Here is a 57,671-nt window from a genome sequence, read left to right as displayed (position 1 = left end):
GGACGATGGGGATCGAACCCACGACAACAGGAGTCACAATCCTGTGCTCTACCAACTGAGCTACGCCCACCATATTGCGATACTGCTTTACTTGTGCCAAAGCTGCCTTGTATGGCGCACCCGGCAGGACTCGAACCTGCGACCATCCGCTTAGAAGGCGGATGCTCTATCCAGCTGAGCTACGGGCGCATATTTAATCTGCTTTCTTTTAAGATTACAAATTAACTTTTAGCCTTACCGAACAAGCTAACAAATCCGCTCATTCTGCCCGACCTTGCTAACCAGTGCTAGGCCCTGCCCGACAAGTGCGACGAATGTTATAGACGGCCGGTAAGGTCGTCAACTCTTTTTTCAAAAAAATTCATTTTATTTAAGGGCTTAGGGGATTTGCCGGACCAAGCGCCTTTGCCCTGCGCCGTGGTCATGCGAGAATGCGCGCTCTTTTTTTCCCTCTCGATGGTTAATCACCCGTCATGACTGCACAACTTATCGACGGCAAGGCGATCGCCGCCAGCCTGCGCCAGCAGATCGCCCAACGTGTCGTGGAACGTCGCCAGCAAGGTCTGCGGACTCCCGGCCTGGCGGTGATCCTGGTTGGCAACGACCCTGCCTCTCAAGTCTATGTTTCGCACAAGCGTAAAGACTGCGAAGAAGTCGGCTTCATCTCCCAGGCTTTCGACCTGCCAAGCAACACCAGCCAACAAGACCTGACCGACCTGATCGACCGTCTTAATAATGACGCGAACATCGACGGCATCCTGTTGCAACTGCCGCTGCCCGCTCACCTGGATGCCTCGCTGCTGCTCGAGCGCATTCGTCCGGACAAGGATGTCGACGGTTTCCATCCTTATAATGTCGGCCGCCTGGCCCAACGCATCCCGCTGCTGCGCCCGTGCACGCCAAAAGGCATCATGACCCTGCTGCAAAGCACCGGTCAGGATCTGTACGGCATGGATGCAGTCGTCGTCGGCGCTTCCAATATCGTTGGCCGCCCGATGGCCATGGAGCTGCTGCTGGCCGGCTGCACCGTCACCGTCACCCACCGTTTCACCAAGGACCTCGCCGGCCACGTTGGCCGCGCTGACCTGGTGGTCGTGGCCGCCGGCAAACCGGGCCTGGTCAAGGGCGAGTGGATCAAGGAAGGCGCCATCGTCATCGACGTCGGCATCAACCGCCAGGAAGACGGCAAGCTGGTGGGCGACGTGGTCTACGAGACCGCCCTGCCTCGCGCCGGCTGGATCACGCCAGTCCCGGGCGGCGTCGGCCCAATGACCCGCGCCTGCCTGTTGGAGAACACCCTGTACGCGGCTGAAGAACTGCACAAGTGATTCAGTAACGCGCTTCCCAAAAACGGCACCTTCCACGGTGCCGTTTTTTTATCCCCGTAATACAGCCAAAACCCTCGCAGCCGATTCAGCTGCCAAATCACCTGTTTCAGCTTTCCCGGCTGGGCGCCCGACGTGCTTCAGCCGGGATTGCAAGGCCATCGGTAAGACAATGTACGCACTGCCAACCCCTGGATGCGTGCCCCGATGCAAACCACCAATACCGTCCTGATGATCCGCCCGGCGCGGTTCGCCTTCAACCCGGATACCGCTGTGAACAACCGCTTCCAGAAGCCCGTGCTGGAACCGGAACAAGCGCAGCAGAAAGCGCTGGAAGAGTTCGACGGCTATGTCGATACGCTGCGCCAGCATGGCGTCGATGTACTGGTGGTGCAGGACACCCCGGCCCCGCACACCCCCGACTCGATCTTCCCCAACAACTGGTGGAGCAGCCATGCCGACGGCAGCCTGGTGCTCTATCCCATGGAAGGCCAGAACCGTCGGCTGGAGCGTGACAAGGGCGTGCTGCAGGTGCTCAGCGAGCGCTTCGCGATTCACAAGACCCTCGACCTGAGCCCGCTGGAAGCGCAGAACATCTTCCTCGAGGGCACCGGCAGCATGGTGCTCGACCGCGAAAACCGCATCAGCTACGCCTGCCACTCCGGCCGCACCCACGGCGAGGCGCTGCGCCAGTTCGCCGAGAACATGGACTACCGCCTCTGCGTATTCCATGCCGTCGATCGCCACCAGTCACCGATCTACCACAGCAACGTGATGATGAGCGTGGGCCGCAACCTTTCCGTGGTCTGCCTCGATGCGCTGCCTGAAGCCGCCGAGCGCCGGGCCCTGGAACACAGCCTGCGCGACACCGGCAAGGACATCCTGGCGCTGAACTTCGACCAGCTCGAAGGCTTCGCCGGCAACATGCTGGAAGTCCACGACAAGCAAGGCCAGCCGCTGTTGGTGATGTCGCGCAGTGCCTGGAACTCGCTCAGCGCCGAACAACGCCGCCAGGCCGAGCGCCACAGCCACCCGGTGGTGGTGAACATCGACCATATCGAACGCATCGGCGGCGGCAGCGCGCGCTGCATGCTCGCCGAAGTCCACCTGCCCGTTCGCAACTGATCCCGACTACAAGAAGGAGAGCATCATGACCCGCTACATCGACGTTACCGACCTGAGCCGCCTGGTCGCCCGCAAAGGCCTGACCACCTGCCTGGAAGAAATGGCCGAGTACATCCGCCAGGACTACCTGCGCTGGAACGACTTCGAGAAATGCGCACGGGTGGCCAACCACTCCCCCGACGGCGTGATCGAGCTGATGCCGGCGTCCGATGCCAATCTATATGCCTTCAAGTACGTCAACGGCCACCCGAAGAACACCCACCGCGGCATGCTCACAGTGATGGCCTTCGGCGCCCTGGGCGATGTAGATACCGGCAAGCCGCTGCTGCTCAGCGAAATGACCCTGACCACCGCGATGCGCACCGCCGCCACCTCGGCCCTGGCCGCGCGCTACCTGGCCCGTCCGGACAGCCGCAACATGGCGCTGATCGGCAACGGCTCGCAGAGCGAGTTCCAGGCCATCGCCTTCCACACCCTGCTCGGCATCGAAGAAATCCGCCTGTACGATCTCGACCCGCAGGCCAGCGCCAAGCTGGCCGCCAACCTCGCCGCCTACCCGGGCATCCGCCTGGTCATCGCCGGCTCCGTGGCTGAAGCGGTTCGCGGTGCGGACATCATCACCACGGTCACCGCCGACAAGGCCTACGCCACCATCCTCACCCCGGAGATGATCGAGCCGGGCATGCACCTCAACGCGGTGGGCGGCGACTGCCCGGGCAAGACCGAACTGCACCGCGACATCGTCGAGCGCGCGCGGGTGATCGTCGAGTACGAACCGCAGAGCCGCATCGAAGGCGAGATCCAGCAGATGCCTGCGGATTCACCGGTAACCGAGTTCTGGCAGGTGGTGAACGGCGAGATCGCCGGCCGCGAGAACGCCGCCCAGGTCACCCTGTTCGACTCGGTCGGCTTCGCCATCGAGGACTACTCGGCGCTGCGTTATGTGCTGGATGTGGCCAAGGCCCTGGACATCGGTAGCGAGATCGGCCTGGTGCCAGACCTTAAAAACCCGAAAGACCTCTACGCCCTGCTTCAGCCGGCGGTTGCCGACGTGCAGAAGAGACGCGCCTGACACAACCGAATCCGCTGCGCCCACCGCGCAGCGGATCGGAAAACGCTGTGACAAAGCCAAAACAGGAGGCGCCTCGACAGAATCGGCTGCGAGCAGCCGCACTAACAGCATATTCCGGTAGCCAGCGCCGGCCCAAACGACACAAAAAAACCGCTGTCATCGCGCATTCTGAGCCCCGACCGAAGAGTCACGACAAGACCACAAGGCCAAGGCCCACGAAGCGTTCTACTGCCCTACATCAACTACAAAACACAGGGATCCACTCATATGACTTCGCTGCGAAAGCTTCTCGGCGTGCTGCTCCTGCCACTCTGCGCCAGCGTGGCCCAGGCGCAGGAATGGAAAGAAATCCGTTTCGGCGTTTTCCCCGAATACCCACCGTTTGAATCCGTCGCCGCCGATGGCAGCCTGCAAGGCTTCGACATCGAACTGGGCAACGCGATCTGCGCCAAGCTGGAAGTCAAATGCACCTGGGTGCACAACGAATTCGACGGCATGATCCCAGCCCTGCGCGCGCGCAAATTCGACGCCATCATGTCGTCGATGGCAGTGACCCCGGCCCGCCAGAAACAGATCGACTTCAGCGACCGCCTGTTTCTCAGCCCAACCTCCGTCATCACCCGCAAGGGCGCCGATTTCGGCGACACCCCCGAGTCACTCAAGGGCAAGACCGTCGGCGTGCTGCAAGGCTCGCTGCAGGAAGCCTACGCCCGCGCCAAACTGGCGCCGCTGGGGGCGACGGTCAAGGCTTACCAGGCCCAGGACCAGAATTACGCGGACCTGATGAACGGCCGCCTCGACGCCACCGTCAGCGACAAGCTCGAAGCCCAGCTCAACTTCCTCACCAAGCCCGAAGGCGCCGACTTCCAGAGCGGCCCGGCGATCAAGGACCCGACCCTGCCGCTGGACATCGCCATGGGCGTGCGCAAGAACGACGCCGAACTCAAGGCCCTGATCAACAAGGGCATTGCCGCAGTGCTGGCCGATGGCACCTTCGCCAGGATCCAGCAGAAGTACGTCGGCGACCTGGACATCTACAACGAGTAACCCGCCCGTCGATGGTCCGGCAGCCGATGCCGGGCCATCGCTGGTGCCCATCGAGATTTTCCCCGTGAACGACTTCCTTCACTCTGTCGGCTTGCAGGCCCTGAGCCTGCAGGGCTTCGGCCCGCTGTTGGCGCAAGGCACCTGGATGACCGTAAAACTGGCGCTGCTGTCCCTGGCCCTGAGCCTGGTGCTGGGCCTGGTCGGCGCCAGCGCCAAACTCTCATCACTGCGCCTGCTGCGACTCCCCGCGACGCTCTATACCACCCTGATCCGCAGCGTGCCGGACCTGGTGCTGATCCTGCTGATCTTCTACACCTTCCAGATCTGGCTCAACGACTTCACCGAATGGATGGGCTGGGGTTACTTCGAGATCGATCCGTTCACCGCCGGGGTCATGACCCTCGGCTTTATCTATGGCGCCTATTTCACCGAGAACTTCCGCGGCGCGATCCTCAGCGTGCCCGCCGGGCAACTGGAAGCAGCCACCGCCTATGGCCTGAGCCGCGTCCAGCGCTTCCGGCTGGTGCTGTTCCCGCAACTGATGCGCTTCGCCTTGCCAGGCCTGGGCAACAACTGGCTGGTGCTGCTCAAGTCCACCGCGCTGGTGTCGATCATCGGCCTCGCCGACTTGGTGAAAGCCGCGCAGAACGCCGGCAAGAGTACGAATAACGTCCTGTATTTCCTGATCATCGCGGGACTGGTCTACCTGCTGATCACCACCCTCTCCAACCGCCTGTTCAAACGCCTGGAGCGGCGCTACAACACCGGCATCAAGGGGCTGACATCATGATCGAACTGATCCAGGAATACGGCCTGGCCTACCTGTACAACGATGGCGCCAGCCTCTCCGGGCTGGCCATGACCCTGTGGCTGTTCGTGGTGACCATGGTCGTCGGTTTCTTCCTGTCGCTGCCGCTGGCCCTGGCGCGGGTGTCGCGCAAGCTCTGGCTGCGCTGGCCGGTGGAGTTCTACACCTACCTGTTCCGTGGCACGCCGCTCTATATCCAGTTGCTGATCTGTTACACCGGGCTCTACGGCCTGGAAGTGGTGCGTGAACACGAAATGCTCGACCGCTTCTTCCGCAACGCGCTGAACTGCACCCTGCTGGCCTTCGTGCTCAACACCTGCGCCTACACCGTGGAGATTTTCGCCGGGGCGATCCGCAACATTCCCCATGGCGAGATCGAGGCGGCCCACGCCTACGGCCTGCACGGCTGGAAGCTCAACCTGTTCGTCGTGCTGCCGGCGGCCTTGCGCCGTTCGTTGCCGGCCTACAGCAACGAACTGATCCTGATGCTGCACGCCACCTCGCTGGCCTTCACCGCGACCATCGGCGACATCCTTAAAGTCGCCCGCGACGCCAATGCCGCGACCTTCCTGACGTTCCAGGCCTTCGGCATCGCCGCCCTGCTGTACATGCTGCTGTCCTTCGCACTGGTCGGGCTGTTCCGCCTGGCCGAACGACGCTGGATGCGTTTTCTCGTTCCTTCCCGAGGCTGACCCATGACCACTTCCGCACACGCCTTGTCGATCCAACCGACCTTCGCCGCCGCACCTGTCGCCGCCGCTGCCAGCGCCGCGATCAAACTGACGGTGGACTCGCTGCATAAAAGCTACGGCGATCACCAAGTGCTCAAGGGCGTCTCGCTGCAAGCACGCAAGGGCGACGTCATCAGCCTGATCGGCGCCAGCGGCTCGGGCAAAAGCACCATGCTGCGCTGCATCAACTTCCTCGAACAGCCGGACGCCGGGGTCATCACCCTCGACGACCAGACCATCGAAATGCGCCAGGGCCGCGCCGGCGCCCGCGCCCCGCATCCGGCGCAATTGCAGAACCTGCGCACGCGGCTGGCCATGGTGTTCCAGCATTTCAACCTGTGGAGCCACATGACCGTGCTGGAGAACATCACCATGGCGCCGCGCCGGGTGTTGGGGGTCAGCCAACAGGACGCCGAAGCCCGCGCCCGCGCGTACCTGGACAAGGTCGGTCTGCCGGCCCGTGCCGCCGACCAGTACCCGGCGTTCCTCTCTGGCGGCCAGCAACAGCGCGTCGCGATCGCCCGGGCGCTGGCGATGGAGCCGGAGATCATCCTGTTCGACGAACCAACGTCAGCCCTTGATCCAGAGCTTGTAGGAGAAGTCCTCAAGGTCATACAGACGCTGGCCGAGGAAGGTCGTACCATGCTCATGGTCACCCACGAGATGGGCTTTGCCCGCCAGGTGTCCAGCCAGGTGCTGTTCCTGCATCAGGGCCGGGTCGAAGAACAGGGAAGCGCGCAGATTCTCGACCAGCCGCAAAGCGAGCGCCTGCAGCAATTTCTTTCCAACCGCTTGAAGTGAAGCAACGCCACCATGGATACCAAGGCCAACTCCTCCCACGCCGCGCCGCCGCTGGACCGCATCGACGAAGCGATCATCGACGTGCTGCGCCACAACGGGCGCATCACCTACGAGAAGCTGTCGTCATTGGTCCACCTGACGCCCAGGCCCTGCCTGGAGCGGGTGCGCAAGCTCGAACGGCGCGGCGTGATCCGCGGTTACGGCGCAATCATCGATGTGCAGATGGTCTCGCCGGGGTTGTCGCTGCTGGTCCTGGTGGCGCTGTCCAACCAGAGCGGGCGCGCCGCGCAAAAAGCCTTCGAAGCCTGCGTGCGCGCCTGCCCGCAGGTGTTCGAATGCCAGCTGATCAGCGGCCATTTCGACTACAGCCTGCGCATGCGTTGCCGGGATATGGAGCACTACCGGGTGCTGACCGAGACCTGGATGAACAACGATGAGCTGCATATCGACAAGCTGGTGGCGCATCCGGAATTGGCGGTGGTGAAGAACACCGCGCCGCAGATGTAGGTTTACAGGGTGGGCCTGTCTCGCGCCGAACCGTCGCGAGACAGGCCCACAATCACCCCGCCCCGCGTGCCCGCACCCGCCACTCCCGCGGTTGCACGAATCCTCGCACCCACTCCACCACCTCCTGCGCCGGCATCGGCCGGGCGATGCCGTAGCCTTGGGCCACGTCGCAGCCCAGTTCCATCAGCCATTCGCCGTGCGCCACCGTCTCTACACCCTCGGCAATCACCTGCCGACCGAACGCCTGGGCCAGGCCGATCACCGCGCGGGTCAGGGCCAGGTCGTCCTGGTCGTGGAGAATGTCCTGGACGAAGGATTTGTCGATCTTCATGGTCTGGGTCGGCAAGCGCTTGAGGTAGCTCAGGGACGAGTAGCCGGTGCCAAAGTCATCCAGCGAAAAACGCACCCCCAGCCGCTGGCACGCCTCCAGGCATTCGCAAACCCGCTGGATATTCTCGATGGCCACCGACTCGACGATTTCCAGGTCGAGCATCTGCGGCGCCACCATGGCGTGGCGGGACAACAAACGCTGAAGCCGCACGACAAAGTCCGTGCGCTGGAAATGCCGCGCGGCGATGTTCACGCTCACCGGCCAACGGCAACCCTGCGCCTGCCACTGCTGCATCTGCGCCAGTGCTTCATCGATCACCCATTCACCGATATCGACGATCAGGTCAGTGCGCTCCACCAACGGCAGAAACTCACCCGGCGCGACCACGCCGCGGACAGGATGGCACCAGCGCAACAGCGCCTCGAACCCCACCACCGTGCCGCTGCGCATGTTCACCTTGGGCTGGTAATACAGGCACAGTTCGCCGTTGTGCAGCGCCCGGCGCAGGCGCTCCACGGTCTGGTGAGTGGCCTTGACTTCCTGGTCCAGCGACACGTCGAACAGGTGAAAACGATTACGCCCCCGTTGCTTGGCCAGGTACATGGCCTGGTCGGCGTGGCGCAGCAGGGTGTCGGCGTCATCGTTGTCGTTGGGGAACAGGGTCACGCCGATGCTGGCGCTGACGCTGATCGGCCGCCCGCGAATGACACAGGGTGCGGCGATCGCCTTGAGCACACGCTCAAGGACACCCTGCAAGGTCGGCAGCCCCTGGATGTCGCCGAGAATCAGCACGAACTCATCGCCGGACAACCGCCCTACCGCATCGCCCTCACGCAACACGCGCTTCAAGCGCCGTGACACCTCCACCAGCAGCAGGTCGCCACTGGCATGACCATAGCCGTCGTTGACCGCCTTGAAGCCGTCGAGGTCGAGCATGCACACCGCCAGCGCCGACTCCTCGTTGCGCGCACGCTCGATGGCCTGCCCGAGCAGGTCGCCGAGCAATGAGCGGTTGGGCAGGCCGGTCAGAACGTCGTGCCCCACCCGCCACTGCAAGGTGTGGAGCAACTGGCGTTTCTGGGTGATATCGAAGCGGATCGAGACGAACTTGCACACCGCGCCGGTAAGCGGGTCGAACAGCGGCACCATGGTGCTGTCGACCCAGTACAACGAGCCATCCTTGGCCCGGTTGCAGATTTCGCCCTTCCATGTCTCGCCCGCGGCCAGGCTCTGCCACATGCCGAGGAACAGCCCAGGCTCGTGCTGGCCTGAATTGAGGATGCGGTGGTCGGCGCCCAGCAGTTCCTCGCGGCTGTAGCCGGAGATGGTGCAGAACTGATCGTTGACGTAGGTGATACGCCCGGTCAGGTCGGTTTCGGAAAAGATCGCGGCCGCGTCGACGGCCGCGCGGTAGTTGTCATCCATGAAATAAAACCTGTCCGACGGCTATCGGTTGAAGCGTTCGACCAAGGCACGCAGGCCGGATGAAATATGTTCCAGTTCAGCACCGCGGGTGGCGGCCGCGTTGGCGTTGTCGGCGGTGCGCTGCACGGTGCCGGCGACGTTGTTGATCTGGCAGGCGACGTCTTCGGCGACATGGGATTGCTGCTGCGAGGCAGCGGCCATTTGCCGGGTCATGTCGGTGATGCGCTCCACCGCCACGCGAATGCCCTGCAGCGCCTCCTGCGCCTCGACCACCTGGGCCACGCCCTGCTCGGCCTCGCGGATGCCGAGGTCGGCGATGGACACCGCTTCATCGGCGCCCTTGCGCAGGTTTTCGATCACACCCTGGATCTGCTGGGTCGACTGCCGGGTCTTGCCCGCCAGCGCGCGAACCTCGTCGGCCACCACTGCGAAGCCGCGGCCCTGCTCGCCGGCGCGGGCGGCTTCGATGGCGGCATTCAGCGCCAGCAGGTTGGTCTGTTCGGCAATCGCCTGGATCACGCCCGCGGCAGACATGATGTCCTGGGTCTGCCCGGCCAGTTCGCCCACCGCCTGGTTGATCTGGGTGACCGTGGACGCCAGCACCTGGATCGCCTGGCGCGAGGTGCCGGCGACCTGGCTGCCCTGGTCGGCGAGCTGGTTGGCGGTGTGGGCTTCGCTGGCGGTTTGCTGCACATGGGCGGCGACTTCAGCGATGGACGCGGCCATCTCGGTCATGGCGGCGGCGGTCTGGTCAGTCTCGGCACGCTGCTCCAGCAGCGCCGACTCGGTGGCGCCGGAGAGGCGGCTGGAATCGCTGGCGGCGTGGGCCATCTGGTTGGCGAGGTCGCTGAGGCGGGTCAGCGCGGTTTTCAGCCGGGCTTCTTCACTGATGAGGATCATCTGCAATTGCGCGGCGGGGCCGAGGGTGTCGCTGTAGGCTAGGGCGCAAATGGGGTCGCAGAAGGTGTTTTCGGCGCCGCGGACGATCCGCCGCAATTCGCCACGCAAGCGGCTGTGGCCCCACAACCCGACCACGACAAACAGGCCGAGGGTGATGCCCTGACCGACAAGACCGGGGACAAGATGATTGGCGGCTAATGCCACGCCCGCCGCCAATACCGGCACGGCAAGCACCTGGGCCTGCTGCGTCAGCCGCCGCGACAGCGGCACCGGCGTCTTGCCCGCGCGCAGCCGGGCGTACAGCGCTTCGGCGCGCTGCACCTGCTCGCGAGTCGGCTTGACCCGCACCGACTCGTAGCCCACTAACCTCGCATTCTCGAGGATCGGCGTGACGTAGGCACTGACCCAGTAGAAATTGCCGTTCTTGCAGCGGTTCTTGACGATCCCCATCCAGCTCTGGCCGGCCTTGAGGTATTGCCACATCTGCTCGAACACCTGGGCGGGCATGTCGGGATGGCGAACGAGGTTGTGCGAAGCGCCGATCAGTTCAGCCTGGCTGAAACCGCTGATGGCAGCGAATTCAGCATTGCAGTAGGTGATATTACTGGCGGTGTCGGTGGCGGAAATCAGCCGTTGCTGATCGGGAAATGTCTGTTCCACCGCGGTAATCGGTAAGTTGAGACGCACGATAAAGCTCCATGAGCCGCAGGAAAAATGCGGGTTGCTCTCTGCCAAACCCACTGCGGGAAAATCTGTCCAAGCCGCAAAGTCTACGAGATACATCACCTTTTGTAATCCGGGGTGATGACTGGAGAGGTTGTCTATTGAAATTTTTTGTCGTTAAGTTCTTGATTCTAAATGGGAATTGAGCGATGGAAATTTCAAGTTTGGGCTCAGCCATCAGGCGCTGTCGCAAGGTCGCCGGGCTTACCCAGGCTGAACTGGGCGAAAAAGCCGGGTTCGACCCCAAGACCATAAGCCGCTTCGAAACCGGTACCTACACTCCCAGCGTTGAAGCCTTGTTCGTCTTTGCCAGGGTGCTGGGCGTCAAGCTCACGGCCTTCTTCACCGACCTGGACACTGAAGACGAACAACGCGCCTATCTGTTTGGCGTCATTCACAAAGCCCCTCCGAACGATCTGGGACGGCTGATCGCCGCGGTGGATCAGGTCTTGTCCAAGCACTGACCGACCCTTGGCATTTCTGCCGATTCTTGCCTGGTACGCCAACTGGTCAGACCGGTAAAACCAATTATCGCCTCACCTCTTGCGAAAACCGAAAATACGCGCTTACACTGCCCGCGCACTGGACATACCGGTAAGACCACAATAATTAAGTCCGACGCGCCGTCACCCCGGCAGCCAGGACACCGACCAGAGATCCCTCCCATGCTCAAATGGTGCTCGCGTTCGATCTTCCTGCAAGTAGTGCTCGGCCTGATGCTTGGCATCGCTTGCGGCCTGAGCTTCCCCGACCTTTCCCTGCAACTCAAACCCCTTGGTGACGGCTTTATCAAACTGATCAAGATGCTGATCGGTCTGATCGTGTTCTGCGTGGTGGTCAGCGGCATTTCCGGTGCCGGCGACCTGAAGAAAGTCGGGCGCATCGGCCTGAAGTCGGTGATCTATTTCGAAGTCCTCACCACCGTCGCCCTGGTCCTGGGTCTGGTGCTCGCCTTCTCCACCGGCATCGGCAGCGGCGCCAACATCCATCTGGAGCAACTTTCCGCGACGGACGCCAGCAGCCTCGCCGAGCGTGGGCAGCATATCCACAGCACCACAGCCTTCCTCATGGACCTGATCCCCACCTCGGTGATCGGCGCCTTCGCCGACAACAATATCCTTCAGGTGTTGCTGTTCTCGGTGCTGTTCGGCAGTGCGCTGAACCTGGTGGGCGAATCGGCCTCGGGCATCTCGCGACTGATCAACGAACTGAGCCATGTGATCTTCCGCATCATGGGCATGATCGTGCGCCTGGCCCCCATCGGTGTGTTCGGCGCCATCGCCTTCACCACCAGCAAATATGGCCTGGAATCGCTGCAACACCTGGGCGGTCTGGTGGCGTTGTTCTACCTCACCTGTGCCGGCTTCGTGCTGCTGGTTCTCGGCCTGGTGATGCGTGTGTCCGGTCTCAAGATGCTGCCGTTCCTCAAGTACCTGCGTGAAGAACTGACCATCGTCCTCGGCACCGCATCTTCCGACGCCGTGCTTCCACAGATCATGCGCAAGCTGGAGCACCTGGGCATCGGCAGTTCCACCGTCGGCCTGGTGATTCCCACCGGCTATTCCTTCAACCTCGACGGTTTCTCCATCTACCTGACCCTGGCCATTGTGTTCATCGCCAACGCCACCGGCACGCCGCTGGCCATGACCGATCTGATGACCATCCTGCTGGTGTCCCTCGTGACCTCCAAAGGTGCCCACGGCATTCCCGGCTCGGCGCTGGTGATTCTTGCCGCAACCCTGACCGCCGTTCCCGCGATTCCGGTGGTCGGTCTGGTGCTGGTGCTGGCGGTGGACTGGTTCATGGGCATCGGCCGGGCGCTGACCAACCTGATCGGCAACTGCGTCGCCACCGTGGCCATCGCCCGCTGGGAGAAGGACATCGACCTGGAGCGCGCGCACAACGTGCTCGAAGGCAAGCAGGGCTTCGCCTTCCAGGCGCGCAAGACGGCCCATCAGCAGGAATTCTAGTTAGCCAATGAACGACATCTCACGGAGCGAAATGTGATTACCTCCTCGACAGTAGTGAATGCGGTAGTGGACAAACTGCGCCAGGCCCTGGCCCGCGGCCAGTGGCGCTCCGGTGAGATGCTTCCCGGCCAGCGCGAGCTGGCCGAGCAACTCGGCATCAGCCGGCCCAGCCTGCGTGAAGCGGTAACGGTGCTGGAAACCCTCGGTCTGGTGCGCTCGATGCCCGGCAAAGGCGTGCTGGTACTCGACGCCGACAGCAACGAGCTGGTCATGGCGCCGGCCGGCGTGGCCGAAGCCAGCCTCGAAGACGTGCTGCAACTGCGCTACACCCTGGAACCGTTCATCGTCGGGCTGGTGGCGCAGTCCATCAGCAGCCAGGAAACCGGCCAGTTGCGCCTGACCCTGATGGACATGCGCGAAGCCCTGGACGCCGGCGACGGCGAGGCTGGGGTCAACGCCTACATCGCCTTCCATGAGGCGCTGTTTGCCCTGACCTCCAACCCGATTTTCCAGAGCGTGGTGCAGCAGACCGGCAATGCCCTCAAGCAGAGCGCCCAGATGCTGCGCAAATCCCCCGAACACCTGGCCGCGCGCCTTGAAGAAAACGAAGCAGTGGTGCGCGCCATCCGCAACAAGGACAGCGCCCAGGCCAGTGCGCAAATGCGCCGGCACATCCTGCAGGAAGGCCGACGCATGGGTATTGAACTGAAGATTCCGGACGAACAGCCCGGTTACTGACTTCCAGGAGAGCACACATGAGAGCCGTTGCCCCCGTCACTTCCACCGCGTCCGCCCTGCCCGCGCTGCTGGCCGTTGGCGAACGGCGCCTGTCGGCTGCGGAAATCTATCCGCGGCTGTTCGATGCGATTCTCGAACAGCGCCTGGCTCCCGGCACACCGCTGACCGAAATGGCGTTGGGCGAGGCGTTCGGGGTCAGCCGCACGGTGATCCGTCGCGTGCTGGGACGGCTTTCGGACCAGCAGGTGATCGTCCAGCGTCCAGCGCACACCGCACGGCTGGCGGCGCCAGATCCGGAGCAGGCGCGGCAGGTATTGAGCGCACGGCGGCTGGCGGAAACCACCCTGATCGAACTGGCGGCGCGGCGCTCGCGGCCGGCGCAACTGCGCCAGTTGCGTGAATTGATTTCCCGCGAGCGGCAGTCCCATGAACAAGGCCAACGCTGCACGGCGATCCGCCTGGGCGGCGAGTTTCACCTGAAGCTGGCGGAGATTGCCGACAATGCCCCGCTCGCGCGTTTTCTCAACGGCTTGGTGCCGATGACCTCGCTGATCATCGCCAAATACGAAAGCCGGGCTTGCGAGCATTGCGCCTGGGAAGAACATGCGGCGCTGGTGGATGCGCTGGAGGATGGTGACAGTGAGGCAGCGTTGCGGTTGATGCATCTGCATCTGGATCGGATCGAGGCGAAGCTGGATCTGGAATGAGGCCTCCCGTTTCGCGAGCAAGCTCGCTCCTACAGAGATTCGGTGTCACATATCTGTAGGAGCGAGCTCGTCGGGGCGCCGAACCGTCGCGAAGGGCCCCAAAGGTTCAACACCTAAGGCCGATCCGCAACCGGCGTATGCCGCGACCAATCCAGCAACAGGCTGTAGGCCACCGCCAGCAAGGTCGGGCCGATAAACAACCCGATAAAGCCAAACGCCAACAAGCCCCCAAACACCCCAAGCAGCACGATCACCAGCGGCAAGTCGCCACCGCGGCTGATCAGGTAGGGTTTCAGTACGTTGTCCACGCCGCTGATGACGAAGGTGCCCCAGATCCCGAGGAACACCGCCATGCTGTAGTCGCCCTTCCAGGCCAGCCAGGCGGTGGCGGGAATCCAGGCCAGCGGCGGGCCCATGGGGATCAGGCTGAGCATGAAGGTGACCAGGCCGAGCACCAGCGCCCCCGGCACTCCCGCGATAAGAAAGCCGATCAGCGCCAGCAGGCCTTGGGCGGCGGCGGTGCCGATCACGCCGTTGACCACCCGCTGCACGGTCCCCGCCACCAGCCCCAGGTAGTAATCGGCACGCTCGCCGATCAGCCGTTCCAGCAGGCGCAGGACAAACGCCGCCAGGCGCGGCCCGTCACGGTAGAAGAAGAACACGAAGACCAGGCTGAGGATCAGTTCGAGGATGCCGCTGCCAATCTGCGCGCTGCGCGCCAATAACCAGTTGCCGACCTGACCGAGATAGGGTTTGACCGTCGCCAGCATGGCGGCGCCCTGCTGGTCCATGGTGTCCCAGAAGCGCACCAGACGTTCGCCGACAAAGGGCACGCCGCCGAGCCAGGCCGGCGCATCGGGCAGGCCGTCGACCTGCACGTCACGAATGAAGGTGGTGGCATCGCGCACATGATCGGCGAGGTTGAAGCCCAACCAGACCAGCGGCAGCGCCACCAGCAGCAACCACAGGCAGGTGAGGAGACTCGCGGCGAGGGTTTCGCGGCCGCCGCAGAGGCGCGTGACCAAACGCATCAGCGGCCAGCTCGCGAAGGCGAGGATCGCGCCCCAGAGCAGCGCGGAGATGAACGGTGCCATGACCCAGAGGCCAGCGCCCAGTAGCGCCAGCAACAGAATCTGCACCAGCAGCCGATCATTGTTGAGCATCGCGCCTCCCGGCTCAGCGAATCAGTTCGACATGCAAGCCGTTCGCCGCCTGGCTGCCGACTTCGAGCCGGGCCGAGCGGACACCGGCGGCGGTCAACTGGTCCAGCCAAGCCTGGGCCTGGGCGCCGGTGAGGACCACGCGCAAGGTGCTGTCGAGGTTAAGGCTGCGCGCCAGCAGATTGACCCAGGCTTGGGGCGGCTCGGCGTTCAGGTCAGGGTAGTCGAGCCTGGCATTGCTGCGCAGTTCGCGCAGGACGGTGGCAGGCGTCGGCAGCAACTCGCCCAAGGGGGCGTTGGCTTCGAACTGTTCGGTGTGCAGGTAGGTACGCTTGTTGCCGCGGGTGATGGCGTAGAGGGCGACCAGCGTGTCGGCATCGGCGCCGGTGCGACGCAGCAGAATGAAGAACTGATCCTGATCCGAACCGGACAGGCGGGCATTGCCGAAGAGGTCGTTCCACAGGCTGTTTTCGCCGCAGTCTCGGCCCTCGCACCAGAACAGCGGGTAACCGCCATCGGCCTGCAAGGTTTCGCGAGCGGCCTTGAACGCCTCCGCGGCGCTGCGTTCGGCGGGCAATTCCCAGGTGACCGAATGGAGCTGGCCACGGGCCTCGATCTTGCCTTCCATGCGCACCTGGCCGCTGATCTTGCGCAGCCCGCCCAACGGGTAGACGCGCTCCACTTCCGCCACAGGGCGCTCATCGACCCTTTTGGCGTCCTGCGGCACCGGCAGTTCGCCACCGGCCTGTACCGCACCGGTTACCAGCAAAAGTCCGGCCAGGCCGGCACGCAACGTATGAATGGCATTCATCGGCGAACCCCGCCGACGGGTGCGGCGCGGGCAATGCGAAGGGGGCGTAAGTCGTGCTGGGTCATGATTGTCTCCCTGATCAAAACCCGCCAAGCCTCGACAGTTGCCCGATACAAGTCAAGGAATGGCAAAGAAGCGATTGAAACAGTCTGCAACAAGCGTTGCGCCGGCCTCATCGTTCAAGTGCAAGTGATGACCACCGGGCAAGTGTTCCAGGCTAAAGGGTAGCTGTTCGAGGAGGGTCGTGTTGCGCGCCAGCATGCCGTCGTCGGCGACGATCAATTGCGTCGGGCAGGCGACGCGGCGAACGAAGCTCATGGCCTGCTCTTCGCTCATGCGCAGCGGCGACGGCAGGGTCAGGCGGCTGTCGCTGCGCCAACTGAAACCACCCGGCACCGGCACTAGCCCGCGCTGGGCCAGCAGCTCGGCGGCCTCGCGGCTGACCGCGACCATGCCTTTCATCCGCGCTTCCACCGCCTGCTCCAGCACCGGGTAAACCGATTTGCGCTTGCTGTCGTGGCGCAGTTGCGCCTGCAATGCCATGCCCATGCGCTCGGCGGCATCCTGGCCGTTGGCGCCCGGCGGAATCACCCCGTCGATCAGCGCCAGCCGGGTGATGCGCTCCGGCAGGCTGCCCGCCAGCACCACCGAGACGATGGCGCCCAGCGAATGCCCCAGCAAACCGAAGCGTTCCCAGCCCAATTGCGCGGCGACCCGCAGCACGTCGTGGGCATAGTCCCACAGCGAATAGGTGGCGCCCGGCGGGCGGTGCCCGGAATAACCGTGCCCGGCGAAATCCAGGGCGACGATGCGCAGCCCGTCGAGCTTTGGCGCCAGGCGGGCGAAGCTGTTGGCGTTATCGAGCCAGCCATGCAGGGCGATCACCGGGCGGCCATCCACCGGGCCGTAGAGGTGCGCGGCCAGTTCGATATGGCCCAGGTCCAGGCGGACCTCTTCGACCGGGTTGCTCATGCCTGTTTCTCCTGCCAGCGCTGAAAGACGTTTCTGATCAGTTGCGCGGTTTCATCCGGGCGCTCCAAGGGAAACATGTGTCCACCGACGACGCTATGGTTTTCTCCCCGGGGCATGCGCCGTACCGCCTGGGTATGGTGGGGCCTGACGATACGGCTGTGGCTGCCGCGCACCATCGCCAGCGGCACTTGCAGTTGGCCGGGATGGGCCGGGCGGGTATGGGGAATGCTGCGGTAGATGCTCATTTCGATGGAGGGATCGAAGCTCAGGCGCAAGGCATCGCCCTCCTGTTTCAGGCCATGTTGCAGATAGGCTTCCAGGCAATCCGGGTCGAAGGCGCGGAACAGCGTCTTGCTGGCGAAATAAGCCCGGGCCTGATCGAGATCGGCGAACGCCTCGCGCCGGCCCTCGGTGCGCGCGGCCGGGGTGATGCGGTCGATGAAGCCCCAGCGCTTGGCGAGGCGGATCAGCCACTGGTCCGCCAGGGTCAGCACCGGCGAATCGAGCATCACCACTCCGCGATAGAGCTGGGGGCAACGCAGCGCCGCGTGCAGGTGCAGCACGCCGCCAAGGGAGTGACCAACGCCCCACACCGGTTCGGGTTGCTGTTCAAGGTGATGGATAAGTTCGTCAACCAGTTGCAGCCAGTTGTCATTCACCGGAAAACGCGGGTCATGGGCGTGCTGGGGCAGATGGCTGACCTGATAGTCCGGCGCCAGGGCGGTGAACAGCTTGCCGTAGGTGGCCGAGGGGAAGCCGTTGGCGTGAGCGAAGAAGACCTGTTGCGACATACCGGACTGCCCGTTGCGGAAAAGACTGACACGGATTGTCCGCAACCGCTTATGAGCCGGCAATGACCGGAACAGCCATCGGTGACGGCACTCCGGTCAGCCAGGGCCGGCCGCCGAGGTTCAGAAGTCCTGGAAAGAACGGTGCAGGCAAGCCTGGATGTAGGCCACCTGGTACTCGTAGGCTTCGCGGACCTGGTCGCGTTCGTTGTCGTTCAGATGGGCTCGTTGCAGCGCCAGGCAGGACACCTGGAGCATCTTCGCCATCTGCTCGCAGGCCATCTGGAACTGTTCCAGGTGCTGTGATTCGCGGCGATTGTGGTAGTGCCGGACCAGGGCGTCGAGACGGGCATCCGCGGCATCGTGCAACACCTGGAACTCGGCGAAATCGAGGTTGCAGCTCAGGTTCACTTCGTCCAGCACCTGGCGCAGATCGGCCGCACAGGCTTGAACGCCGTTTTGTCCATTCATTGTGTTTCTCCCCGGACAGTGACACCACGATGGGGCCACGCTAACAAGGTGGCAGCGAGGCAACAACTGGCAAAAATGTCAGGTGGGTGGAGGGCTGGACGGAAAATACGCGCACCGAAAAGCACTGCTACGGACATCGCGCAGCAGTGCTTCTTTTTCAGTAAGGCTTGTTGCCCCTCACAATCTCTTTGCTCGCCCTGATTCGAAGCACTTGCTTCAACTGAGAGCCCCTCACCTCGAATAGTGGGAGGCGATCACTCGGCTGGGTCTGCATTCCCGCTGGATTTGAGTAATTGCCGCGTTTAAATGCAGCGTGAGGCACGGGCTTAATCGCTCTCTCGTAGATATCATCCTGAGCCTTGCGCAACGCTGCAGATGACGAAGAACTGCCGCCTATGGAGGGCTGGCCACCGGGACGCGGCTTGAAGAATGAAGAGCTAGTCCCCCATGAGTTTGATCCACCACTCACTGCCGACGCACGACTGGCGAGCGATGAAGCCGCAGCCTTCATCCCTAACGCCAGCCCTGTCGAGACGCCCGCAATAACGCCGGATGCATGGCTCGTCCACTCCAACCCCTGTTTAAGTGCCCCCTCCTCCACGAAGCTCGAGCCAACACCGCTGCCAATCGACAGTGCCGTCGCACCCAGCGCCACCTTCGCGGCCACACTACTGACCGCTGCCGCGGCTGTCGCGCTCACGCCCAGCGTGGTGGCTATCGGCGCGGCGAGTCCCGCCGTCAAGAGCGTCGCGACCACGCCCCCGACGATCCCGACCCACCACGGCATGTGCCCCGTCGGATCCACATGATTCACCGGATCCCCCAGGCAATACGTGTATCCATTCAGCCCACCCTCGCCAAACGGGCTCCAACTGTCCGGGCTGCAGAACACCCCCAGCACCGGGTTGTAGGCCCGGTAACTGCCCAACAGATACACCCCGCTGCGTTCCAGGCATTCACCGTTGAAGCCCAGCCCGGCCGTCAACTGCGTGCTGGACGAGCGGTACCCGTGAGCGCTGTAGGCACTGTTGCGAGTCTGACTGTCACGTTCGGCCAGCACGGTCTTTTTTGCATCGGTGGCCAGCAGCAGTTCGTCCTGCCCCGTCACCCGTTCGGCCAGTACATGGTCGCCGCCGCGAATGAACGTGCGCTGTTCGCCACCCTGCAACTGGTTGACCAGTTGCCCGTCGCAGTAGAAACGCTGCTCGTCACCCTCCCCGCCGATGCTGCCACTGAGGATGTCCTGCGCGTCGTAGCGGTATTCCAGCATTTCGCTGCCGTCTTCACTGACGCTGAGCAACCGGCCGAGGGCGTCGTAACTGAGGTTGCGGCCCTGTTCATCACTGATCAGATTGCCGTCGGCGTCGTAGTCGAGGCTGATGAGCGCCGGGTAATCGGCGTGGCTGTTGCGTACCGCGCTGAGCTGGGTCGGGTCCTGGCCTTCGAACAGATAGGTGGCGAGGTTCTCGCCACCGGGGAATACCGTGCGCACCTGGGTCAGGTTATCCAGCACATCGAACTCGAACACCTGACGCTGGATCGGCTTGCCCCAGCCGTCCAGGGGCAGGTCGCTGCCGGTGCAGCGGTAGTCCTCCAGCCGCCCCCGCGAGTCGTAGGTGTAACTCTCGTCGCGCAGCACACTGCCCTGACGCAGGGTTCGCTGCTCCAGCGCATCGCGGACGTTGTAGCGTTGTTCCAGGGTCTGGATCACGCCGTCGTCAAAGGTGAAGGTGCGCAAGATCTCACGACCGAAATCGTCGTACTCCAGGTCAATGCGCACGCTGTGACCCTCGGCCTTGTCTTCGGTGACGATACGTGAGGTCAGGCCACTGGCGTTGTAGCTGAAGTGCGTTTCGGTCTGTCCCAGGCTGGTCGACTCCAGCCGCCCGCCGGCATCGTAGTGATAACGCTGCTGCTGGCCGAGCACATCGGTGTAGGCCAGCAGGCGTCCGCGCAGGCTGTATTCATAGGCCATGTTGCGGGTCTGCCCGGCATTGACGCGCTGCTCGGTCTTCAGTTCACCGGTGCTGTAGTAGGTGCAATTGAGGCTTTGGTCGTTTTCACGGCTGGACAGCAGCCGGGCATTGTCCTTGTCGTATTCATAGTCGGCGGTGACGTTCTGGATACGCCGCTGGATCGGCGCTTCGCCCAGGTTCGGGTTGTACTCGTAATCGATGACCTGGCCCTTGGCCGTGGTGACGCTGGAGGGCTGCTGCTGGCCCCCGTCGAACGCGAATGTGCGCTCCCGCCCGCCGGTCACGGAGCGGTACATCCGTTCGAGCCCGTCGAAGGACTGCTCACCGAGCACGACCCCGTCGACGCCAATCCAGGTCGGCAAGTCCTCGGTACTGTGCTCGGCATAACGACGCTCGACCTGCGCGCTGTCGGGAAGACCCTGGAGGGTCAAGCGGTCGAACGCGTCGTACCGATAGAAGCGGAACTGTCGCAGTTCGTCGTATTCATGGGAGGTGCGGCCCAGGCCGTCATAGAAGTACTCGTACAGGCTGACCTTGCCTCCCGCCAGATCGAAGCGCTCCACCGTGACCGGTTTCTCGAACAGGTTGTTGCGGGTAACGGTCTTGCCCATGCCCTCGCGCCAGGTTTCGACCCGCAGCGCGACGGGGTTGTTGCGGGAGTATTCGGTCACCCCGTCCGGCCCGGTGACGCTGTCCTGTTCGCTCCAGTCGTCGTAGGTGTAGCGGCTGGTCAGGGCTACGGTCTCGGCGCCCAGCCAGTCGAATTCGGTGCTCTCGCTCAGTTGCCCGAAGGCGTCATAGCTGGCGCTGTACGTCTCGCGCAGCGGCTTGCTCACCGGGTTGCCGTCGACATCCTGGCGCAGTTCGCTCACCACCCGTTGCAGTCCGTCCAGCAGGCTGCGGGTCTGCACGCCCTTGACGTCGATGGTGGTCTGGGTCGGTTGCCCGGTGACCTGATTGACCAGCAGGTACTGGTACTGGCGCCGTGCCTCGACATTGCTGCCCGGCGCGACTTTTTCTTCGATCACCCGCCCCAGCGCGTCATAGGCATAGGCGATCTCAGCGTCGTTGTCGTCACGCTCCAGCAGCGCGCGGCCGTTGAGCAGCGAGTGTTCCAGGATGATGACCTTGCTCACCGCGTCGAAGTTGGTCTTCAGGGTTTCCATGGTGCGTAGCACCGGCTGGGCGACGTACTGGCCGGTGGCTTTGAGGTAGGCGTAGTCGGTGGTGGTGGTCTTGCCGTTGAGGGTCACCGCCGTCTGCGATTTCCGGCCATGCAGCAGTTTGTCGCTCGGCGCATTGAGGTAGGTGTGCCGGGTCTTTTGCAGCTCGGCATTGCCGCCGTTGACGTGGACCAGGGTTTCCTGTTCCAGCGCCAGCCACGGCCAGGCGCTGCCGCTCAGGCCCGGCTGGCTGAGGTAGCGGTGCTGGGTGCGCAGCACCGGGGCATCGTTGACGTCGGCCTTGGCCGGGGTCACGGTTTTCTGTTTCAGGTGTCGGACAAAACCATGGGGATCGGCCGGGCAGCCGTCGCTGGCGGTCGCCGGGTAGTACTCGCTGGTTTCGCTGATGCCGTTGGCCTGCACTTGCAGGGTGAGGTTGCCGTACACGTCGTACTCGCTGCGCACCACTTCGTCACGTTGTTGCCCCGCGGCGATCCAGGAGGTGGTCACGGTCTTGGGCAACTGGCACTGCGCCGGTTGTTGCTCGAACGGCACGCTGCTGTCGTCGGCGTAGTACTGGGTGCGCACGCGCTTGACCGCGCCGCCCTGCTCGGTGAGTTCCTCGCTGATCAGGTGGAAGCGGTTGAAGATGCGCTTGATGCTGCGTCGCGGACGGTTGTTGGTGGCGTCCCAGAGCTGTTCGGTGGAGTCGTAGACGTAGGCGCTGAGGACTTTGTAGAGGTTGTCCAGGCCGTTGTCTTCCCAGATCAGGCCGGGTGCGTTGCGGCCGAGGAAGTTGTTGCTGGAATACTGGTAGCGGGTGTCGATGGCTGGCTGGCCCGCGCCAGGTTCGTGCAAGTGGCGGCGGACCCGCGGCAGGGTGCGGCCGCCGGTGCCGGGAAACTGGTGCGGGGTGGTGTCGTATTCGATGGTCTCGCGCCCGCCCAGCGGGCCTTCGACTTGGTTGATGCACTGGGTTTTGGTGTCATAGCCGAAGCGCCAACTGGCCGGGCTGGCGGTAGGCAGTTCAAGGCGCGTCAGGCGCTGTTCATTGCCAAGGATCAACGAGAACACGGCCTCATTGGGCGTCCTGGGAAAAAGCCGCAGGGTGTACTCGAGCGGGCGAATCTCCAGCAGCAACGTGCCATCGGCGTTGGCGATGCTGAGGAGCCGACGAACGCTGCCGAAGGCCGAATAGGCCAGGGTGACGTGATGGCCCTGTGGCGAGATCATTTTCACCGGCAGGGCGATGGCGTCACCGCTGTCGGTGGCCAGTTCTTCGATCAGGCCGGACTTGTGCACCACGCGAAAGCGGGTGTCGCTGAGCTTGTGCAGGTGGAAGGAGTCGATTTTCTTTTCACGCATCAGCAACTGGTCGTCGGTGCTGCTGGTGCTGGTGACCTTGAAGGTTTCGCCGGTGCTCAGGGAGAGGATATTGGTGGCGGTGTCGTACTGCGACAACTGCAATGTCCAGCCCGTGCCGAAGCCGGAATTGAGGGTGTTGAGCGGGCTGTAGGACAGGCGCAGGGGAACGTTGGGGCCGCTGAGATCATTGCCCTCGAGTTCGGGCAGCGAGAGGCTGCAAGTGTATTGGCCGGTGCGCGGATCGACGCCGGTCTCGACGAAGCTGAGGAAATTGAAAGCATTGGAGTGGACGTTGGAGGACGTGGTCATAACAAGGAACTCCATGCAGGGCAATCATTACACCGTGACCCCGGCTATCGAGCCAGGGCCACGGTTATCGGGCCAGCCAGATCAGAGAACGGTGACCCGCAACTCGTTGCGGTTGTTCGGCGCGCGGAAATTGACCTGGAGACGGTGTTGGTTGCCGTACTCATCGAGGATGCGCAGCTTCACCGGCCGGGCATAGGTTCTTTCGCACGCCAGGTCAAAGCGCCAGTACTGGCTGCGGTGCAGGCTGATCAACAACGCACCCTCCGGACATTCCTCGCCCGGCACCACACCAAGCTCGGGCAGGACCGCCCCGGGGATGTGTTCATACAGGCCCTGGTCGAAACGCAACTCGGTGTCGCCGCGCAAGGCGTAACCGGTGTAGCTGACCACGTCTTCCTCGAACTGGCGGCTCTCCCACTGCACCATGCCGCTGCGCTCTTCGAACTCGATATGGCGGAAGGGAATGTTTTCGCCGTTATGGGTCAGTTGCAGGATGTAGTAGTCGATGGTTTCCAGGTGGTAGTCATTGTCATCCTCGCCCACCACCCGCGTTGCCTCGAACTTGTAGCTGCTGCTGTCGAATTTCGGTGGCTGCACCGGGACCGGTTCGATGGTGGCAGGCGCTCCGTTGCCGGCATGGTTGGAGTAGAACGGCATCAGGTCATCGCGGATCAGCATGGCGGCGATGGTCGTCTTCGAACCCGCGCGGGTCTGCACATAGAGTTTTCGGGTGCGAATACCCTGCGTCCCGGCGTCCTCCTCGCGGGCAAGGCCATTAGGGTGGAACAGGTAATCATTGTGCTGCTCGTTGTAGGCCCAGTTGTCGCCTACCGGTACACCTTCGCTGTCAACCCGAGGCAACGGTTCGAGGGTGTGCGCATTGACCAGCACGATGCTGTTCAGCTCGGTGTCCGACACCTCCACCGGAACGAAATCGACTTCACTCGGCTCGACTTCAATCTCTACCTCGACCTGCTGCTGGCCGTTGGCGAACAGTTGCAGCGAAGACAGCGCCTTGAGTTCGAACGTCTGTAACTCGTTCCAACGCGCTTCGCTGGCGTATTCGGACTGATAGATGATGCTGTAGCCGTAGAAATTGCTGAAGTCATCCTCCACCGTGGCCTGCACCACGCTGTAAGGCATGGTGATCCGGGCCGGCGCGGTGAAGACACCCGTCACGGGATCGACCGTGCCCTCCCCGGCAGTGACCGACCAGCGAACCCTTTCGGAAGGCAATCCGTCATCGGCCAGCCGCACCCGCGTCGATGCGCTCGGTGGCAGACCGGGATGGAAGACCGGTGCCAGCGCCAGGGCGAAATTCGACTGCAGCAACAATACAGTCGCCGTGACCTTCGCTCCGCCCGAAGTGTTCTCGGCCTCGATGTGGGCCGCGATCACTGGCTGGCCGATACTGGTCGGCGGCGTGTAAACCGCCTGATTGCCATTGGCCTGCAATGAGCCGGGGCCGCTGCGCAACGTCCACTTGATGGTCCCGCCGTTGAGGCTCGAGGCCTTCACCGTGATCGGCTCGGGCCGACCCAGGTCGACGGTCGCCATCCCCGGCACCACCACCATGGATTCGGCCACCACCACCACCAGCGCCGAGGCGCTGAGGACGCTGCCGGCGTCCTCAAGGGTGACGGTGATCACATTGCGCACTGCCTGGCCGACCATGCGCTCGCGCGGCGGCGCGGTGAAACGGCCGTTCTGGTCGATGTCGCCCTGGGAACGGCTGCCATCGATACTGCGCACCGACCAGGTGAGCTTGCCCGCCTTGCCCTTGAACTGCTCTCCGAGCACCGAGAACTGTTGGGTGGTGCCGGCCAGCACATGAACGATGGAAGGCTCGAGTTTCAGTGCGGTGTGCTTCGGATTGATATGCCCGAACAACGCGACATCGCCGGGCACCGCGGCGTGGGTCAGCAGCAGCGCATTCTGTTCAGGGAACAGCAGGTGGTTGATGGCGAACAGGTCGAGCTCCGGCAGGCGGATCTCCTTGAGTTGGCCGTGCATGCTATCGATCAGGCCTTGCAGACTCGCTTCGAACGCCTGCTTGAAGCTGATGTAGAGGTTGATATCACCGCTGATTTTCTCCGCCAGGACCGAGCTGGAGCCCCCGGGCGCCGTGACGAAGGTCACGACACTGGTGGCCGGATCGACACTGGCCTTCAGGAAGAACTCCAGCGTGTGGGTGAAGCGAACATTGGCGTTCTCTTTCTTCTCATCCCCCATCAACTCCTTGCGGGTGAAGTAGAAGGAAAAGGTATTCACCCCTTTCCAGACGAACCTGAGCAGTCCACCAGCCACCACCGAGACTTCGAACGGCAGGGAGCCTGCTGCGCTGCTGGCGAAATCGAAGGTCAGCGGCACGTTGTTCGACGCGGTCTGGTGGAAACCGCCACCAGAATGCTCGACCGCGATATCGTCCAACGTCCAGTTACCCGCCCGTGCCTTCAGCCCACGTGCCAGATCGTTGGAGTCCGAGGTGTGCGACAACGACAGGCCGCGACCGACATTACGTTCCAGGTAGCCCTGAATGAACCAGTCGAATAGCACACGGCTGGCCAGGATCAACGATCCGGAATACAGCGGCTTGCCCGAGCCGGCCTCGCGGTCGTCGGGGATCAGGTAGCGGAAATTACTGTCGTCACCCGGTGTAGAGCCATCGAAGAGGCTCTCGCGGGTTCGCACGAACAGCACCACCGCACCCTCGCCATAAGTGTCCGAGCCTGCAACCGTCGCACCCGGCGCGGCCTGGGTACGCACCTCGAAGTTGCGCGGCGCCAGTTTGTCGTCGGGATCGAAATCCAGCATACCCAGCACATAGCGACGGGCGCTGGCAGGTTGGCGCTTGAACAGGGCATGGAAAAAGTTACCCAGTGCCTGTTGCGTCTGCGGGTTGTCCACCAGATTGCAACTGAAGTTATATCCCTCGGCAAGGTCGAGAACGACCTCGCCGTTCTGGCCCACGGAGCCGATCACGGCCTCCAGGTCCACGTCCATCACCAGGGTGAACTGGTGCTGCTCAGTGACCGCGAAACTGGACGTGATCCGCCTCTGAAAACCCGCTATCGCCTCGAGCTTGTAGGCGACCATGCCGGAGACGATATCCATCGTCAGGTGGGCACGGGAGTCACTCAATGAAGCAGTTTCGAACGACAGCCGCGGTTGGCTGAGCAATAGCCCGGTCAGCTCCAGCACCTCATAACCATCGTTGGTCAGCGGCACACTGCCGTGGATGCGCTTCAGGAAGCTGTTCTGGTTGAACTGCGAGATGTACTGCTGCTCCAGCAGTTGATTGACCTTGCCGCGGTTCATGGTAACGATGGCGTCCCAGCCACGGGTAACGGATTTGCCCTGCATCGATTGCAGTAAGGCATTGAGCGATTGATCAGACATTTCATTTCATCCTGTCGGTGTAAAAGCACAGCCACCGTTCAAGCAACGGCAGCAGCCATGGTGTAACGCGGGTCGTTCAAGGCAGGTCTGGCGCAGCAGCCATGGCATGCGCCTGAATCGAGTCACTGGCCCGACGAGAGATGTCGGCGTAGGCCGACAGCGGCAACGGCAACACGATGAACCCGTTGTGATCGCTAAAGTCGCCGGGGATGACCACCGAGATAACGGCGAAGCCTTTGGCATTGGCCGGCTCTTTGAATACGCCCGTCGGGCTGAGCGTGCCTCCCCCGCTGACCAGCAACTTGCATATGGCACCGGGCGGCGGAACGACCGGGCCATTCTTGCTCCCCACATGCAGTTGCACCTGGCCGGTCTCCGGTTTGCTGTCCTCGCTGACCAGCACCGGCATATTGATCGAGAGGGGTCTCAATACCAGCAGTTGAACCTCGATCGTGTCGTTTGCAGTCGGGTTCTTGACCTGGACAGTCTCGACGTACATCACATCGCGATCCGAACTGACTGGCGCAGCGGTATACACGCACTCGCCACCCGCGTTTGTGCTGAGTTTGCCGCCCAGTGCCGGGGTCTTCAGCGACCAGGCAGGATTGCCGCTCCCCATGATCCCGGCCGTCAGCGCAACCTCTTTTGCTGATTCGCAAATCTCGAAAATGGGTGACACGGTAACCGTGTGTTCCATCACCGAAACCAGGGCCGAGGAGGTGACATCCTGACCATCGAGCTTGCCTTTGCCGGTCACCACTACCGTCATAGACCCCTCCTTCAGGGAGCTCGCTGCTGGTGCCTTGTATACGCCGCTGGCATCGATGGTGCCGACGTTGGTTTCGCCCGGTTCGGTGCTACGCACACTCCAGTTGGCATCGCTGGGCGCGGGGTCGAGGGTGAATTTCTGGCTTGCACCTGGCAGAAGGGTCACCTGCAGCGGCGATACCACGACCGTGGTGCGCAACGGATCGATATGGCCGAACAATGCAAGATCGCCAGGTACATAAACGTCGTGAAGTTGCAAGGCGTTATGGCCGGGGAATAACAAGTTGCGAATCAGGAACGTGTCGATATTGGGTGCGGTGATGCGGTGCAGGAAATTGTCGAAGTGACTACTAAGTTGACGCTTAAGCGACGACGTAAAATAATCATCCCCATCGCCATTTGAATACGTCAGCCCACGCAGCTCTTGGTCAACCTTGGTATAAATCCAGACAAGCCTGCTCGTCGAATCACTTTCAAAAACAACCACACCATCGGTATCCAGGCGTGCCTTAATGGAAATTTTCGTGTTTGCACCGCATTCGAGCGTTCCTGTTTTTTCGTCATCAAACCAGTCAGCCTTGACCTCTTTGAACCAATAGGAAGTGGTCAAATGAGGATTCCATTCGGCGATTAGTCCGTCACCATTTTTCTGAACGGTAAAGGGTTTCCCTTTGGAAAACTCGAAGTTGTAATCAGCAATCAAGCGAACATTTTCGCGATTGCCCAAGTCTCGAAAAACTTCAAACTCGTTATACACCAGTCCGCCTGCGGTCGCCTGAAGTGACGAAGCGATATCAGTGCCCCCTGCATAAGGCTTGAACTTGATGCCGTGACCAATATCTGCCTCGGCATGTGGCGCGATCAAATCATTGAACAATACTCTGCTGGAGAGCAATACCGTACCGGTGTATTCCTTGCCATTCTTGTCCGCCGGAATCGGGTATTTGAAATCCGATCCAGAGCCTGGGTAACTAATGTCGGCGTCGCCTTTGAGTCGAACGAACAACAACACCGCGCCATGGCCATAGTTATCCGCGCCCCTGCGCGTGGCCCCCGGTGCCGGCATGGTGCGGATCTCGAACGACTCCGGCGTCAGCGGACCATTCAGGTCGCCGGACAGCGTGCCCAGTGGGAAGATTTTCTGATCATCGCGCAAACCCTCGAAAAGCAGCTTGAACTGGGCACCCACCTGTTCCTGGGGTATATCACCCAGCACAAAGTTGGCCTTGTACTCCCTGCCCTCCGCGATTTTCAGCGCCACCTGCCCGGTATCGCCGACAGCGCCCTTTACCCGCTCCAGGTCCAGAACCATGGACAATTGGGGCCCGCCAATGGGCAGTATTTTCTGGATCCTGCTGATTCGCGCCGCCGCGCCTTCGCTGTACAGCACGGTCATGATCAACCCGCCAACGAAGTCCATGGTCAGGGTAGCTCTGGAGTCGTCCAGATCAGCGTTGGAGAACAACAGCTTGGGTGCGCTCAATTTCAAATTGCTGAGGAATTCTTTGGACGCATCGCCGGAATCCATCGTCTGGTTTATCAACGGCAGGTAACCGTTCGTGGAATTGAAACGCTCTATATATATCTGGCTCAATAACTTATTGGTCTTGCGTTGATCATAGGCGACAACACAGCCATGACCGAAGGTCCTGGACTTACCGTCCAGCCAAGCCAACAACTCATCGATACTGTGATTGCTATTACTCATCGTCGCGCTCCTTGTTTATGACTTGCCTGTACGGATCGGCTTATTCAGCCGGTCGTTTCCGCACCCGCCGGAACATGAATACGCTCACCACGCTACGCCACTTGCCAGGGGCCGCCTACTGACAAAAATGCTAGGTTCGCTGCCATTGCCACAGTGCTACCGTAGTTGCGAACACGGCCATGGGATATCGCCATTTGTCCGTGAAATTCTTTTCAAAACAACGGAGTAACTGCCATGCAAGTCATCAAGAAAATTTCCGCGTCATCGCTCTACATGGGCGCACTCTTGCTACTCCTGGCGATCGCCGGAGTGCTGCCTACCCATGCCGACGTCCGCAGCAATGGAACATTGGAACTCTATAAAAAAGGTCCACAGGACGGCGTGCCGGGAAACCTGTCGTGCTCTATCGAATTAGTCACGGGCGAGCATAACTTCCACGACTCCGAGGCGTGCGAAAACGACCAGATCTACTATTTCAAATTACTCAACGCCCCTTCCGCGACCGTCATTTCATTTCATGACACGCCGGACTGCAATGACAAGACCGATCAGAACTTTTACTTCTATCTCAAGACGGTAAAAAACAACCTGACATTCGAAAATCCACTCAAACTCGATATTGCTGCGACAACACCCGTTGGCACTATCGTCGCCGGCTCAGGCGGTGTACGGATGGAGAAAAAACTCGTGGCCGGGCAAATCGACGGAAAGCTGTCGTGCGTCACCATCAAACGCTCCGCAGTTCCCAATTGATCGGGCAGTCCCCTCCTCTGCTACCTGAAGGAACGCCATCATGACCACGTCCTCCAACGTCCACTCCAATGCTTTCAACTTCCTCAGCTTCGTCGAAACCGGCGTCGATCCGCGCACCGGTCAATACACCTGCAGCCTCTCGCTGCCCGAGCTCGAGGGCAATGACCTCAGCGGCCCCAACGTTCCCCTGCGCCTGTCCTACAGCCCGCTCAACACCCTCAATTCCGGGTTCGGCACGGGCTGGACATTGCAGTTGTCGCAGTACGACACCGCCACCAATATCCTCTCCCTGAGCACCGGCGAAACCTTCAAGGTCACCAGCACCAGCAGCACCGATGACCAGTTGCTGATGCGCGAAAAGAAAATCGACTCTTTCCACCTGCACAAGCTCAGCGACACCCGCTTTCGCGTGGTGCACAAGTCCGGCCTGATCGAAGAACTGGCCACCGACAGCGGTGACGCCATCGCCCTGCCGGTGAAAATGATTTCGCCCCAGGGCCATCACGTCACCCTGGCCTATTCGGCCTTCGGCAGCGTTCGTCGGCTCCTGAGCATCGCCAACGCCGATGGCACGTTGCTGCTGGAGATTCGCCCGCTCGAGTACACCCTGCGGCTTTTCCCCAGGACGCCCAATGAGGCCGTGTTCTCGTTGATCCTTGGCAATGAACAGCGCCTGACGCGCCTTGAACTGCCTACCGCCAGTCCGGCCAGTTGGCGCTTCGGCTATGACACCAAAACCCAGTGCATCAACCAAGTCGAAGGCCCGCTGGGCGGGCGCGAGACCATCGAATACGACACCACCCCGCACCAGTTTCCCGGCACCGGCGGCCGCACCCTGCCGCGGGTCCGCCGCCACCTGCACGAACCTGGCGCGGGCCAGCCAGCTATCGACACCCGCTACCAGTATTCCAGCAACAACTTCCTCGGCCGCAACGCCCCCGGCCTGATCTGGGAAGACAACGGCCTGGACAACCTCTACAAAGTCCTCAGCGCCTACGTCTACGACTCCACCGAACAGCTCTGGGACGCCACCAACAACCGCCCGCGACGCAGCATCAAGCGCATCTTCAACCGCTTCCACCTGATCAGCGAGGAACTCACCGAGCAGGGCGGCGCGGTCAAGCGTGTGCGCACCCAGTACTACGCCGACGACAGCAGCGTGCCGTTCGAGCAACAACCGGCGCAGTGCCAGTTGCCCAAGACCGTGACCACCTCCTGGATCGCCGCAGGGCAACAACGCGACGAAGTGGTGCGCAGCGAGTACGACGTGTACGGCAACCTCACCCTGCAAGTGCAGGCCAACGGCATCAGCGAAACCAGCGAGTACTACCCGGCGACCGCCAGCGACGGCTGCCCGGCCGATCCCCATGGTTTTGTCCGACACCTGAAACAGAAAACCGTGACCCCGGCCAAAGCCGACGTCAACGATGCTCCGGTGCTGCGCACCCAGCACCGCTACCTCAGCCAGCCGGGCCTGAGCGGCAGCGCCTGGCCGTGGCTGGCGCTGGAACAGGAAACCCTGGTCCACGTCAACGGCGGCAATGCCGAGCTGCAAAAGACCCGGCACACCTACCTCAATGCGCCGAGCGACAAACTGTTGCATGGCCGGAAATCGCAGACGGCGGTGACCCTCAACGGCAAGACCACCACCACCGACTACGCCTACCTCAAAGCCACCGGCCAGTACGTCGCCCAGCCGGTGCTGCGCACCATGGAAACCCTGAAGACCAACTTCGACGCGGTGAGCAAGGTCATCATCCTGGAACACTCGCTGCTCAACGGCCGCGCGCTGCTGGAGCGTGACGACAACGACGTGGAGATCGCCTACGCCTATGACGCGCTGGGGCGGGTGATCGAAGAGAAAGTCGCGCCGGGCAGCAATGTCGAGGCACGGCGCCAGTACCAGTACCTGCTGGTCAATCAGGTCACCGGGCAACCGACCCAGACCACCATCGACGTCAAAGGCGTGCAGACCCGCAGCCTGCTGGACGGGCTGCAACGGGTGGTGAGCGAACTGCGCCAGGATGTCGACGGCAACCCGGTGAGCAAGCCGCTGCGCGAGACGTACAGCGCCAGCTATGACGCCTTCGGGCAACTGAGCGAGAGCACCGAATTCGACTGGCTGGGCGCCGAGACCGTAGCCCTCACCAGCCGCTACACCTACGACGACTGGAGCGAACAGGACAGCGTCACCGGGCCGGACGGAATCATCGCCCACAACCGCTACGACCCGATCACCATGACCCGCCACACCTGGCAGCAAGGCACCGACGGCAAACGCGGCAACCTTGACCGGGTGACCTACAACCTGTTCGAAAAACCGCTGAAAAGCGAAGTGCTCGACAGCGACGACAAGGTGGTCAGCACCGCCGAACAACGCTACGACGGCCTCGGCCATTGCCGACAAGAGATCAGCGTGCTCGGCAAGAGCACCTTCTACCGCTACGACCCGTGGGACCGCGTCAGCCTGACCGTGCTGCCGGACGAGACACAGATCGTCCGCGCGTACGCCGGGCACAGCAGCGCCGAACTGGCGGTCAGCCTCGATGTAACGCCGGGCAGTGGCAACCGCGCCACCCTGCGCCTGGGTGAACAGCAATTCGATGGCCTTGAGCGCCTGACCCACCTCGATGTCGGTCCGCGCAGCCAGCAGTACCGTTACCAGGGCGGCCGATTGCAGCCCGATGAGCTAATTACGGCCGGCGGCCAGTCCATCCGCTACGAATACACCCCCAACCTCACCCGCCTGCCGGTCGGCCTGATCGCCCCGGACGAACAGGCCAGCTACACCTACGACCGGTCCAACGCGCAGTTGACCGTGACCGAGAACAATCAGGGCCGCCGTGAGTTCGCCTACGATAGCGCCAGTTACCTCAGCCACGAACGCTGGATCGTCGACGGCACGACCTGGGAAGCCCTGTCGACGTATTCGCTGGCCGGTCGCCTGATCCGCCACACGGACGTCAACGGCCTGGAAACCGCGTACGAGTACGACGTCCATGGCCGCGTCGAGAGCGTCACCCAGGGTCGCCTGCAAGCCAGCTTCGCTTACGACAGCCTGGGCCGGGCGTGGCGCACCACCACCCGCGACCTCGACACCGGGACCGAGCTGGTTACCTCGCTGGCCTTCGACGACCATGGCCGGGAAATCGAACGCGTCCTCGCGCTGAGCGGCCAGCCACCACAAACCCTCACCCAGGCCTGGCGCCTCGACAACCGCCTGCAGAGCCGGCATCAGCAAAGCGCCGGCACCTCGCTGAAAGAAGTGTTCGACTACGACGTGCGCGGGCGGCTGATCAGGCACGACTGCTCGGGCCAGACCCTGCCGACGGATCGCTACGGCAATGCCATCGCCTCACAGACCTTCGACTACGACGGGCTGGACAACTTGCTGCACGTCAGCACCCGCTTCGCCGACGGCAGCAGCGATGAGTCGGCGCGCAGCTTCGCCGACGACGACCCGTGCCAACTGGTGCGTATCAGCCACACCCACGCCGACTACCCGGACAGCCAGGACCTGAGCTACGACGCCGACGGCCACCTGCTCGCCGACGAAAACGGCAACGGCCTGCACTACGACAGCCAGGGCCGCCTGCTGCGGGTCACCAGCGAAACCGGGCAAAACCTCAGCCAGTACCGCTACGACGGGCACAACCAATTGACCGGGGTCGCCCACGGCGAGGAGGCGCAGACCCTGCGTTTCTACCAGGGCGAGCAGTTGGCCAGCACGGTGCAAGGCAGCACCCGCGTCAGTTATCTGTACGACGGCGACCGGCCGCTGGGCCAGCAACAGATGAATGCACCCGCCGAAACCCTGCTGCTGCTGACCGACGCCAACCGCAGCGTGCGCGGCGAAAGCCAGCAACAGGCGCTGCGTGAGACCGCCTACGGCGCTTATGGCGAGCGCGGCAATGACGGCATGAAAACCCTGCTGGGTTTCAACGGCGAAGTGCGCGACAGCCAGTCCGGCTGGTATCTGTTGGGCAAGGGCTACCGGGCCTACAACCCGGAACTGAGGTGCTTTCACAGCCCTGATTCGCTGAGCCCGTTCGGCGCCGGCGGCATCAACCCGTACATGTACTGCGGGGGTGATCCGGTGAATTTCCGGGATCCGACCGGGCATTTTTGGGAAAGCGCGAGCTGGGTAGGTCTTGGCCTGGGCATACTCGGCGCGGGCCTGACGGTGCTGTCGTTCGGCGCCCTCACCCCCGCGTATGCGCTGATGGTGAGCGGCGGCCTCGCGGCGGCCGCAAAGGGCGGCATCGCCCTGACCGCCATTGCCGCCGGCGCGGGAGCGTTGGGCACAGGCGCGGCGCAATCACTGGTCAGTGACAGGCAGACGAAGAAGGTATTGGGCCAGATAAGCTTCGGGTTGGGGATCGCGTCGATGGCGCTGGGGTTGGGTTCGTTGAAGCTCAATGGGTGGAAAAGCGGTTCATCGTCAGTCGATGACGTATCAATCAACTCCAGAAATTCACTGGCGTCCGTCGATAGCGATTACCTGGACAATTACAGCGGGCTCGTACAGAACCGTTTCGTTCGACCGCAAGTAACGCAACCGAAAATCTCAGTCGCTCCGCCCAAGGCTGCCCCACCGCCACCGCCGCCGCCTCCACCAACACAAACACCAATACCAACACCAACACCCGATTCAGTCGTTCCTCAAATACCCATCCCCATAAAAACCAGGGTTGGGGCTGGCGGTCAAATGGCTGATGACGCAATCGCTTCGGAAGTGACTCTCATGCTTGCTGCACTCAAAAAAAGTAAAACGATACGTGAGGCTGTTACCGAAGTACGGCAAGTCGTTCCGTTTAACAACCGCTTCGTCACCAAGGTTTGAAAGTCAGAGGGCCTGACGACCCCGTCGTCAGGCTCTTGCCCGGGAGGCTCCTGTAACAGCAGCCACGTGTATCACTTGCGTCTAGCCCCCCGGCATATTGAAGAACCGAATCACGATCGCCTCCGACCAACGCCCATCCGCATACCGCCCTTTCAGCGAAATTGACGCAATCCCCGCCACCGCGAGCAACCAGGTGCATTTCAGCGCGGTGGTGGTGGTCTTGCGTTCGAACCCCTCCACCTCGTATTCCACCGCACCGGGCATCGCGTCCCAACTGACGTGGATAGTGCCAAAGGCATCGCGTCTCGCCTGGAGCCCCTTTGAAAATGCCTCTGTGCGCGGGATCACCAAGTAGCCGCTCGGCGGAATGAAGTCGTTCTTGCCGGTCAACCCGGTGATCAAATCAAACCCGGCAATGCCGTTGGCCGGCGGATAGTAACGCCCGGCAGCATCGACCCGGCCATCGCCGATCACCTTCCACTCCACCTGGGCGGCAGGCACCTCGGTGGTAGCGACGAACGCCCGCAACTGCCCGCCCTGCCCCGGCGATGATTCATCGAGCTGAATGCGCAAGGCGAGCATGTCGTGAAGCACCAGGACGAAGGTCTTCTTGCTGGCACCACTGGCGCTGTCGGTAAGGGTGATGGCGTCGAGCACGAAGTATTCACGGTAATCCCTGGGCGCGGCGGTGTAGCGCCACTGATCGTGGCCGTCCGCCGTCAGGCTGCCGCCGTTGCCCGGGTTGTCGAGGGAGGCCCGCAGCGTACCGGCGCCGATGCTGGACGCGGAAAAGACCCGCGATGAGGCGGCGTCGCACACCTGGAACAGCGGGCTGACCGCCACGCTTTCGCGCACCACGCTGACCACCGTCGAGGCCGTGATCTTGGCTGAACCCAAGCCCTTGCTGGCAGTGACTACCACCGTGATGAAACCCTGGATCAGGGTGTCGGCCGCGGGCGCCTGATAGCGTCCGCTGCTGTCGATGCTGCCCAGCCCACCCTGCTGACCGCGCACGCCAGCCAGGCTCCAACTCACGCCGGACTGAGCCGGTTGGGTGCTGAAGACCAGGCTGCCCCCCGCCGCGAGCATCGCCTGGGCAGGCTGCACGGCGAAGGCATGATCGACCTGCCCGGCCAGGAACAGGTCGCCAGGCAAATGCACCTGGCTCGGAATCAGGGCATTGCGCCCGGGAAACAGCAGGTTGCGCGCCACGAACGTGTCGATGGCCGGCGGTTGCACGCCCTCGAACATCTTGACCACCACCGGCATGAAGTGCTGCCTGGCGACCTCGTTGATACTCGACAACTCCCCCCCGCCCAGATCGGGCAGCCATTCATGCCCGTTCATGCTCAGGGTGAAGTGGGTTCCGCCGTACCGATGAAACGCGACCACGCCATTGCTCTCCAGCGCCACGGAGAAGCCGAGGCTGAAGTCGTAGCTGAAATTCAGGTCGCCATGATCCCACTCGTCACCGGACGGCCAGCTCCAGTGGATGACCCGCTCGAAGGGTGCGGAGGTGGTTCTCTTCCAGCTCACCCGCAAGCGTTCGCCATCGCCCTGCACAGTCAATGGCAACTGGCTGCCCTCAGCGCCGAAGGTGGTTTTCATGTCGCTGGAAAACACCGCGTCGAAATCGCCATTGCGCACCGTGTAGTGGTAATCGAACGGCGCGGCGAACTCACCGGTAGTGGCCTTGAGCACCCAGGCGTTGTCCTTGCCGCCGGGGTAGTCGGCGAAACCAATGCCGTAGCCAATATCCTTCAGCAGTTGCGGCCTGAGCACCTTGTCGAACAGCACGCGGCTGGATAGCAGCAGGCTGCCGCTGAAGCCGTCAGGCAGCAGAAACGGAAAGGACGGGGCCGGGTCGGCCCCCGCCGACCCGCCCTTGAAACGGATGTACAACTCGATGGCGCCGTCGCCGTGATCCGGCGATCCGGGGCGCGCATCGGCGTTGCGGGTTACCACCCGCATATCGAATGTTTCCGGGGTCAGCTCGGGCACCTCCACTTTGCCGATGCTGCCCAGTTCGAAGCGCCGGCGAGTGCTGTCGAGCGCGCGGAAGATCTTCTCGAAGAACGCCGCCACGGCCTTGCGCGTGGCGTCGTCGTCCCCGAACGAACTGGTGATCTGCGTGCCTTCATGCAACTCGATGAACACGCTGCCGGCGCCGGTGCCGCCGCTGGTACGACCCACGTCGAGGTGCATGCTCAGGGTTGCCTGCGCCAGCGGCAGTTGTTGCTCCAGCCTGACCACCCGCTCGAAACCGCCGGCGGGGGCGACGGTGGTCACCACCATTCCGCCCTCGATAGGGAAACGCAACGTCGCGCCTTGGCTGCGTCGTTGCGCCGCGTCGAACGACAGCGCAGGCGCCGAGAGCTGCAACCCGAACAGGTGCAAGCGGGTGCCGGCGATATCCTCCAGCGCCAGCTCGCCGTTGATGGGCTGAATGTAGCCGCTGGCCGATTGGAGGCGCTCGATCGTCTGGTCCAGCAACAGCGCATTGGCCTTGTCACGGCTATACACCACGATCGCATCCCAGCCGAGGGTCAGCGACTTGCCCTTCATCACGGACAACAATTCAGCCATCGTGCTCATCTTGGGCCTCCTAGTTCACCAGATTGAGATCCAGCGGGCGGAAATCCAGATAGCTCTCGCCGTCATCGAAACTGACCGCGACCCGCGTGGCGAACACCTTGTTCACCTGCAGCTTCAGCAGGTCGGCCCTGGGCAATACCGCGGTAACCGGAGAAGCGTTCTTGGGCACGACCTGACCTTTCAGAAGGTCGAAACGTATCGCCTGGTTCTGCTTGTCCAGCCCGGTGACCCAGAGGTTGATGCGCATGCCATCGGTCAGCGGTTTGTAAGGCCAGGGGGCCATCGACAGGTTGGCGCCCTGCGGCGTGCTGGCGAGACTGAGGCTGCCGCTCCCCGCCTGCTGGCAACTGAGCAACATCATGGTGGTGGTCGCCAGCTTCTGCACGGTCAGGAGATAGGTCGCCGAGACTTCCGGTTCGCCGGTCGGCCATTTCACGCTGTAATAGACCTCGACCTGACGCCCCATGTTGGCGGGAATGGCGCTCGCGGGAATCTTGAAGTCCAGACCGTCCGGCGAGCTTGCCGTGCTGGTCTGGAACGAGCCGTGCGCGCCAAACCCGCTCCAGTGCAGGGTCAAGGCGGCGCCGCTGATATCGTCCTGCTGCGCAGGGACCCGGGCAGTGACGCCGCTGGTGGTGTTTTTCGGGTCGAGGACGCCTTCGCCCGGGTGACCGGGTTTGGCCTCCACCACCGTTGGCAAGGGGCGTGGCTCAGGGGGAAGGATGTTCACATTCAGTTTTTCGAAATCGGACAGCCTGGACACGTTGCCGGCACGGTCCTGCAACAGGTAGGTGATTGCCCGGTCGCCGTTGCCCTCGCGCTCGATCATCTCGCCATCGAAGGACACTGTCAGGTCCGGGGTCAGCTCGACATCGATGACCTGGTTCTGGCCATACGGAAACTCCTCCCAGAACCCTTTGAGACGGTCACCCGGCATGTACTCGTAGGAGGTACGGGGCACGGTGGCCTCGACTTTGTTGTCGTTGGCCTCCAGGTAGCGATTGGTGATTCCGCCGAAAATGACATCCATGGGAAACACCAGCTTGGCGGGAGTTTGAAGGCCGACCGGGGGAGTGGTGTCGATGGTGAGGGTCAGAAGGGCGGATTCCTCGGGGTTGCCCAGCCAGTTCTCCACCCGGTAGCCCAAGCGATGGATGCCCTCTCGCAAATGTTCCTTGGGCAACTCGATAAACAGATCGCCCGAGGCGATCGGCGCCGTCCAGGTCTTGCTTTGCACCACGGCGCCATTCCACAGCAACACGAGGGTTTCCGGTTGCTGAGGGCTGGGGTCCGAATTCGGCCAGAGGGGAAATTTGACGTTCAGGGGCGCCGCCAGTGCAGTGATCGGCAAGAGGTTTTCTTGTCCGCCGTCGATCGGCGGCAGGACCGCGTCCACAATCGGAAGGGACAATTCGCGGGCGTCATCCGCGGGTTCGGTGGTGGAATTCGGGGAAGGGTTGAAATCACTCATGGCAGCTCACTCGCCGGATACTGGAGCACCCATTGAACAATGGGCAGGCTCACCCCCGAAACTGACAAAAATATCAGGTGGCTGGCAGGGCAATGGCGATTGTGCAAAGCCAAAAAAGGCCGGAACTCGATGCCGCCAAGGGCACCGGGTTCCGGCCTTCATGGTGTGTCACCAGGTGTAGCGGACGCCGAAATTGGCCCCCCAAGGCTGCTCGATCTTGTCGCCGTTGCTGTAGTCGAAGTCCGCGTGCACCGCGATGCGATCGGTCAGCGACAACGCGATCCCCGCGCCCAGTTCGCCACGCGAGCCCGACAGATCGTTGTCGAAACGGTTGTCGTTGACCTCGGCTTCGTTGTTGTTGATGAACTCATGGGCCAGCGCCGCACGGACATAAGGCTGAACCCGCATCTGGTTGCTCATGAGCATGTCACGGCCGACCGTCACACCGACCTTGCCCAGCAGCGAACGGCTGCGGTCGCCATCGACCTGCATGCCGTTGTCCAGGTCGTAGCTCTGTCCCTGGATGACCGCGCCGATCAACTGGCCATAGGGCTCGACGAACCAGCCATCGTTCAGCTTGATATGCCGACCGGCTTCCAGCGAGGCAGTGACCGCGCCATTGTCGAAATCGCCCTTGGCCTTGGCCCCGTCGCTCAAGTGCACATCGGCCTGGTTCTGGAACCGGTTGAATTTCAGCACGCCATCGATGTAGTAGCCGGACTCCGGTTGCAGCCAGGTGCTGTAAACGCCAGCGTAGTAACTGTCGATCTTGCCGGAGGTGCCGCGCCCCATGTCCAGGTCGGAGGTGCTGTAGCCGCCGAGCAGGCCGATCAGCCACTGTCCGTTGCCATAGGGCAGCGGCGCATCGACACCGAACGCAATGCCTTGCTGCACCTGGCTGTAGCTGCTGCCCTGGGCAGACACGTTGAACTTGTTGCCATAGCTGCGCATCCAGCCGCCGGCCTTGCTGTCGTTCATGCGGATCTCGCCCATGCGGCTGCGCAAGGTGCTCAGTTCGCCATACAACACAGTGGGGCCCGCTTCGAAAATCGCCAGCGCGGTGCGGGCACCGGGGCTGATTTTGCGAGTGCTGGCATCGAGGTACCATTTGTTGCCGTCCTGGGCCAGGCCGTAAGACCAGGTGCCCAGGTCCACTTCGCCGCCCAACAGGGCGAACTGCGCATTGCCACCGGCGATTTCCACCAACAACAGGCGGGAGTCGGAGAGCGGGTCGGCGCCGCTGCTGTGGACCAGGATTTCATGATTGCCGTCGGCGACGCCGGTCACCTCAAGCTTGTCGGACAGGCCCTGGGAAAAGTCAGCCTCCATTTCGAAAATACCGCTGCCCGAGAGGTTCTCCACCGACAGGGTGAAGAAGTCGCCGGGGTCGCCGAACTTGATGCTGCCACCGCTGCCCATGCTGAGGTTCTGTACCGAGGAATCCTCGACCATGACCCATTGGGCCTGGCTGTTGACCGCCAGCGACTCGACGTTTTCCAGGCGGCCAGTGAGCACGGCGCGGTTGGCCAGCGAAACATTGGCGGTACTGCCCGCCTCTGCGACGATGTCGCCTTCGAGCACACTGTTGGAGACATTGAGGGTGCCGGTACTGTCACCGATGACCTCGAACAACACGCCATTGCTGCCTTGCAGGTTTGCGCCGTTGTTGACGTTGACGATCGCCTCGCTGTCAGCAAAGGCGCTGTCCACCAGAATGGCGGAACCGCCTTCGCCAATGACCGTGCTGTTATCCAGGGTCAATGTGCTGGTGCCGGCAGTGGCCTCATCAAAAATGAACACGCCGTTGGTCGCGCCTCGGATGACCGTGCCATTTCCCGCTATGGCAACACCATTGAGCAGCCTCAGCCCATGTGTCTGCGTGCCGGTGAGTTCACTGCCACTCAACTCCAGCAGGCTGTTGGCTGACACCGTTGCGCCAACCACGCCAGTAATGCTCGCGTTGTTCACGATGGCGGTGGAACCGCTGTCGGGGCTACCCGCCGTACGTGCAACGGCAAGCCCGATACCGCCAGTGGATGTGAGCGAACCACCGTTGATCACGGCAGAACTGTTCTGTAGTGAAAGTGCGGCTTCAGGCGTATTCGACTGGATAGTTGCGCCATTCAGATTCACCGTTGAACCAGATCGCGCGGTAATCGCCGCAGAGCCGCCACCATTGAATGTCAGAACCGACTCGTTACGCAGTTCAACGCGATCATTCAAGAAAATATCATTGAAGGTTTTTGTTTCCCCATCAATTAAAAGTGCCAGCGCTTGCTCACTTATCAGCAAGAGTGGCGCGAGGAGAATGAATTTGCGGGCATAGGGCACTCGAGAACGAAGCAGCGGCGAGTAACTTTTCATGAATATATCCTTTGGCAGATTAAATCCAACCGTCAGGCGCACCGCTAATCACACCAGCGCCAAACCCGGAAAGGTCTGAGATACTAATGACGCACACCCCGAATATATGTAGGAAAAATCTACACACAGCATAGTATTATTCATCGGCATCTCCAGTTTCTTGCCATATAAAAACGGCACGAATCGATGATTCGCGCCGCATTCACATCAAGGGTGCTCTACTGACGCCGCTTACTACGCCGGGCAAGTACCCCCGCCAGGAAACGACAAGCCAATGAGCTCTTTCGCGTACTCGGACCAGACCACCTCACCGCCAGCTTCCAGGCTGTATTGCACATGCGTGTCTCCGACGCCGGATTCGGTCCCGCTGTACGCTGGGAAAATGTAGGTTTCGTAAGGATGAACAAACCAGGTAATACCGTTCACTTCCTGTTGCGGAGTGAGGGTGATGACTTCCGAGAACTCCGTGCCCGCCACTGTCCCGCCATCAGGCCACTCGGTAACTCGCCAATGCATGGTGACTTCTACACCCGCTCTCAGGTATCTGCCGTCAGGTTTGACATACACATAGAAACCACGGACCCCCTCCTCTTTGCGAACCGAACTGCAATTCATTGCCCGGTTCCCCCCAACGGGATTGGTCCAGATATGTGGAAACTCAGGTGCTTCGAAAGTGATCGTCAGGACCTTCACAATGACCGACGTCGACGGTGATTGCTGGAAGTTCACCTCGGCAAGATCAGTAATGATGTAATGCACGGGCAACAATGGGTCGTTGCCGGAGGCCTCGATAATGCTCCAGGGAACAACAACCGAAACTTCTGTACCTGGAACATCTTCTGCCGTGACGACATGATAGTTCGGTACACGCTGCCCCTTCCAATAAACCCAGATGTAATCGCCTTCCTTGGCCTCCTCATACAACGTAATGAAGGCGGTTGCATCCTTGCCGTGGTCACTGGTGTTGAGTTGGTTATCAATGCCGGATTCCCCCACGACTCGCAACTCGGCAAGTGTCGGGTTCACTGTTTCAGGCTCGTCAGGGTTCACCGGCCCGACGACTTTCAAGTTGACGATGATTTCCTTGCTCAGTGGCGTTTCAGGGAACTTCAACGCCTCCCCACGCGCTACCTGATAGCTCACCGTGAGAGGTTGATCGCCGTCGCCAGCGTCCAGGAAATCATAGTTGGCCTTCAGCGCTGCCCAAGGCACAGAAATGCGCAGCGGGAACTGGGGCGCGGGTCCGGTCGGGTAGGGTTCAAGCGCCGTGCCCCCCCAAATCACGAGCACCATGTCGCCATTGCTCCAGTTCTCGAAAACAGGGATTTCGACCACGACTTCAAGTGCGTCCAGACGGTCGATACGCCCGTCGTTGGCCAGTGGCACCTCTGGCGGCAGGAGGTTTTCCGGCAGAGGTCCCAACGCGACAGTCGCCTCGATATACACGGAAAGGTGGCTGCGGTTGCCTGCCTTGTCCAGCAACACATAGATGCCCAGGCATTGGCCATTCCCAGCCTGTTCGAGAATGTCACGGGTAATGGCGAATTCCATCGACGCGTCCAGATCCAGCGGACCGAGCGTGGGCGTGATCATGGTCGGATCATCCGGCACGTCGCTCACCCAATAGAAGAACAACCTGTCGCCTGGCTCACGATCGGGATACTCCGGAACCGTAGCGATCAGTTGACCGCCGTTTTCCTCGAGGTAGTTGTCAGTGATGATCTTGGTGGCCAACTGTAAGGGCAGCGGCTCATTGGGCTCGCAGGGGGCAATGGTGTCGACGGTAATGAGTCGTGACTGAGAGATCTTTTGGTTGCCGCTGAGATTGGACTCCACCATGTAACTCATCAGCAAACGGCCCTGAAGATAATCATCCCGGTCAACGGACACCTGCACAGGAAAGGTCGCATCCGACGCTACTGACAACATCCCGATCAGCCTCTGCTCAGACTCGTTCTCGCGCGTCCAGTACAGGTAGACGGTGTCGCCAAAAGGTTCGGCCGACTCTCGCCAGTTCTGCATCTCGACAATCATCGACGTTGCAATCATCGGCGCGTTGAGCAGTCCGTCCGGATCACCCTCGATCATGGCAAGGACATTGGGCGCTAGCAGTTCTTCCAGTGGTTCATTGCGCAACGATTGACGGTAGTCCCACCGGGCCTGCTCAGCAGCCGACAGTATCTTCATAGTGCTCATGATTTCTCTCCTTAATCCGTTCCATAGGCAGCGGCGGGCAAACCACCGCACAGCAGTGCACGTCTCTCGCCATGAGCCGGCACCGGCACCGCGGTTACCGACTCCAACTCTTGAGCAGCAGTAAACGCCAACTGCGGATTTGCCGAAACTGACAAAAATGCTAGGTAGGCAGAGGGAAAAAAGGCCTGGGCGGGGACGTGACAAGCCAGCGCTTACCCATGAAAGCGGCTGCTGACACAGGTGTCAGGCGCACGCCAGCCCACAGCGCCTGAAAAAGGCGCCGTGGGCTTGGCAGGTCGGGAAAGGTGGATCAGGCGTGACGCAGGCTGCGCAGGTTCATCAGCCCGGCCAGCGGGAAGTCAGCTTCCAGCTCCGCCAGGCTCGCGGTGCTCATCGGAACGCTCTCCTGGCGGGAACCCTTGGTCAGCAGGCCAATCAGTTGCCCCACCAAGGGTTGATGGCTGACCAGCAAAACGTGCTCGAGACCGAGCGCGTCAAGCTCGTCGATGACTCGCGCCGGGTCGCTTTCCGGGGTGAGCCAGGGCACGGTGACCAGCGGCTTGGCGAACCCCAGCGCCTCATGCACCAGCCCGGCCGTCTGCTGGGCGCGGACGTACGGGCTGACCAGGATCGCGTCAAGCGGCTGGCCCAGCAGGTGCGCGGCGCTGCGCAACACCTGCTGGCGACCGTGGGCGGTCAGGTTGCGCTGGTCGTCGCTGCGGGCGTGCGGCTCGGCTTCGCCGTGGCGCAGTACCCAGACCTTCACAGCTTCGGCTCTTCGTCACGCACCGGATGGGCCGCAGGTGGCACGCTGTGCGGCGCTTCGCCCTCGGCCGGACGCGGGGTCGGCCAGTCGGCGAACGGCCAGGGTTTATGCTCGGTGTGGAAGCTGCCGAAGCGACCGATCTGGGCGAGGAACTGGCTCAGGCTGTCGCCGAAGTTCATCAGGCTGGCGTTCGGCGCGCCGTAGACCAGGCGGTAGATCAACTGCAACAGCACCAGCACGCCGAGCAGGGTCTGGGCGACCTGCCAGACCAGCAGGAACAGCAGCATCCAGAGAACGCGCAAAACGATCGACTCACGTTGCGCCTGTTTGGGTGACTCACTCATGTCGTGCTCCTGAATCGCTTAATTGAAACCGCTGGTGGAAATGAAATCGACGTCGGTCTTGGGCTCGCCGCGCATCAGCAATTCGATCACCTGGGCGAGGGTCCGCCCTTCGAACAGGATCGCGTGCAACCCGGCCACCAGCGGCATGTAGATCTGCGCCTGCTGGGCCTTGGCCTTGAGCACCTTAAGGGTGTTGACGCCTTCGGCCACCTCGCCCAGGCGGTTGACCGCCTCGTCCAGGCTCAAGCCCTGGCCGAGAGCGTAGCCGACCTGGTAGTTGCGGCTCTTGGGCGAGGAACAGGTGACGATCAGGTCGCCGACGCCGGCCAGGCCGAGGAAGGTCATCGGGTTGGCACCCTGACTGACGGCGAACCGGGTCATTTCCGCCAGGGCCCGGGTAATCAGCATGCTCTTGGTGTTCTCGCCCATGCCGAGGGCGACCGCCATGCCGGCGATGATCGCGTAGACGTTCTTCAGCGCGCCGCCCAGCTCGACCCCGAAGCGGTCGGCGCTGGCATAGACGCGAAACGTGCGCCCGTGCAGCACGGCCTGGACCCGCTGGCACAGCGCTTCGTCTTCACTGGCGACGACGGTGGCGGTCAGCGCGTGCTCGGCCACTTCCCGCGCCAGGTTCGGCCCGGACAGCACGCCGATGCGCGCCTTGGGCGCGATCTCTTCGAGGATCTGGCTCATCAGCTTGAAGGTCTGCGCTTCGATGCCCTTGGTCAGGCTGACCAGCATCTTGCCGCCGAGCAGTTCGGCATGCGGCGCCAGCACGCTGCGCAGGGCGCTGGACGGCAGCGCGACGAAGATCAGTTCGCTGCCCTGCAGGGTGGCGAGCAGGTCGCTGACCGGTTCCACCGCCGGATGGATCTTGATGCCCTTGAGGTAACGCGGGTTTTCCCGGGTGGTGCGCATGGCCTCGGCCTGTTCGGGGTCGCGCATCCATTGCCGGACCCCAACACCGTTTTCGGCCAGCAGGTTCGCCACGGCGGTGCCGAAACTTCCGCCTCCCAGAACCGCAACAGGCTGCTGTTCAGTCATATCCAATCCGTTAAAACCATAAAAAGTGGCGAAGCCAGCATTATACGGAGCGCCGCGACCAGCGCCAGATCACTGGAAAATGCCGGGCGGTCGGTTAACATGCCCGCTTGTCTTTTCGATCAAGGCCGCCTTGTGTCCTCTGGCCCTCGCCCTTCGCACCCTTATCTGCTGCTGGCCGCCCTGCTCGGCGGCCCCGCCGTGGCCGACGACCTGTTCGTCGACAGCCAGGCAATGCCGCAGGTGCTGACCGCCACCCGCCTCAAGCAATCCCCGGCTGCGGTGCCCGGCAGCATGACCGTGCTCGACAGCGAACTGATCAAGGCCAGCGGCGCCCGTGATATCCCCGAACTGCTGCGGCTGGTGCCGGGGATGATGATCGGCTACGGCGCCGGCAACCAGCCGACGGTCAATTACCACGGCAGCAACGTCAACGACGCCCGGCGCATGCAAGTGCTGATCGATGGCCGCTCGGTGTACCGCGCGGGCCTGTCGACCGTGGACTGGAGCGACATTCCGCTGGCTATGGAAGACATCGAGCGCATCGAAGTGTTCCGTGGCCCCAACACCGTCAGCTACGGCGCCAACGCGCTGATGGCGGTGGTCAACATCCTCACCCGCAGCCCGGCCGACAGCCATGGCACGCGCCTCAAGATCACCCGCGGCCAACGCGGCATCGATGATTTCTACGCCAGCCAGGGCGTGGGCTGGGACGGCGGCGACCTGCGCCTCTCGCTGTCCGGCATGCAGGACGACGGCTTCGACCAGAACCTGTTCGGTGCGGACTACCGCGACAGCCGCCGCCTGACCCGCTTCAACATCAGCGCCAGCCACACCCTGGACGCGAGCCAGAGCCTGGACTGGCAACTCTCGGCCAAGGAAGGCAGCGACCAGCGGCCATACACCTACAAGCCGGTGTTCTATGGCATCACCGACAACGGCGACAATTCCGACGTCAATGCCAAGGACTACGCCGGCTCGCTGCGCTGGAACATCGATTTCAGCCCGCAACACAGCCTTTACGTGCAGGGCTCGGCCCAGCACTGGGACCGCCAGCAGGTCTGGCGCGCCTGCGATGCGGCGATTTCCTTCAGCCACGAACTCACCCAGCTCTGGCAGTTGAACCCCAACTACACCGAGCAACTGGCGCGCAACATCACCGCCCCGATTCCGAAAGGCACCGGCGAAGAGCAACGCCTGGCCGGCATCGTCAAGCAACAGTGGGAAAACGGCGGCAAACAGCCGGTCTGCGGCAACATCGACCAGAGCACCCGCGAGACCCGCTACGACCTGGAACTCCAGGACACCCTCAGCCTCACCGACAACCTGCGCCTGCTCAGCGGGGTCAATTACCGCTACGACCGCGCCGACTCGCAGACCTACTTCAATGGCAGCCTGGACGACCAGACCTGGCGCCTGTTCGGCCAGCTCGAATGGCGCGCCGACGAGCACTGGATCGTCCAGGGCGGCGCGATGTACGAGTCCTCAAGGCTGGCGGGCGACTCACTGACCCCGCGCGTGGCGGTCAACTACCTGATCACTCCGCGCCACGGCCTGCGCGCGGTGTACTCCGAGGCCGTGCGCTCGGCGGACATGTTCGAGAACAACGTCAACTGGAGCTACCGGGTCACCAACCTCAATCCCCTCGCCCTCGGCCAGGGCACCGGCGAGTACTTCGTCAAGACCCGCGGCCCCGGCAACCTCGACCAGGAACGCATGCGCTCGCGGGAGCTGGGCTACAACGGCTATTTCGCCGCGCTGGACCTGAGCGTCGACTTCAAGCTGTTCCATGACGAAATCAGCGGGATGATCAGCGAGCCGCTGCGCAACAACCAATACATCGCCAGCAACAGCAACAACGCCCGCTTCACCGGCAGCGAAACCCAACTGGACTGGCGCCTGAGCGCCGTCGACCGCTTGCGCCTGACCTACGCTTACGTCGACGCCGAGGCCAGCAACCCCGACGACCAGCGCCTGACCGCCAGCAATAGCGGTTCGGCCGGCTGGATGCATGATTGGGGAAGGGGCTGGTCGAGCGCCCTCTTCTATTACGGGGACGATGCACTGAACCAATACCGTTTCGAGCGGGTCGACCTGCGCGTGGCCAAGCGTTTCGTCCTGTCCCACGCCAGCCTGGAGCTGGCCGGCACCGTGCAGCAGCGCCTTGACGATGAGCCCACCACCAAGGCCGACAACCGCTACGACAGCCGGCACCTGCTGTATTTCAGCGCGGAGCTGGAGTTCTGATGCGCCTGTTGCGGCGCTGCCTGCTCCTGGTCCTGTTATGGCCCCTGACATCGCTCTCTGCCGGCGAAATTCTTCTCACCGGCGCTCAAGACAACGACAGCGTGCGCGACTTCGTCGAAGCGCTGGCCGCGCGACGTCCGGCGGACACCGTGCGTTTTGTCCCGGTCACCCAACTGCCCGCCCCCGGCCAGTTAAAGCCCGGCATCCGGCTTGTCCTCCTTGATCCGCCCGCGCTGGACTGGCGCCTGCGCGAGCCGGCCGGCCCGCCGGCGCTGGTCTTGCGCATCAGCCGGGTCCAGGCCGATCAACGCCTGGGCAATCTGCGCCCGCCCTACCTCAGCCTGTTGTGGAGCGACCCGCCGCTACCTCGCCAGTTGCAATTGATCCGCTACCTGCTGCCGCAAGCGCGGCGGGTGGGCGTGCTCTACAGCGACCACAGCCATTTTCTGCTCGACGAACTGCGCCGCGCGGCCCGGCCATTGGGCCTCGAAATCGACGCACAGTACTGGCCCGACCTGAAGGACAACCGGCCCTTGCAAGTCCTGCTGAAAGACACCGATGTCCTGCTCGGCCTGGACGATCCGCAGCTCTACAACCCGAAGACCGCGAAAAACCTGCTGCTCAGCAGCTACGCCCGGCAGATGGCGCTGATCGGTCCCAACGCCGGCTTCGTCCGCGCCGGCGCCCTGGCCAGTACTTACAGCGACCAGAACGATTGGCTCGCGGTGCTCGACCACCTGCTCGACAAGCCCGCGGACCAATGGCCGCGCACGCATTACCCGGAATATTTCAGCGTTTACGGCAACCAGCAGGTCGCCCGGGCCCTGGGCGTCGAGGCAATCGACCCTGATGCCGCCAGCCAGGCCGTCGCCGCAGGAGAATCCACCCGATGAAAGCCGTGAGTTGGGACATCAGCACCCGCACCCAGATCATCAGCCTCGGCCCGGCCCTGGTGCTGACGCTGCTGCTGATCAGTTTTTTCACCTTTGTGCGTATCCAGGACCTGCGTCAGGAGTTGAACCACACCGGTCAGTTGATCGCCAACCAGTTGGCACCGGCCTCGGAATACGGCGTGATCGCCGGCAACGACGAAGTGCTGGAAAGCCTGATGCGCGCCACCCTGACTATTCCCCATGTGCGCTTCCTCGAAGTGCAGGACAACGCCAATCACATCCTGGTGTACGTCGAGCAGCCCGATGAGCACGTCAACCGCGCCCAGCAGGTCGAAGTGTTCCAGGCACCGATCCGCCTGCAACGGATCAACCTCGACGCCGACTTCCTGCAAGAAGGTGAAGAACCGCCGAGCATCATCGCGGACGATTACCTGGGCCGGGTGATCGTCGGCATGTCCAATGACGCCTTCAGCCAGCGCCAGCAGGAGATCGTGATCAAGGCCGGGATCCTCGCCCTGTTCGCCCTGCTCTTTACCTTCCTTCTGGCCCGGCGCCTGGCGCGCAGCCTGTCGGAGCCGATCCGCGACATGGGGCATGCGGTCAAGGCGATCCAGAAAGGCGACTTCAACACCCCGCTGCCAGAGGTCGACGACAGCGAACTGGGGCACCTGGCCCGGCACATCAACAACCTCGCCAGCGGCCTGGCCCAGGCCTCCCGCGAGCAGGAACAAGCCATGGCGCAAATGACCCAGGCGCGCGAAGAAGCCGAGCAGGCGAACAAGGCCAAGTCGGAATTCCTGGCGATGATGAGCCACGAACTGCGCACCCCGATGAACGGCGTGCTGGGCATGCTGCAACTGCTGCAAACCACCGAATTGAGCGACGAACAGGCCGACTACACCAGCGTCGCCAGCGAGTCCACCGGGCACTTGCTCAAGGTCATCAACGACATCCTCGACTTCTCCCGCATCGAACGCACTGCGCTGGAGCTGGAGCACATCGACTTCAACCTCGCCGAACTGATCGGCAACAGCGTGCAGTCGTTCCTGCACACCGCCCAGCAGCGTAACCTGACGCTGGAGCTGGAAATGCCGGAGAGCATGGAACCGCTCCAGGTGAGCGGCGACCCGACCCGTATCCGCCAGGTGCTGGTCAACCTGATCGGCAACGCCCTCAAGTTCACCGAAGCGGGCCGCGTGCAGGTCATTCCGCGCTGGCAGATCCTCGACCGGCAACTGATCTGGTTCACCTGCGCCGTGCGCGACACCGGCATCGGCATCGACAATTCGCGCCTGGAAACCATGTTCGTCGCTTTCCAACAGGCCGACAGCTCGATTTCCCGTCGCTACGGCGGCACCGGACTGGGCCTGTCCATCGCCCGTAACCTGGCCGAACGCATGGGCGGCAGCCTGCGTGCCGAAAGCCGCGTGGGCGTGGGCTCGACCTTCACCCTGGAAATGCCGCTGACCCTGCAGACGCGCCCGGCGCTGCTGGCCATCGCGAACAACACGACGCCGGACACCGCCGAGGGGCAGCCGATACTGTTGGTGGAAGACAATCCGGTGAACCAGACGGTGATTCAGGCCATGCTCCGCAGCCTGGGCTTCGAGGTCTGTATTGCGGGGGATGGGGCCCAGGCCATCAGCCTGGTGGCACGGCAGCCGTTCGCCGCGGTGCTGATGGATTGCCGGCTGCCGATCGTCGATGGCTACGAAGCTACCCGGCGAATCCGCCAGATGCCGCAGGGTCGTGACCTGCCGATCATCGCCCTGACGGCCAATGCCTTGCAGGGTGATCGGGAACGCTGCCTGGAGGCGGGAATGAACGACTACCTGACAAAGCCGTTCAAACGTAATGATCTACAGCAGATTCTGCAGCGTTGGCTGCCCGGTCAGGCAGTCGTGACTGGCGATAAATGCTAAATTGCGGCAGTCTTAGAGGCCGGAAGTGGCCTAAGAAAGGTCTGTCGGAAAAATTTCAGTGCACAAGTGTACATCTTCGTCCCTTGTGCTGTGACTTTCACTACAACGCAATAGTCTATGGGTAGGCTACCGCCCAAGGCCGAAAGGTCTGGGTCGGTCGGGAAGATTCGCCCCTTGCCGCACGGGGACTATTGAGGAGCTCGCATGACCAAACAAAACGCCTTTACTCGGGAAGACCTGCTGCGCTGCAGTCGCGGTGAGCTGTTCGGCCCAGGTAACGCGCAACTGCCCGCCCCCAACATGCTGATGGTGGATCGCATTACCCACATCAGCGAAGAGGGTGGCAAGTACGGCAAAGGTGAGTTGGTCGCCGAGCTGGATATCACTCCGGACCTGTGGTTCTTCGCCTGCCACTTCGAAGGCGATCCGGTAATGCCGGGCTGCCTGGGCCTCGACGCCATGTGGCAACTGGTCGGCTTCTTCCTCGGCTGGCAAGGTCTGCCGGGCCGCGGCCGTGCGCTGGGCTCGGGCGAAGTGAAGTTCTTCGGCCAGGTCCTGCCGACGGCGAAGAAGGTTACCTACAACATCCATATCAAGCGCGTCCTGAAGGGCAAGCTGAACATGGCCATCGCCGATGGTTCGGTCAGCGTTGACGGTCGCGAGATCTACACCGCCGAAGGCCTTCGCGTCGGTGTATTCACTTCCACTGAAAATTTCTAAGGGTTATTCGCATGCGCCGCGTCGTAATCACAGGTCTGGGCATCGTTTCTTGCCTGGGCAATGACAAAGAGACCGTCTCCGAAAACCTGCGTAAAAGCCGTCCGGGCATCCGTTTCAACCCGGAATACAAGGAAATGGGGCTGCGCAGCCAGGTTTCCGGCTCCATCGACCTGAACCTCGAAGAACTGATCGACCGCAAGGTCTACCGCTTCGTTGGTCACGCCGCTGCCTACGCCTACCTGGCGATGCAGGACGCGATCAAGGACTCCGGCCTGACCGAAGAGCAGGTTTCCAACCCGCGTACCGGCCTGGTTGCCGGCTCCGGCGGCGCTTCGACCCTGAACCAGATGGAAGCGCTGGACACCCTGCGCGAGAAAGGCGTCAAGCGCGTCGGCCCATACCGCGTCACCCGCACCATGGGCAGCACCGTTTCGGCTTGCCTGGCCACTCCGTTCAAGATCAAGGGCATCAACTACTCGATCTCCTCGGCCTGCGCGACGTCCGCACACTGCATCGGCACCGCCATGGAGCAGATCCAGTGGGGCAAGCAGGACATCGTCTTCGCCGGCGGCGGTGAAGAAGAGCATTGGAGCCAGTCGTTCCTGTTCGACGCAATGGGCGCCCTGTCCACCAAACGCAACGAAACCCCTGAACTGGCCTCCCGCGCCTACGACGCCGACCGTGACGGCTTCGTCATCGCTGGCGGCGGCGGCATGGTCGTCGTGGAAGAGCTGGAACACGCTCTGGCCCGCGGCGCCAAGATCTACGCGGAAATCGTCGGCTACGGCGCCACTTCCGATGGCTACGACATGGTCGCCCCGAGCGGCGAAGGCGCGATCCGCTGCATGGAACAGGCGCTGTCCACCGTCGACACCCCAATCGACTACCTGAACACCCACGGCACCTCGACCCCGGTCGGCGACGTCGCGGAAATGAAAGGTGTGCGTCACGTGTTCGGCGACAAGGCTCCGGCCATCAGCTCCACCAAGAGCCTGTCGGGTCACTCCCTGGGCGCCGCAGGCGTTCACGAAGCGATCTACTGCCTGCTGATGATGGAAGGCAAGTTCATTGCCGGCTCCGCCAACATCGACGAGCTGGACCCGGAAGTCGCCGACCTGCCGGTCCTGCGCGAAACCCGCGAAAACGCCAAGATCGATACCGTGATGAGCAACAGCTTCGGTTTCGGCGGCACCAACGCCACCCTCGTGCTCAAGCGCTGGGAAGGCAAGTAAGGGCTGAGGCTCTTGCATGAAAAACGCCCCGACTGGTTCGGGGCGTTTTTCATTTTAAGGACCGGATTTTGGGGTTGCAATCAGCCCTCCCTAAACCGAAAACCGCCCCACCAACGCATTCAGTTCCACCGCCAACTGCGACAGCGCCTGGCTCGCCTCCACCGTCTGGCTGGCCCCCGCTGAACTCTGCAACGCCAGGTCGCGGATATTGGTCAGGTTGCGATCCACTTCCCGCGCCACCGCGGCCTGCTGCTCGGAGGCGCTGGCGATCACCAGGTTACGCTCGTTGATCCGGCTGATCGCCAGGGCAATTTCCTCCAGCGCCTCTCCTGCGGCATGAGCCCCATCCAGCGTGTGCCGCGCCCGCTCGCGAGTCTGTTGCATGCCATCCACCGCGCGGTCGGTGCCCTGCTGGATGCCGCCGATCATCTGCTCGATTTCCCGGGTCGATTGCTGGGTGCGATGGGCCAGCGCCCGCACTTCGTCGGCCACCACCGCGAAACCGCGCCCGGCATCGCCAGCCCGCGCCGCCTCGATGGCGGCATTCAGCGCCAGCAGGTTGGTTTGCTCGGCAATCGAGCCGATCACATCCAGCACCTTGGAAATACCCTGCACCCGCTCCGCCAGTTGCCCGACTTCATCGGCGTTGGTGCTGACGCCCGCCGCCAATTCCTCGATGGACACCACGGTCAGGCGCACCTGTTCACGTCCCTGACGGGCGATGCGATCAGACTCCTGCGAAGCCTCCGAGGTCGCCACGGCGTTGCTGGCCACCTCCTCCACTGCGGTGGTCATCTGGTTGACCGCGGTGGCCGCCTGCTCGATTTCCTGGGTCTGCTGCTGAAGGCCCCGGGTTGCGTCCTCGGTCACCGCGCTGAGTTCCTCGGAAGCCGAGGCCAGTTGGTTCGACGAGTCGGAGATCCGCCCGATGGTGTCGCGCAGGCTCTGCTGCATGGTCTTGAGCGCCACCAGCAAGCGCGCCGGTTCATCCTTGCCCTTGATGGTGATCTGCGGGGTCAGGTCGCCGGTGGCAACCACCTCGGCCACGTGCAGCGATTGCGCCAGCGGATGAACGATGCTGCGGGTCAATACCAGAGCCAGTACCACGGTCAGTACCAGCGCGCCCACCAACAGGACAATCACCCAGAAACGCGCGCCGACGTACACCGTCTGCGCCTTGTCGGTGGCAAGGTTGGCGTGGTGGTTATTGAGGTCGATCAGTTCATTGAGGGTCGCGGTCAGTTGGTCGGCCAACTGGTTCATCTCACCATTGACCAGTTCCACCGCCGCGTCGACCCGTCCCTGGGTCGCTTCGCTCATCACCTGCGCCTGCAAGACGAAGTATTGTTTCTGCTGGTCAAGGTAGCGGTCGAACAGCGTGCGCTCCTCCGGCAGCACGATCAGCGCGTCGTAGGTCTTTTGCGCCTTGACCAGATTCTCTTTGAGGGTTTCGATGCGGGAAATGTTCTGCTGCTGCGCCGCCGGGTCGCGATTGACCAACAGTCGCAAGGTCAAGGCGCGCACCCGCAGCATGTCCTGGGACATCTGCCCGACGTTGATCACGCTGGGCAACCAGTTACTTTCCACCTGGTCGGACTGCTCGCGCATGTTCGCCATCTGCGACAAGGCGAATGCCCCCAAGGCAACCACCAACAGCGCCAACAGGCCGAATCCCAATCCAGCCCGGGGCGCTATGTTCAAGCTTCTCAGACTCATCGAACGGTTCCTTCCGCAAGCGCTGCTCAGGTCTGCAGCCGACATGCTTAGACGGTATCGGACCGTTGAACTTTTGCGTAAGAAGAATTGGTGATATCAAAACGCCTTGTGATTGCCGGAGCAGCACCGCACGGAATTCAGCGGACGGTAAATTGCTTCTCCGCGAGCAAGCGATCGCCCTGGAAAACCATGAAATGCCAGGTGCCCGGAACCGCCTCATGGTGCTCGGTAAACTCATAGGCCATCACGTCCATCGCGGCGCCCGGCACGAGTTTCTGCACCACTTCGAACTTGTCGTGGCGCTTGCCATCGGGGGTGACGATACCGGGGGTCAGGTACAGCAGTGTCAGCGGAGTGTCCTCTGCGGTTTTGCCTTCCAGCCGGTAGCGGATGCCAAATTTGCTGCCCAATTTGGCCGGAACCTCATCTGTCGACTGGATGGTCTGGCTGTTCATGGTCAGCACCCGCTCGCCCGGCTGGGCGTTTTGCAGCTTGGTTTCGAACACGCCATATTCAACCGGTCCCTGCACCCGCACCTCGGCACTGGCAACGCCTGCGATGCACATCAGCCCGACCAGGGCGCTCAAACGGCTAGTCAACATACTGCGCTTCCTCTGTAGTGGATCGCGGCAGACTATGACTCGGGCATGACAGGCTGATGACAATCCCGCTCAACGCGGTTTCGGCAACACGGCAAGGAAGTTGTCCCGGGCGACTTTGCGCGCGATAGCTTCAGGCAGCGCGTCGAGAAACGGGTCAAAGCCGTGCAATTGTTCACCCTGGCTGCCGAAACGTCCGACCACATCCGAGCCAAGCATGAAGCGCTCGGGAAAGCGCTCCACCAGCGCCAGCCACTGGCGGTCAGGCGTGCCCTGCTCATCCAGCAGATACGGTTGCAGGACGCTCCAGGACAGATCTACATAAAGGTTGGGATAGGTCTCCAGCAGGCGTTCCAGGGTCGGCAGGAGAAAATCCATCCGCGTCTGGTGGCGATGGATCTCCAGGCTGCTGCCGGCATGGGCCCAGATGAAGCGCGTGTGCGGATGATTGCGCAGCGGCTCCTCGATTTCCGCGAGGTACAACGGGTTGCGCTCGCGCTTGGAGGTGATGTTGGAGTGGAGCAGCACCGGCATGTCCTGCTCGGCGGCCAGGTGGTAGATCCGCGTCATCGCCTCGTTGTTGGCCCGTGGCGTGTCGCCGCTGGTCAGCGCGGTGAGGTCGTCGTGCCGGGTGAACACCTCGCCGATGCCCTGCCAGAGGCCGGGGTGCAGTTCCAGCATGCGCTCGATATGGGCCACGGCATTCTTGTCCACCGGATTGAAGCCGGACAGGAACGGGTGAAAGCGCTTGCGCTGCTCAGGACTGAGTTTCAGCAACGCCGCCGCCACGTAGATATCCGTGGCGCTGTACCAATAGGCATCGGCGTCATCGCCCGCGTAATAGCGCGGACGCTTGGGTTCGTCTTCGTGCCATTTCTTGGCCACCGGAATGCCGCTGATCATCGCCTGGTCGATCCGCGCCTTGTCCATCGCCTCCAGCAGTGCCGGCATGCCCTCGCTTTCCTGAAAGAAATCGACGTAATGCAGGTGGGCATCACTGTAGTGGTACTCGCGCGCTTCGGCCCCCGCGATCAGCAGCCCGGCCAGCACGAATCCACTCAGATGTCTTGCGAGCATTCCCACGCTCCTTTGCCATTCTTCGGACAGGGTAGACAGCAGGCCTCTCCCCGGGGTTCGGCGGTCGGGCTATGCTAGGTCCATCCGTTTCGGCCTGGAGCCCCGCATGACCTCGCCCCTGGTAATCCGTCCCCGCGCTGAGTCGGTGGAAGGCCAGCCCATCCTGCGCCCGCTGCCGTCGGCAAAATGCCGTAGCGTCGGGCCCTTCGTGTTCTTCGATCACATGCTGCAAACCGCCTACGCCCCGGGCCATGGCATGGATATCCGCCAGCACCCGCATATCGGCCTGTCGACCCTGACTTACCTGTTCGAAGGCGAACTGCTGCACAAGGACAGCCTCGGTTCGTATCAGCGGGTCAGGCCCGGCGAGGTGAGCTGGATGACCGCTGGCGCCGCCATCGCCCACGTCGAACGCACCCCGGCCGAGTTGCTGGAAACGGGTTCGCGGATGCATGGGCTGCAAGTCTGGCTGGCGTCGCCGAAGTCCGCGGAACAAGGCGCTGGCCGCTACAGCCATCACACGGCCGACAGCCTGCCGGTGAATGAAGCACTGGGCGTGAAGATCCGCATGATCGCGGGCAAAGGCTTCTGCCTTGAATCACCGGTGCCGGTGCTTTCCCCCACCCTTTACGCCGAGGTGCGGATGCAGGCGGCGACGACCCTGTGCGTGCCCACCGAGCACCAGCAGCGGGCAGTGTATGTGCTGGCCGGGGACGTGCGACTGAACGATGAACTGCTGGAGCCCACCACGCTGGTGGTCTTGCCGGAGGGAGAGGAAGCCAGCCTGTACGCCGAAAGCGAAAGCCATCTGGTGGTATTCGGCGGCGCGCCGCTGGATGGGCCAAGGCGGATGAACTGGAATTTCGTGGCGAGTGAGCCGGCGCTGATCGATAAGGCCCGGGAAAGGTGGGCGGCCGGGGATTGGCCGGTGGTCGAGGGGGAGACTGGCAGAATCGAGCTGCCTTGAGTCTGCATCGCTGCGGTTCAGGACGCCGAACCGCAGCGATAAGGTCAGGCCTTGAACACTTCGTCCAGCAGGTTGTGCATCGCCTGGAACGCCCGCTTTGACGTGCGCGCGTCGTATTTCATCTTGCCCGGCACATTGGCTGCCGGGTCAGTGAACGAATGCACCGCGCCGCCGTAGCTGAGCAACTGCCAATCCACACCCGCAGCATTCATTTCCGCTTCGAACGCCGGCAACTGCTCGCGTGGCACCAGCGGATCCGACGCACCGTGCAACACCAGCACCGAGCCTTTGATGTTGCGGGCATCCTCGGCGTTCGGCGTGTCCAATGTGCCGTGGAACGACACGGCAGCACTCAGTGGCGCGCCGTCACGGGCCAGTTCCAGCGCGCAGCAACCGCCGAAACAGAAACCGAACGCCGCCAGCTTGCCGGGCGTCAGCACCGCCTTCGACTGCCCAAGCAGTTGAGCCAGGGCGCCCTGCATACGTTTGCGCAACTCAGCACGGTCGCTTTTCAGCGGCATCATCGCCGCCCCCGCCTCATCAGCGTTCTGTGGGCGCACCGACTGACCGTAAAGGTCGGCGATCAACACCACATAACCTTGCTCCGCCACCGCCTTGGCGATGCGCTCGGCGCCTTCGCTGATACCCATCCAGTTCGGCGCCATCACCAACCCGGGCTGCTGCAACGCGCCATGGGTGTAGACCAGACGGCTTTCATAGGCTTTGCCGGCGATGTGGTAAACCAGCGACTCGATTGTCACCTTGCTCATTCAATCCTCCTTGCACCATGAAAAAAGCCCGCCGAAGCGTAGCGCCTGTCAGTTA

41 protein-coding genes, 2 tRNA genes and 1 pseudogene (1 of these 44 running past the window's edge) are annotated in these 57,671 nt (G+C 62.4%); 20 read left to right on the top strand and 24 right to left on the bottom strand.

Annotated features, from left to right (window positions below; all coding sequences use genetic code 11):
* Both NTD88_RS16245 and NTD88_RS16240 read right to left on the bottom strand, forming a co-directional pair.
* Positions 1-70 (bottom strand) — tRNA-His (locus tag NTD88_RS16245); it reaches 6 nt to the left of the window's first position.
* A gap of 42 nt (positions 71-112) precedes the next feature.
* Positions 113-189: transfer RNA gene (locus tag NTD88_RS16240), tRNA-Arg, on the bottom strand.
* 284 nt (positions 190-473) lie between these two features.
* Here NTD88_RS16240 and folD point away from each other — a divergent pair.
* The 8 genes from folD (at position 474) to NTD88_RS16200 (ending at position 7,416) form a co-directional block, all read left to right on the top strand.
* Positions 474-1,328: a bifunctional methylenetetrahydrofolate dehydrogenase/methenyltetrahydrofolate cyclohydrolase FolD gene (gene folD / locus NTD88_RS16235; protein ID WP_095159155.1), complete on the top strand. Its 855-nt coding sequence runs from the start codon at positions 474-476 to the stop codon at positions 1,326-1,328.
* Between the two features lie 204 nt (positions 1,329-1,532).
* Positions 1,533-2,450, top strand: a complete 918-nt coding sequence (gene ctlX, locus NTD88_RS16230; protein ID WP_262156037.1) for a citrulline utilization hydrolase CtlX — start codon at positions 1,533-1,535, stop codon at positions 2,448-2,450.
* A gap of 25 nt (positions 2,451-2,475) precedes the next feature.
* Positions 2,476-3,522 (top strand): ornithine cyclodeaminase, encoded by a 1,047-nt coding sequence (locus NTD88_RS16225; RefSeq protein WP_262156038.1) that lies wholly within the window; start codon positions 2,476-2,478, stop codon positions 3,520-3,522.
* A 267-nt stretch (positions 3,523-3,789) separates the two neighbouring features.
* On the top strand, positions 3,790-4,569 hold the full coding sequence (locus NTD88_RS16220; RefSeq protein ID WP_262156039.1) for an ABC transporter substrate-binding protein: 780 nt from the start codon (positions 3,790-3,792) through the stop codon (positions 4,567-4,569).
* A 64-nt stretch (positions 4,570-4,633) separates the two neighbouring features.
* Positions 4,634-5,359 carry an ABC transporter permease gene (locus NTD88_RS16215; protein ID WP_262156040.1) on the top strand — a complete coding sequence of 242 codons (726 nt, stop codon included), beginning with the start codon at positions 4,634-4,636 and terminating at the stop codon, positions 5,357-5,359.
* Positions 5,356-6,069, top strand: a complete 714-nt coding sequence (locus tag NTD88_RS16210; protein WP_262156041.1) for an ABC transporter permease — start codon at positions 5,356-5,358, stop codon at positions 6,067-6,069. The genes NTD88_RS16215 and NTD88_RS16210 overlap by 4 nt, the downstream gene beginning before the upstream one ends.
* 3 nt (positions 6,070-6,072) lie before the next feature.
* Positions 6,073-6,909 (top strand): ABC transporter ATP-binding protein, encoded by an 837-nt coding sequence (locus NTD88_RS16205; protein WP_256587875.1) that lies wholly within the window; start codon positions 6,073-6,075, stop codon positions 6,907-6,909.
* A 12-nt stretch (positions 6,910-6,921) separates the two neighbouring features.
* Positions 6,922-7,416: an Lrp/AsnC family transcriptional regulator gene (locus tag NTD88_RS16200; protein ID WP_095159149.1), complete on the top strand. Its 495-nt coding sequence runs from the start codon at positions 6,922-6,924 to the stop codon at positions 7,414-7,416.
* A 52-nt stretch (positions 7,417-7,468) separates the two neighbouring features.
* Here the strand turns inward: NTD88_RS16200 and NTD88_RS16195 are convergent, their stop codons facing one another.
* The 3 genes and pseudogenes from NTD88_RS16195 to NTD88_RS29265 form a co-directional block, all read right to left on the bottom strand.
* Complete coding sequence (locus tag NTD88_RS16195) at positions 7,469-9,172, bottom strand: putative bifunctional diguanylate cyclase/phosphodiesterase (protein ID WP_262156042.1); 1,704 nt, start codon at positions 9,170-9,172, stop codon at positions 7,469-7,471.
* Between the two features lie 21 nt (positions 9,173-9,193).
* On the bottom strand, positions 9,194-10,324 hold the full coding sequence (locus NTD88_RS16190) for a methyl-accepting chemotaxis protein (protein WP_410017285.1): 1,131 nt from the start codon (positions 10,322-10,324) through the stop codon (positions 9,194-9,196).
* 156 nt (positions 10,325-10,480) lie between these two features.
* Positions 10,481-10,855, bottom strand: a pseudogene (locus tag NTD88_RS29265) (PAS domain-containing protein); the annotation flags it as partial.
* 89 nt (positions 10,856-10,944) lie between these two features.
* Here NTD88_RS29265 and NTD88_RS16185 point away from each other — a divergent pair.
* The 4 genes from NTD88_RS16185 to NTD88_RS16170 all read left to right on the top strand — a co-directional run bounded on the left by NTD88_RS16185 (position 10,945) and on the right by NTD88_RS16170 (position 14,210).
* Positions 10,945-11,259 carry a helix-turn-helix domain-containing protein gene (locus NTD88_RS16185; protein WP_095159146.1) on the top strand — a complete coding sequence of 105 codons (315 nt, stop codon included), beginning with the start codon at positions 10,945-10,947 and terminating at the stop codon, positions 11,257-11,259.
* A gap of 201 nt (positions 11,260-11,460) precedes the next feature.
* Positions 11,461-12,765 (top strand): C4-dicarboxylate transporter DctA, encoded by a 1,305-nt coding sequence (locus NTD88_RS16180; protein ID WP_095159145.1) that lies wholly within the window; start codon positions 11,461-11,463, stop codon positions 12,763-12,765.
* 33 nt (positions 12,766-12,798) lie between these two features.
* A complete protein-coding gene (locus tag NTD88_RS16175; RefSeq protein WP_095159144.1) occupies positions 12,799-13,503 on the top strand; it encodes a FadR/GntR family transcriptional regulator in 705 nt (234 codons plus the stop codon).
* 17 nt (positions 13,504-13,520) lie between these two features.
* Positions 13,521-14,210 (top strand): GntR family transcriptional regulator, encoded by a 690-nt coding sequence (locus tag NTD88_RS16170; protein ID WP_095159143.1) that lies wholly within the window; start codon positions 13,521-13,523, stop codon positions 14,208-14,210.
* 113 nt (positions 14,211-14,323) lie between these two features.
* Here the strand turns inward: NTD88_RS16170 and NTD88_RS16165 are convergent, their stop codons facing one another.
* The 8 genes from NTD88_RS16165 to NTD88_RS16130 all read right to left on the bottom strand — a co-directional run bounded on the left by NTD88_RS16165 (position 14,324) and on the right by NTD88_RS16130 (position 29,100).
* Positions 14,324-15,373, bottom strand: a complete 1,050-nt coding sequence (locus NTD88_RS16165; protein WP_262156044.1) for an AI-2E family transporter — start codon at positions 15,371-15,373, stop codon at positions 14,324-14,326.
* Positions 15,374-15,386: 13 nt separating this feature from the next.
* Complete coding sequence (locus NTD88_RS16160; RefSeq protein WP_262156045.1) at positions 15,387-16,181, bottom strand: DUF4892 domain-containing protein; 795 nt, start codon at positions 16,179-16,181, stop codon at positions 15,387-15,389.
* A 117-nt stretch (positions 16,182-16,298) separates the two neighbouring features.
* A complete protein-coding gene (locus tag NTD88_RS16155) occupies positions 16,299-17,153 on the bottom strand; it encodes an alpha/beta hydrolase (RefSeq protein WP_262156046.1) in 855 nt (284 codons plus the stop codon).
* Positions 17,150-17,944, bottom strand: coding sequence for an alpha/beta fold hydrolase (locus NTD88_RS16150; RefSeq protein WP_262156047.1), 795 nt, complete (start codon positions 17,942-17,944; stop codon positions 17,150-17,152). The genes NTD88_RS16155 and NTD88_RS16150 overlap by 4 nt, the downstream gene beginning before the upstream one ends.
* 120 nt (positions 17,945-18,064) lie before the next feature.
* Positions 18,065-18,412 (bottom strand): hypothetical protein, encoded by a 348-nt coding sequence (locus NTD88_RS16145; RefSeq protein ID WP_095159138.1) that lies wholly within the window; start codon positions 18,410-18,412, stop codon positions 18,065-18,067.
* Between the two features lie 157 nt (positions 18,413-18,569).
* On the bottom strand, positions 18,570-23,225 hold the full coding sequence (locus NTD88_RS16140; protein ID WP_262156048.1) for an RHS repeat domain-containing protein: 4,656 nt from the start codon (positions 23,223-23,225) through the stop codon (positions 18,570-18,572).
* An 81-nt stretch (positions 23,226-23,306) separates the two neighbouring features.
* Positions 23,307-26,624 carry a hypothetical protein gene (locus NTD88_RS16135; protein WP_262156049.1) on the bottom strand — a complete coding sequence of 1,106 codons (3,318 nt, stop codon included), beginning with the start codon at positions 26,622-26,624 and terminating at the stop codon, positions 23,307-23,309.
* Between the two features lie 76 nt (positions 26,625-26,700).
* Positions 26,701-29,100: an Ig-like domain-containing protein gene (locus tag NTD88_RS16130; protein WP_262156050.1), complete on the bottom strand. Its 2,400-nt coding sequence runs from the start codon at positions 29,098-29,100 to the stop codon at positions 26,701-26,703.
* Positions 29,101-29,334: 234 nt separating this feature from the next.
* Here NTD88_RS16130 and NTD88_RS16125 point away from each other — a divergent pair, with 234 nt between their 5' ends.
* A complete protein-coding gene (locus tag NTD88_RS16125; protein ID WP_262156051.1) occupies positions 29,335-29,853 on the top strand; it encodes a hypothetical protein in 519 nt (172 codons plus the stop codon).
* 40 nt (positions 29,854-29,893) lie between these two features.
* The gene (locus tag NTD88_RS16120; RefSeq protein WP_262156052.1) at positions 29,894-34,696 is read left to right on the top strand and encodes an RHS repeat domain-containing protein; all 4,803 of its coding nucleotides are present in this window, start codon (positions 29,894-29,896) and stop codon (positions 34,694-34,696) included.
* Positions 34,697-34,777: 81 nt separating this feature from the next.
* Here the strand turns inward: NTD88_RS16120 and NTD88_RS16115 are convergent, their stop codons facing one another.
* The 7 genes from NTD88_RS16115 to NTD88_RS16085 all read right to left on the bottom strand — a co-directional run bounded on the left by NTD88_RS16115 (position 34,778) and on the right by NTD88_RS16085 (position 45,476).
* Positions 34,778-37,291: a hypothetical protein gene (locus NTD88_RS16115; RefSeq protein ID WP_262156053.1), complete on the bottom strand. Its 2,514-nt coding sequence runs from the start codon at positions 37,289-37,291 to the stop codon at positions 34,778-34,780.
* A 10-nt stretch (positions 37,292-37,301) separates the two neighbouring features.
* Positions 37,302-38,762: a hypothetical protein gene (locus NTD88_RS16110; protein WP_262156054.1), complete on the bottom strand. Its 1,461-nt coding sequence runs from the start codon at positions 38,760-38,762 to the stop codon at positions 37,302-37,304.
* A 168-nt stretch (positions 38,763-38,930) separates the two neighbouring features.
* Positions 38,931-40,823 carry an autotransporter outer membrane beta-barrel domain-containing protein gene (locus NTD88_RS16105; protein WP_315975161.1) on the bottom strand — a complete coding sequence of 631 codons (1,893 nt, stop codon included), beginning with the start codon at positions 40,821-40,823 and terminating at the stop codon, positions 38,931-38,933.
* A gap of 537 nt (positions 40,824-41,360) precedes the next feature.
* On the bottom strand, positions 41,361-43,322 hold the full coding sequence (locus tag NTD88_RS16100; RefSeq protein ID WP_262156058.1) for a hypothetical protein: 1,962 nt from the start codon (positions 43,320-43,322) through the stop codon (positions 41,361-41,363).
* 310 nt (positions 43,323-43,632) lie between these two features.
* Entirely contained in the window at positions 43,633-44,088 is a 456-nt protein-coding gene (sixA, locus tag NTD88_RS16095) for a phosphohistidine phosphatase SixA (RefSeq protein ID WP_262156059.1), read from the bottom strand.
* Positions 44,085-44,432: a DUF4389 domain-containing protein gene (locus NTD88_RS16090; RefSeq protein ID WP_262156061.1), complete on the bottom strand. Its 348-nt coding sequence runs from the start codon at positions 44,430-44,432 to the stop codon at positions 44,085-44,087. The genes sixA and NTD88_RS16090 overlap by 4 nt, the downstream gene beginning before the upstream one ends.
* An 18-nt stretch (positions 44,433-44,450) precedes the next feature.
* The gene (locus NTD88_RS16085; RefSeq protein WP_095157112.1) at positions 44,451-45,476 is read right to left on the bottom strand and encodes an NAD(P)H-dependent glycerol-3-phosphate dehydrogenase; all 1,026 of its coding nucleotides are present in this window, start codon (positions 45,474-45,476) and stop codon (positions 44,451-44,453) included.
* A gap of 99 nt (positions 45,477-45,575) precedes the next feature.
* Here NTD88_RS16085 and NTD88_RS16080 point away from each other — a divergent pair, with 99 nt between their 5' ends.
* The 5 genes from NTD88_RS16080 to fabB all read left to right on the top strand — a co-directional run bounded on the left by NTD88_RS16080 (position 45,576) and on the right by fabB (position 52,487).
* Entirely contained in the window at positions 45,576-47,720 is a 2,145-nt protein-coding gene (locus NTD88_RS16080; RefSeq protein WP_410017284.1) for a TonB-dependent receptor plug domain-containing protein, read from the top strand.
* On the top strand, positions 47,720-48,613 hold the full coding sequence (locus tag NTD88_RS16075; RefSeq protein WP_095157110.1) for an ABC transporter substrate-binding protein: 894 nt from the start codon (positions 47,720-47,722) through the stop codon (positions 48,611-48,613). The genes NTD88_RS16080 and NTD88_RS16075 overlap by 1 nt, the downstream gene beginning before the upstream one ends.
* A complete protein-coding gene (locus NTD88_RS16070; protein WP_262156063.1) occupies positions 48,610-50,535 on the top strand; it encodes a response regulator in 1,926 nt (641 codons plus the stop codon). The genes NTD88_RS16075 and NTD88_RS16070 overlap by 4 nt, the downstream gene beginning before the upstream one ends.
* Before the next feature lie 204 nt (positions 50,536-50,739).
* The gene (gene fabA, locus NTD88_RS16065; RefSeq protein WP_095157108.1) at positions 50,740-51,255 is read left to right on the top strand and encodes a 3-hydroxyacyl-[acyl-carrier-protein] dehydratase FabA; all 516 of its coding nucleotides are present in this window, start codon (positions 50,740-50,742) and stop codon (positions 51,253-51,255) included.
* Between the two features lie 11 nt (positions 51,256-51,266).
* A complete protein-coding gene (gene fabB, locus NTD88_RS16060; protein WP_095157107.1) occupies positions 51,267-52,487 on the top strand; it encodes a beta-ketoacyl-ACP synthase I in 1,221 nt (406 codons plus the stop codon).
* 90 nt (positions 52,488-52,577) lie between these two features.
* Here the strand turns inward: fabB and NTD88_RS16055 are convergent, their stop codons facing one another.
* The 3 genes from NTD88_RS16055 to NTD88_RS16045 all read right to left on the bottom strand — a co-directional run bounded on the left by NTD88_RS16055 (position 52,578) and on the right by NTD88_RS16045 (position 55,879).
* Positions 52,578-54,203, bottom strand: a complete 1,626-nt coding sequence (locus tag NTD88_RS16055; RefSeq protein WP_262156064.1) for a methyl-accepting chemotaxis protein — start codon at positions 54,201-54,203, stop codon at positions 52,578-52,580.
* Between the two features lie 137 nt (positions 54,204-54,340).
* Positions 54,341-54,805 carry a DUF3859 domain-containing protein gene (locus NTD88_RS16050; protein WP_095157105.1) on the bottom strand — a complete coding sequence of 155 codons (465 nt, stop codon included), beginning with the start codon at positions 54,803-54,805 and terminating at the stop codon, positions 54,341-54,343.
* Between the two features lie 69 nt (positions 54,806-54,874).
* Positions 54,875-55,879 (bottom strand): amidohydrolase family protein, encoded by a 1,005-nt coding sequence (locus tag NTD88_RS16045; protein ID WP_262156065.1) that lies wholly within the window; start codon positions 55,877-55,879, stop codon positions 54,875-54,877.
* A gap of 106 nt (positions 55,880-55,985) precedes the next feature.
* On the opposite strand from NTD88_RS16045, the gene NTD88_RS16040 reads away from it, so the two are divergent.
* Positions 55,986-56,846, top strand: a complete 861-nt coding sequence (locus NTD88_RS16040; protein ID WP_262156066.1) for a pirin family protein — start codon at positions 55,986-55,988, stop codon at positions 56,844-56,846.
* A gap of 44 nt (positions 56,847-56,890) precedes the next feature.
* On the opposite strand, the gene NTD88_RS16035 is transcribed toward NTD88_RS16040, so the two are convergent.
* Entirely contained in the window at positions 56,891-57,616 is a 726-nt protein-coding gene (locus NTD88_RS16035; protein ID WP_095157102.1) for a dienelactone hydrolase family protein, read from the bottom strand.
* Positions 57,617-57,671 lie beyond the last annotated feature (55 nt).

Source organism: Pseudomonas sp. 20P_3.2_Bac5, from assembly GCF_025466035.1.
Lineage (GTDB): Bacteria > Pseudomonadota > Gammaproteobacteria > Pseudomonadales > Pseudomonadaceae > Aquipseudomonas.
This window is presented reverse-complemented; position numbering and strand designations above follow the sequence as displayed.

Bases quoted from the DNA above. Each gene is read 5' to 3' on its own strand.
- NTD88_RS16080 (WP_410017284.1), top strand. From the start codon at position 45,576: ATGCCCGCTTGTCTTTTCGATCAAGGCCGCCTTGTGTCCTCTGGCCCT.
- NTD88_RS16150 (WP_262156047.1), bottom strand. From the start codon at position 17,944: ATGTCGCAACAGGTCTTCTTCGCTCACGCCAACGGCTTCCCCTCGGCC.
- fabB (WP_095157107.1), top strand. From the start codon at position 51,267: ATGCGCCGCGTCGTAATCACAGGTCTGGGCATCGTTTCTTGCCTGGGC.
- NTD88_RS16160 (WP_262156045.1), bottom strand. From the start codon at position 16,181: ATGAATGCCATTCATACGTTGCGTGCCGGCCTGGCCGGACTTTTGCTG.
- fabA (WP_095157108.1), top strand. From the start codon at position 50,740: ATGACCAAACAAAACGCCTTTACTCGGGAAGACCTGCTGCGCTGCAGT.
- NTD88_RS16185 (WP_095159146.1), top strand. From the start codon at position 10,945: ATGGAAATTTCAAGTTTGGGCTCAGCCATCAGGCGCTGTCGCAAGGTC.
- NTD88_RS16125 (WP_262156051.1), top strand. From the start codon at position 29,335: ATGCAAGTCATCAAGAAAATTTCCGCGTCATCGCTCTACATGGGCGCA.
- ctlX (WP_262156037.1), top strand. From the start codon at position 1,533: ATGCAAACCACCAATACCGTCCTGATGATCCGCCCGGCGCGGTTCGCC.
- NTD88_RS16210 (WP_262156041.1), top strand. From the start codon at position 5,356: ATGATCGAACTGATCCAGGAATACGGCCTGGCCTACCTGTACAACGAT.
- NTD88_RS16120 (WP_262156052.1), top strand. From the start codon at position 29,894: ATGACCACGTCCTCCAACGTCCACTCCAATGCTTTCAACTTCCTCAGC.
- NTD88_RS16130 (WP_262156050.1), bottom strand. From the start codon at position 29,100: ATGAGTAATAGCAATCACAGTATCGATGAGTTGTTGGCTTGGCTGGAC.
- NTD88_RS16070 (WP_262156063.1), top strand. From the start codon at position 48,610: ATGAAAGCCGTGAGTTGGGACATCAGCACCCGCACCCAGATCATCAGC.
- NTD88_RS16145 (WP_095159138.1), bottom strand. From the start codon at position 18,412: ATGAATGGACAAAACGGCGTTCAAGCCTGTGCGGCCGATCTGCGCCAG.
- NTD88_RS16055 (WP_262156064.1), bottom strand. From the start codon at position 54,203: ATGAGTCTGAGAAGCTTGAACATAGCGCCCCGGGCTGGATTGGGATTC.
- NTD88_RS16110 (WP_262156054.1), bottom strand. From the start codon at position 38,762: ATGAGTGATTTCAACCCTTCCCCGAATTCCACCACCGAACCCGCGGAT.
- NTD88_RS16225 (WP_262156038.1), top strand. From the start codon at position 2,476: ATGACCCGCTACATCGACGTTACCGACCTGAGCCGCCTGGTCGCCCGC.
- NTD88_RS16205 (WP_256587875.1), top strand. From the start codon at position 6,073: ATGACCACTTCCGCACACGCCTTGTCGATCCAACCGACCTTCGCCGCC.
- NTD88_RS16220 (WP_262156039.1), top strand. From the start codon at position 3,790: ATGACTTCGCTGCGAAAGCTTCTCGGCGTGCTGCTCCTGCCACTCTGC.
- NTD88_RS16195 (WP_262156042.1), bottom strand. From the start codon at position 9,172: ATGGATGACAACTACCGCGCGGCCGTCGACGCGGCCGCGATCTTTTCC.
- NTD88_RS16085 (WP_095157112.1), bottom strand. From the start codon at position 45,476: ATGACTGAACAGCAGCCTGTTGCGGTTCTGGGAGGCGGAAGTTTCGGC.
- NTD88_RS16040 (WP_262156066.1), top strand. From the start codon at position 55,986: ATGACCTCGCCCCTGGTAATCCGTCCCCGCGCTGAGTCGGTGGAAGGC.
- NTD88_RS16075 (WP_095157110.1), top strand. From the start codon at position 47,720: ATGCGCCTGTTGCGGCGCTGCCTGCTCCTGGTCCTGTTATGGCCCCTG.
- NTD88_RS16170 (WP_095159143.1), top strand. From the start codon at position 13,521: ATGAGAGCCGTTGCCCCCGTCACTTCCACCGCGTCCGCCCTGCCCGCG.
- NTD88_RS16090 (WP_262156061.1), bottom strand. From the start codon at position 44,432: ATGAGTGAGTCACCCAAACAGGCGCAACGTGAGTCGATCGTTTTGCGC.
- NTD88_RS16200 (WP_095159149.1), top strand. From the start codon at position 6,922: ATGGATACCAAGGCCAACTCCTCCCACGCCGCGCCGCCGCTGGACCGC.
- NTD88_RS16115 (WP_262156053.1), bottom strand. From the start codon at position 37,291: ATGAGCACGATGGCTGAATTGTTGTCCGTGATGAAGGGCAAGTCGCTG.
- NTD88_RS16180 (WP_095159145.1), top strand. From the start codon at position 11,461: ATGCTCAAATGGTGCTCGCGTTCGATCTTCCTGCAAGTAGTGCTCGGC.
- NTD88_RS16155 (WP_262156046.1), bottom strand. From the start codon at position 17,153: ATGAGCAACCCGGTCGAAGAGGTCCGCCTGGACCTGGGCCATATCGAA.
- NTD88_RS16035 (WP_095157102.1), bottom strand. From the start codon at position 57,616: ATGAGCAAGGTGACAATCGAGTCGCTGGTTTACCACATCGCCGGCAAA.
- NTD88_RS16045 (WP_262156065.1), bottom strand. From the start codon at position 55,879: ATGCTCGCAAGACATCTGAGTGGATTCGTGCTGGCCGGGCTGCTGATC.
- NTD88_RS16135 (WP_262156049.1), bottom strand. From the start codon at position 26,624: ATGTCTGATCAATCGCTCAATGCCTTACTGCAATCGATGCAGGGCAAA.
- NTD88_RS16100 (WP_262156058.1), bottom strand. From the start codon at position 43,322: ATGAGCACTATGAAGATACTGTCGGCTGCTGAGCAGGCCCGGTGGGAC.
- folD (WP_095159155.1), top strand. From the start codon at position 474: ATGACTGCACAACTTATCGACGGCAAGGCGATCGCCGCCAGCCTGCGC.
- NTD88_RS16050 (WP_095157105.1), bottom strand. From the start codon at position 54,805: ATGTTGACTAGCCGTTTGAGCGCCCTGGTCGGGCTGATGTGCATCGCA.
- NTD88_RS16140 (WP_262156048.1), bottom strand. From the start codon at position 23,225: ATGACCACGTCCTCCAACGTCCACTCCAATGCTTTCAATTTCCTCAGC.
- NTD88_RS16165 (WP_262156044.1), bottom strand. From the start codon at position 15,373: ATGCTCAACAATGATCGGCTGCTGGTGCAGATTCTGTTGCTGGCGCTA.